This is a genomic window from Apibacter sp. B3546, assembly GCF_009827885.1.
Taxonomy (GTDB): domain Bacteria; phylum Bacteroidota; class Bacteroidia; order Flavobacteriales; family Weeksellaceae; genus Apibacter.
Genome location: NZ_WINW01000002.1, coordinates 578,772 through 636,442, shown reverse-complemented (window position 1 = coordinate 636,442; position 57,671 = coordinate 578,772). Strand labels below are relative to the sequence as shown.

53 protein-coding genes and 5 tRNA genes (1 of these 58 only partly in view) are annotated in these 57,671 nt (G+C 31.8%); 20 read left to right on the top strand and 38 right to left on the bottom strand.

Annotated elements, in window-relative coordinates; all coding sequences use genetic code 11:
- Positions 1–27: 27 nt before the first annotated feature.
- Positions 28–576: an RNA methyltransferase gene (locus GFU93_RS02890; protein WP_160567076.1), complete on the top strand. Its 549-nt coding sequence runs from the start codon at positions 28–30 to the stop codon at positions 574–576.
- 65 nt (positions 577–641) lie between these two features.
- On the opposite strand, the gene GFU93_RS02885 is transcribed toward GFU93_RS02890, so the two are convergent.
- Together GFU93_RS02885 and GFU93_RS02880 are read right to left on the bottom strand one after the other, a co-directional pair.
- Positions 642–1,613: a deoxyhypusine synthase family protein gene (locus GFU93_RS02885; protein WP_160567073.1), complete on the bottom strand. Its 972-nt coding sequence runs from the start codon at positions 1,611–1,613 to the stop codon at positions 642–644.
- A 28-nt stretch (positions 1,614–1,641) separates the two neighbouring features.
- A complete protein-coding gene (locus GFU93_RS02880; protein WP_160567070.1) occupies positions 1,642–2,715 on the bottom strand; it encodes a TerC family protein in 1,074 nt (357 codons plus the stop codon).
- 158 nt (positions 2,716–2,873) lie between these two features.
- On the opposite strand from GFU93_RS02880, the gene GFU93_RS02875 reads away from it, so the two are divergent.
- From GFU93_RS02875 to GFU93_RS02855, 5 genes are read left to right on the top strand one after another with little or no spacing between them, the layout of a single operon-like run.
- Positions 2,874–3,347, top strand: coding sequence for an Lrp/AsnC ligand binding domain-containing protein (locus GFU93_RS02875; RefSeq protein ID WP_160541906.1), 474 nt, complete (start codon positions 2,874–2,876; stop codon positions 3,345–3,347).
- A 26-nt stretch (positions 3,348–3,373) separates the two neighbouring features.
- The gene (gene deoC / locus GFU93_RS02870; RefSeq protein ID WP_160567067.1) at positions 3,374–4,117 is read left to right on the top strand and encodes a deoxyribose-phosphate aldolase; all 744 of its coding nucleotides are present in this window, start codon (positions 3,374–3,376) and stop codon (positions 4,115–4,117) included.
- Complete coding sequence (locus GFU93_RS02865; protein ID WP_160567065.1) at positions 4,117–4,935, top strand: 3'(2'),5'-bisphosphate nucleotidase CysQ; 819 nt, start codon at positions 4,117–4,119, stop codon at positions 4,933–4,935. Before deoC ends, GFU93_RS02865 begins: the two co-directional genes overlap by 1 nt.
- A gap of 30 nt (positions 4,936–4,965) precedes the next feature.
- Positions 4,966–6,108, top strand: coding sequence for a hypothetical protein (locus GFU93_RS02860; protein ID WP_160567062.1), 1,143 nt, complete (start codon positions 4,966–4,968; stop codon positions 6,106–6,108).
- 31 nt (positions 6,109–6,139) lie between these two features.
- Positions 6,140–6,676 carry an adenine phosphoribosyltransferase gene (locus GFU93_RS02855; protein ID WP_160567059.1) on the top strand — a complete coding sequence of 179 codons (537 nt, stop codon included), beginning with the start codon at positions 6,140–6,142 and terminating at the stop codon, positions 6,674–6,676.
- Positions 6,677–6,761: 85 nt separating this feature from the next.
- On the opposite strand, the gene GFU93_RS02850 is transcribed toward GFU93_RS02855, so the two are convergent.
- The 20 genes from GFU93_RS02850 to rpsU all read right to left on the bottom strand — a co-directional run bounded on the left by GFU93_RS02850 (position 6,762) and on the right by rpsU (position 26,793).
- Positions 6,762–8,342 carry a SusD/RagB family nutrient-binding outer membrane lipoprotein gene (locus GFU93_RS02850; protein WP_160567056.1) on the bottom strand — a complete coding sequence of 527 codons (1,581 nt, stop codon included), beginning with the start codon at positions 8,340–8,342 and terminating at the stop codon, positions 6,762–6,764.
- 15 nt (positions 8,343–8,357) lie between these two features.
- Positions 8,358–11,555, bottom strand: coding sequence for a SusC/RagA family TonB-linked outer membrane protein (locus GFU93_RS02845; protein ID WP_160567053.1), 3,198 nt, complete (start codon positions 11,553–11,555; stop codon positions 8,358–8,360).
- Positions 11,556–11,782: 227 nt separating this feature from the next.
- On the bottom strand, positions 11,783–12,085 hold the full coding sequence (locus GFU93_RS02840) for a DUF3467 domain-containing protein (RefSeq protein WP_105298070.1): 303 nt from the start codon (positions 12,083–12,085) through the stop codon (positions 11,783–11,785).
- Between the two features lie 17 nt (positions 12,086–12,102).
- The gene (rpoC, locus tag GFU93_RS02835; protein ID WP_160557118.1) at positions 12,103–16,377 is read right to left on the bottom strand and encodes a DNA-directed RNA polymerase subunit beta'; all 4,275 of its coding nucleotides are present in this window, start codon (positions 16,375–16,377) and stop codon (positions 12,103–12,105) included.
- A gap of 61 nt (positions 16,378–16,438) precedes the next feature.
- Entirely contained in the window at positions 16,439–20,263 is a 3,825-nt protein-coding gene (gene rpoB, locus GFU93_RS02830; RefSeq protein ID WP_160567050.1) for a DNA-directed RNA polymerase subunit beta, read from the bottom strand.
- 91 nt (positions 20,264–20,354) lie between these two features.
- Entirely contained in the window at positions 20,355–20,732 is a 378-nt protein-coding gene (gene rplL, locus GFU93_RS02825; protein WP_105298067.1) for a 50S ribosomal protein L7/L12, read from the bottom strand.
- A 52-nt stretch (positions 20,733–20,784) separates the two neighbouring features.
- Entirely contained in the window at positions 20,785–21,309 is a 525-nt protein-coding gene (gene rplJ, locus GFU93_RS02820) for a 50S ribosomal protein L10 (RefSeq protein ID WP_105298066.1), read from the bottom strand.
- A gap of 18 nt (positions 21,310–21,327) precedes the next feature.
- Positions 21,328–22,020: a 50S ribosomal protein L1 gene (gene rplA, locus GFU93_RS02815; RefSeq protein ID WP_105298065.1), complete on the bottom strand. Its 693-nt coding sequence runs from the start codon at positions 22,018–22,020 to the stop codon at positions 21,328–21,330.
- Between the two features lie 11 nt (positions 22,021–22,031).
- Complete coding sequence (rplK, locus tag GFU93_RS02810; protein WP_105298064.1) at positions 22,032–22,475, bottom strand: 50S ribosomal protein L11; 444 nt, start codon at positions 22,473–22,475, stop codon at positions 22,032–22,034.
- A 46-nt stretch (positions 22,476–22,521) separates the two neighbouring features.
- Entirely contained in the window at positions 22,522–23,067 is a 546-nt protein-coding gene (gene nusG, locus GFU93_RS02805) for a transcription termination/antitermination protein NusG (protein ID WP_105298063.1), read from the bottom strand.
- 12 nt (positions 23,068–23,079) lie between these two features.
- The gene (gene secE / locus GFU93_RS02800) at positions 23,080–23,286 is read right to left on the bottom strand and encodes a preprotein translocase subunit SecE (protein WP_105298062.1); all 207 of its coding nucleotides are present in this window, start codon (positions 23,284–23,286) and stop codon (positions 23,080–23,082) included.
- Between the two features lie 14 nt (positions 23,287–23,300).
- Positions 23,301–23,373 (bottom strand) — tRNA-Trp (locus GFU93_RS02795).
- Between the two features lie 51 nt (positions 23,374–23,424).
- Positions 23,425–24,612, bottom strand: a complete 1,188-nt coding sequence (gene tuf / locus GFU93_RS02790) for an elongation factor Tu (protein WP_105298061.1) — start codon at positions 24,610–24,612, stop codon at positions 23,425–23,427.
- A 176-nt stretch (positions 24,613–24,788) separates the two neighbouring features.
- Positions 24,789–24,860 (bottom strand) — tRNA-Thr (locus GFU93_RS02785).
- Between the two features lie 13 nt (positions 24,861–24,873).
- Positions 24,874–24,946 (bottom strand) — tRNA-Gly (locus tag GFU93_RS02780).
- 83 nt (positions 24,947–25,029) lie between these two features.
- Positions 25,030–25,112 (bottom strand) — tRNA-Tyr (locus GFU93_RS02775).
- Between the two features lie 10 nt (positions 25,113–25,122).
- A tRNA-Thr gene (locus GFU93_RS02770) sits at positions 25,123–25,196 on the bottom strand.
- 131 nt (positions 25,197–25,327) lie between these two features.
- A complete protein-coding gene (gene hpf, locus GFU93_RS02765; protein WP_105298060.1) occupies positions 25,328–25,618 on the bottom strand; it encodes a ribosome hibernation-promoting factor, HPF/YfiA family in 291 nt (96 codons plus the stop codon).
- Positions 25,608–26,528 (bottom strand): tyrosine-type recombinase/integrase, encoded by a 921-nt coding sequence (locus GFU93_RS02760; protein ID WP_160567047.1) that lies wholly within the window; start codon positions 26,526–26,528, stop codon positions 25,608–25,610. The genes hpf and GFU93_RS02760 overlap by 11 nt, the downstream gene beginning before the upstream one ends.
- 70 nt (positions 26,529–26,598) lie before the next feature.
- Positions 26,599–26,793 carry a 30S ribosomal protein S21 gene (gene rpsU, locus GFU93_RS02755; protein ID WP_055425292.1) on the bottom strand — a complete coding sequence of 65 codons (195 nt, stop codon included), beginning with the start codon at positions 26,791–26,793 and terminating at the stop codon, positions 26,599–26,601.
- Positions 26,794–27,011: 218 nt separating this feature from the next.
- On the opposite strand from rpsU, the gene GFU93_RS02750 reads away from it, so the two are divergent.
- The 3 genes from GFU93_RS02750 to lpdA all read left to right on the top strand — a co-directional run bounded on the left by GFU93_RS02750 (position 27,012) and on the right by lpdA (position 30,837).
- Positions 27,012–28,550, top strand: coding sequence for a glycine--tRNA ligase (locus GFU93_RS02750; protein ID WP_105298058.1), 1,539 nt, complete (start codon positions 27,012–27,014; stop codon positions 28,548–28,550).
- Between the two features lie 173 nt (positions 28,551–28,723).
- Positions 28,724–29,278, top strand: a complete 555-nt coding sequence (locus GFU93_RS02745; protein ID WP_160567044.1) for a YcxB family protein — start codon at positions 28,724–28,726, stop codon at positions 29,276–29,278.
- 155 nt (positions 29,279–29,433) lie between these two features.
- Complete coding sequence (gene lpdA, locus GFU93_RS02740; RefSeq protein ID WP_160567041.1) at positions 29,434–30,837, top strand: dihydrolipoyl dehydrogenase; 1,404 nt, start codon at positions 29,434–29,436, stop codon at positions 30,835–30,837.
- 168 nt (positions 30,838–31,005) lie between these two features.
- Here lpdA and GFU93_RS02735 read toward each other — a convergent pair whose 3' ends face one another.
- The gene (locus GFU93_RS02735; protein WP_105298055.1) at positions 31,006–31,413 is read right to left on the bottom strand and encodes a helix-turn-helix domain-containing protein; all 408 of its coding nucleotides are present in this window, start codon (positions 31,411–31,413) and stop codon (positions 31,006–31,008) included.
- A gap of 159 nt (positions 31,414–31,572) precedes the next feature.
- Here GFU93_RS02735 and GFU93_RS02730 point away from each other — a divergent pair, with 159 nt between their 5' ends.
- Positions 31,573–31,857 (top strand): hypothetical protein, encoded by a 285-nt coding sequence (locus tag GFU93_RS02730; protein WP_160567038.1) that lies wholly within the window; start codon positions 31,573–31,575, stop codon positions 31,855–31,857.
- Positions 31,858–31,941: 84 nt separating this feature from the next.
- Here GFU93_RS02730 and bla read toward each other — a convergent pair whose 3' ends face one another.
- From bla to GFU93_RS02710, 4 genes are all read right to left on the bottom strand, one after another.
- Entirely contained in the window at positions 31,942–32,826 is an 885-nt protein-coding gene (gene bla / locus GFU93_RS02725; protein ID WP_160567035.1) for a class A beta-lactamase, subclass A2, read from the bottom strand.
- A gap of 61 nt (positions 32,827–32,887) precedes the next feature.
- Positions 32,888–33,322, bottom strand: a complete 435-nt coding sequence (locus tag GFU93_RS02720) for a hypothetical protein (RefSeq protein ID WP_160567032.1) — start codon at positions 33,320–33,322, stop codon at positions 32,888–32,890.
- Between the two features lie 138 nt (positions 33,323–33,460).
- On the bottom strand, positions 33,461–34,825 hold the full coding sequence (gene hisS / locus GFU93_RS02715) for a histidine--tRNA ligase (protein WP_160567221.1): 1,365 nt from the start codon (positions 34,823–34,825) through the stop codon (positions 33,461–33,463).
- A 125-nt stretch (positions 34,826–34,950) separates the two neighbouring features.
- Positions 34,951–35,490, bottom strand: a complete 540-nt coding sequence (locus GFU93_RS02710) for a DUF1440 domain-containing protein (RefSeq protein ID WP_160567029.1) — start codon at positions 35,488–35,490, stop codon at positions 34,951–34,953.
- Positions 35,491–35,846: 356 nt separating this feature from the next.
- On the opposite strand from GFU93_RS02710, the gene GFU93_RS02705 reads away from it, so the two are divergent.
- The 4 genes from GFU93_RS02705 to GFU93_RS02690 are packed head-to-tail and all read left to right on the top strand — an operon-like array spanning position 35,847 to position 39,535.
- Complete coding sequence (locus tag GFU93_RS02705; protein ID WP_160567027.1) at positions 35,847–36,419, top strand: CopD family protein; 573 nt, start codon at positions 35,847–35,849, stop codon at positions 36,417–36,419.
- Positions 36,420–36,426: 7 nt separating this feature from the next.
- Entirely contained in the window at positions 36,427–37,155 is a 729-nt protein-coding gene (locus GFU93_RS02700; RefSeq protein ID WP_105298049.1) for an ABC transporter permease subunit, read from the top strand.
- Positions 37,155–38,831: a gliding motility-associated ABC transporter substrate-binding protein GldG gene (gldG, locus tag GFU93_RS02695; protein WP_160567024.1), complete on the top strand. Its 1,677-nt coding sequence runs from the start codon at positions 37,155–37,157 to the stop codon at positions 38,829–38,831. The genes GFU93_RS02700 and gldG overlap by 1 nt, the downstream gene beginning before the upstream one ends.
- Before the next feature lie 2 nt (positions 38,832–38,833).
- Positions 38,834–39,535, top strand: a complete 702-nt coding sequence (locus GFU93_RS02690; protein WP_160567021.1) for an SAM-dependent methyltransferase — start codon at positions 38,834–38,836, stop codon at positions 39,533–39,535.
- A gap of 286 nt (positions 39,536–39,821) precedes the next feature.
- On the opposite strand, the gene GFU93_RS02685 is transcribed toward GFU93_RS02690, so the two are convergent.
- On the bottom strand, positions 39,822–40,631 hold the full coding sequence (locus GFU93_RS02685) for an aminotransferase class IV (RefSeq protein WP_160567018.1): 810 nt from the start codon (positions 40,629–40,631) through the stop codon (positions 39,822–39,824).
- Between the two features lie 71 nt (positions 40,632–40,702).
- A complete protein-coding gene (locus GFU93_RS02680; RefSeq protein WP_160567015.1) occupies positions 40,703–41,083 on the bottom strand; it encodes an START-like domain-containing protein in 381 nt (126 codons plus the stop codon).
- Between the two features lie 321 nt (positions 41,084–41,404).
- Between GFU93_RS02680 and GFU93_RS02675 the strand changes: the two genes are divergently transcribed.
- The gene (locus GFU93_RS02675; RefSeq protein ID WP_160567012.1) at positions 41,405–42,007 is read left to right on the top strand and encodes an RNA polymerase sigma factor; all 603 of its coding nucleotides are present in this window, start codon (positions 41,405–41,407) and stop codon (positions 42,005–42,007) included.
- Positions 42,008–42,254: 247 nt separating this feature from the next.
- On the opposite strand, the gene GFU93_RS02670 is transcribed toward GFU93_RS02675, so the two are convergent.
- From GFU93_RS02670 to tsaE, 6 genes are all read right to left on the bottom strand, one after another.
- A complete protein-coding gene (locus GFU93_RS02670) occupies positions 42,255–42,926 on the bottom strand; it encodes a DedA family protein (protein ID WP_160567009.1) in 672 nt (223 codons plus the stop codon).
- Between the two features lie 118 nt (positions 42,927–43,044).
- The gene (locus GFU93_RS10065) at positions 43,045–44,463 is read right to left on the bottom strand and encodes a nucleoside recognition domain-containing protein (RefSeq protein ID WP_221411315.1); all 1,419 of its coding nucleotides are present in this window, start codon (positions 44,461–44,463) and stop codon (positions 43,045–43,047) included.
- Between the two features lie 87 nt (positions 44,464–44,550).
- Positions 44,551–45,411: an acetyl-CoA carboxylase, carboxyltransferase subunit beta gene (accD, locus tag GFU93_RS02660; protein WP_160567006.1), complete on the bottom strand. Its 861-nt coding sequence runs from the start codon at positions 45,409–45,411 to the stop codon at positions 44,551–44,553.
- 81 nt (positions 45,412–45,492) lie between these two features.
- Positions 45,493–45,849: a DUF4258 domain-containing protein gene (locus GFU93_RS02655; RefSeq protein WP_160567003.1), complete on the bottom strand. Its 357-nt coding sequence runs from the start codon at positions 45,847–45,849 to the stop codon at positions 45,493–45,495.
- A 2-nt stretch (positions 45,850–45,851) separates the two neighbouring features.
- On the bottom strand, positions 45,852–47,045 hold the full coding sequence (locus GFU93_RS02650) for an alanine dehydrogenase (protein ID WP_160567000.1): 1,194 nt from the start codon (positions 47,043–47,045) through the stop codon (positions 45,852–45,854).
- 1 nt (position 47,046) lies between these two features.
- Positions 47,047–47,448, bottom strand: a complete 402-nt coding sequence (tsaE, locus tag GFU93_RS02645; protein WP_160566996.1) for a tRNA (adenosine(37)-N6)-threonylcarbamoyltransferase complex ATPase subunit type 1 TsaE — start codon at positions 47,446–47,448, stop codon at positions 47,047–47,049.
- A gap of 99 nt (positions 47,449–47,547) precedes the next feature.
- Between tsaE and GFU93_RS02640 the strand changes: the two genes are divergently transcribed.
- The 3 genes from GFU93_RS02640 (at position 47,548) to GFU93_RS02630 (ending at position 50,386) form a co-directional block, all read left to right on the top strand.
- Positions 47,548–47,745, top strand: a complete 198-nt coding sequence (locus GFU93_RS02640; protein WP_160566993.1) for a C4-dicarboxylate ABC transporter — start codon at positions 47,548–47,550, stop codon at positions 47,743–47,745.
- Entirely contained in the window at positions 47,735–48,628 is an 894-nt protein-coding gene (locus tag GFU93_RS02635) for a PstS family phosphate ABC transporter substrate-binding protein (RefSeq protein WP_160566990.1), read from the top strand. Before GFU93_RS02640 ends, GFU93_RS02635 begins: the two co-directional genes overlap by 11 nt.
- Before the next feature lie 99 nt (positions 48,629–48,727).
- Positions 48,728–50,386, top strand: coding sequence for a hypothetical protein (locus tag GFU93_RS02630; protein WP_160566987.1), 1,659 nt, complete (start codon positions 48,728–48,730; stop codon positions 50,384–50,386).
- Positions 50,387–50,638: 252 nt separating this feature from the next.
- Here the strand turns inward: GFU93_RS02630 and GFU93_RS02625 are convergent, their stop codons facing one another.
- The 3 genes from GFU93_RS02625 to GFU93_RS02615 all read right to left on the bottom strand — a co-directional run bounded on the left by GFU93_RS02625 (position 50,639) and on the right by GFU93_RS02615 (position 55,004).
- Entirely contained in the window at positions 50,639–51,223 is a 585-nt protein-coding gene (locus GFU93_RS02625; RefSeq protein WP_160566984.1) for a cysteine dioxygenase family protein, read from the bottom strand.
- 181 nt (positions 51,224–51,404) lie between these two features.
- On the bottom strand, positions 51,405–53,105 hold the full coding sequence (gene lysS, locus GFU93_RS02620; RefSeq protein WP_160566981.1) for a lysine--tRNA ligase: 1,701 nt from the start codon (positions 53,103–53,105) through the stop codon (positions 51,405–51,407).
- A 234-nt stretch (positions 53,106–53,339) separates the two neighbouring features.
- A complete protein-coding gene (locus GFU93_RS02615) occupies positions 53,340–55,004 on the bottom strand; it encodes a hypothetical protein (protein ID WP_160566978.1) in 1,665 nt (554 codons plus the stop codon).
- Positions 55,005–55,682: 678 nt separating this feature from the next.
- On the opposite strand from GFU93_RS02615, the gene GFU93_RS02610 reads away from it, so the two are divergent.
- Positions 55,683–57,005, top strand: coding sequence for an ammonium transporter (locus tag GFU93_RS02610; RefSeq protein ID WP_160566975.1), 1,323 nt, complete (start codon positions 55,683–55,685; stop codon positions 57,003–57,005).
- 104 nt (positions 57,006–57,109) lie between these two features.
- Positions 57,110–57,671, top strand: partial view of a sugar transferase gene (locus tag GFU93_RS02605; protein ID WP_160566972.1) — the 5' portion only. 17 nt of this gene lie beyond the right edge of the window; 562 of the gene's 579 nt are visible here — the first part of the coding sequence; its start codon is at positions 57,110–57,112; its stop codon lies off the right edge, out of view.

The window sequence follows — 57,671 nt, the reverse complement described above, 5'->3', positions numbered from 1 at the left end:
TAAAAATCAATCAACATTACTGAAAATATGCAGCAACAGGAAAGAGTAGAGAAATTAAAATTAGAATCGTTAAACAGAAAATCCCTTGAAGATTATAAAGAAAGTGAGAAAATTCCCGTGATAGTATTGCTGGATCAAGTTCGTTCCATGCATAATGTAGGATCAGTTTTCAGAACCTCAGATGCTTTTGCTATAGAGAAAATTTATTTATGCGGAATTACGCCGTGCCCTCCTCATCGTGAAATCCAAAAAACAGCCTTGGGTGCTACGGAAAGCGTTGAATGGGAGCATCAGGAAAATATAAGTGAATTAATAACTAACTTAAAAAACGAAGGATATATTATTGTAGGAGTTGAACAAGTGAAAGGAAGCATTTTATTACAAGATTATCCAATAAACAAGGAAAAAAAGTATGTTTTAATTTTCGGAAACGAAGTTGAAGGGATCAGTGATTCTATTCTCCATTTAATAGATATTTTTATTGAGATTCCTCAATCGGGAACAAAACACTCTTTAAATGTAAGCGTTTGTGCAGGAATAGTTCTTTGGGAATGGTATCGTAATCTTTTAAGATAGTATTAAAAAAGTTCGGAACTAAAATTCCGAACTTTTTTATAGTATAAATTAATAATTTTATCTTACTACATTTCGAGAATATAAGCAAAAACTAACGGAGCTACAATAGTTGCATCACTCTCAATAATAAATTTAGGAGTATCAATATCTAATTTCCCCCAAGTTATTTTTTCATTGGGAACAGCCCCCGAATAAGAGCCATAGCTTGTGGTTGAGTCAGATATCTGACAGAAATAGCTCCAGAACGGAACATCTTCCCACTCTAAATCTTGATACATCATAGGAACAACACAAATAGGAAAATCTCCGGATATTCCTCCGGCTATTTGGAAAAATCCTACACCTTTACCGTCCGAATTGTTTCGATACCACTCGGTTAAATATATCATATATTCAATACCGCTTTTCATGGTTGAAGCTTTTAAATTTCCTTTAATCACATTAGCAGCAAAAATATTACCCATAGTACTGTCTTCCCAACCCGGAACAACAATAGGTAAGTTTTTTTCAGCAGCGGCCAACATCCAACTGTCTTTTGGGTCTATTTCGTAATATTGTTCCAATACTCCCGAACGAAGCATTTGATACATATATTCATGAGGGAAATATCTTTCTCCTTTATCGTCTGCGTCTTTCCATATTTTTTCAATATGTTGTTGGATACGTCGAAAAGCTTCTTCTTCCGGAATACACGTATCTGTAACGCGATTTAAATGATTTTCAAGCAATTCCCATTCTTGTTGAGGAGTTAGGTCGCGATATTCAGGAATTCTCTTGTAGTGGGAATGAGCCACCAAATTCATGATGTCTTCCTCTAAATTAGCACCCGTACAAGAAATAATGGATACCTTATCTTGGCGAATCATCTCAGCCAAAATTTTTCCTAATTCAGCGGTACTCATGGCACCTCCCATAGTAATCATCATCTTACCCCCATCTTTAAGATGAGCTACATAACCTTTAGCAGCATCTACTAAGGTTGCAGAATTGAAATGTAAAAAATATTTTTCAATAAATTCCGAAATAGGTTTATTCATTGTAAATTCTAATTTTTATTTTAAATTATTAAACATTTTTTTCTTTTTTTTCAGGAAAAGTTAATGAAAGCAATACTGAAATTACAAGTACTCCTGCCACAACTCCTAAAGAAACTATCGATGAAATATGTATAAAAGGAGCTACCAACATTTTAACTCCTATAAAACTTAAGATCACAGCCAATCCATATTTTAATTTACTGAACATATACATAAAATTAGCCAGTAAAAAGTAAAGAGATCGCAAACCTAAAATGGCAAATATATTAGAGGTATATAATATAAACGGATCATTAGGTGCAATAGCGAAGATAGCAGGTATGGAGTCCACGGCAAAAATTAAATCAGTAAATTCAATGATAACTAGAGCAGTAAATAAAGGGGTTGCCATTTTAATCCCATTTTTGACTGTAAAAAATTTACTTCCGTCTAATTCATCAGATACTTTAAAAAATCGTTTTACAAAACGAGCACCGAAACTCTCATTTAGATTTTTTTTGTCGGAGTTGTCATCATCTTTGGATGTCCAAGAATGAATACCGGCATATATAAGGAAGAATCCAAAAATAGTTAAAATTATATTAGGTCTGAAAAACTGCATTTGACTATAATCGGCATGTTCCGCACTTTGTTGGTCTAAAATAAAATGAAAATTTCCAATAGAAAAAGGAGGAAGATAGGTTTTATTAATCATTTCTACACCTAAGAAAATAAATACGGCGCGGAAAGCCAAGGCACCAATAATACCCCAAAATAAAATTTTATGTTGATATTCTTTTGGAATTTTAAAAAATCCAAAAACCATTATAAATACAAAAAGATTGTCAACGGATAATGCTTTTTCTATCCAATAAGCAGATTGAAATTGAGAGAATTTTTCAAGGGCGAATTTTGATCCATCCGCTCCTTTAAAAACAAAATAAATAATCCCACTGAAAATCATGGCTAATGATATCCAAACTACCGACCATATCGCAGCTTCCTTATTAGAAACAGCATGAGATTTTTTATTGAGAATTCCTAAGTCAAGAAGTAGCATAATAATAATCGAAACCGCGAATATGGTAATTAATCCGGGATGATTAAGCATATTGTCCTGCATGTACAGCTATTTAAAATTATTAATCCCAAAGGTACTTATTTTTAAATACAAGGGCAAAAAGTAAAAATAATTTAAATCTTGTAGAAATTGTTAAAAATATAAAAGATAAAATATAAAATTGTATAATATTAATTTAGTATTTGTAATTTTACCGAAAAATGAGAATATCAGATATACATACAGTAGAATTAGACGGTATCGATAAAATCATTTTAAAAGCATTAATGGAGAATTCGAAAATACCGGTTTCAACAATAGCAAAACAGGTAGGAGTTTCATCCACAGCAATTCATCAACGAATTAAAAAACTGGAAGCAGCAAAAATCATAGAAGATCCGGTTACCCCTTTGAATTATAAATTATTAGGATATAAAACTACCGCTTATGTGGGTATTTTTCTTGAAAAATCGGCCCAGTACAAAGAAGCCATTAAAAGCATGATGCAAATTCCTGAAATTATCGAAGCACATTTTACAACAGGAAATTATGCTATTTTCATCAAAATATTATGTAAAGATAATGATCATCTCATGTCGGTTTTAAGAAATGAGATACAAAATATAAAGGGAATTGAAAGGACTGAAACCATTATTTCTTTAGAACAAAGTATTTCACGACAGATTATACCCTAAAAACACAATTAAAAATTATAAGATAAATGGATATAACAAAGTATTTAGATTCAACTTACCTTAAGCTACCTTCTCAAAGTGGATTAACCGAAGAACAAACTTGGGAAGAAGTTAAAAAACTTACTGAAGAAGCAATTGAAAATCATTTTTATTTAGTAATGATTCGTCCCGAATACATTAAAAAAGTGAAAGAAATGATTCAAAAAGTTGATTCTGAGGTAAAAGTAGGAACCGTCATTGGGTTTCATGAAGGTACCTATTCATTAACTGAAAAAATCGCAGAGGCACAGAAAGCTATTGAAGATGGAGTGGATGAGTTGGATTATGTAATCAACTATGAGGCTTTTAAAAAGGGAGATATCGATTTAATTAAACAAGAATTTATTACCGGAACGTCATTAGGTTTAAAAGCATCCAAAGTGGTTAAATGGATTATTGAGATTGCGGCATTAACTGACGAACAAATCCAATCCATTTGCTCTTATTTTTCCACCTGGGCTCAAGAAAACTTTGAAAAGAATGAATTTGGTAACATTTTTGTGAAATCTTCCACCGGTTTTTACCAAGCAGAAGAGGGAAAACCAAATGGAGCGACGTTCCATGCAATGGAAATTATGCTTAAATATTCTCAACCCTTGCCGGTAAAAGCAGCTGGTGGAGTTAGAACTTATGATGAAGCTGTGAAAATGATTGAAATGGGAGTAAAAAGAATTGGAACTTCTTCGGCAAAAGCCTTATCTCAAAAAGGTAATACAAATGATTCATACTAATGAAAAAACTAATTAATATAGCGCTAAAAGCTGCTATAGAAGCTTCTCAAGAAGTCCATAAGATATATGAGGATGGCTTTTCAGTTTCCTTAAAAAAAGACCAATCACCCGTAACAACGGGTGATCTTAAGTCAAATGAAATTATTACCACTTATTTAAAACAAACATCAATTCCTATTTTAAGTGAAGAAACCGAGCACGAATCGGAAAAGGTAATGGGAAGTTGGGAAAAATATTGGTGTGTAGATCCAATTGACGGAACAAAAGAATATGTGAATAAAACCGGAGAATATTGTATTTCAATTGGCTTATTGACTCCCGAAACTTCTTTGCTCGGAGTTTTAGCTGCTCCCTCTATGGGATTGTTTTATTTTGCAGCGGAAGGATTAGGTAGCTATAAATGGAATGGAAAGTATGAAGATTTATATGCGTTACTGAATGAAGATGATCTTACGGACAAACTACTGAAACAATCCGTTACATTACCTTTAAAACCCGATTTAAAAAAATATACCGTTTTAACAAGTCGTTCCCACTATAGTCATGTGGATGAAGAATATATAAAAAACTTAAAATTACAACATTCAGAAATTGTTGTTTTACAGATGGGCAGCGCCATTAAAATTGGCCTGGTAGCTGAAGGAAAAGCAAACGAATATGCACGATTAAGTCCCATTAATTTTTGGGATATTGCCGGTGGACACGCCATTGCCAAATATGCCGGATTGAATATCATAGATTATGAAACCAAAGCACTAATTACTTATAAAAATCTTTCATCATTAAAAATATCGGGGTATATCGTTAAAAATAATTAATGTATTTTTACCTGTGACAAACATACTTTTATGAGAAAAATATTTTTGATAGGGTTAACCTTTATTTTCTTATGTTCTTCTTGTGAAAAAGAATATAAGGTAATTGACGGGACATCAAAGGAAACCTTTACTAAAAGTGTAAAATCTATATCGTCCAAATTGACTATTCTACAACAGGATAAAATTCAAGAAGCGGTTAAACTGATTTATAACTTTAAAACAGAAGGATCCGATGAAAATAAGAGATGGGAACAACTCTATACTTTACTTAATGGTAAAAATGCCGAACAAATTTTCGATATTGCAGAGGATATAGCAAAGAAAAACAAGATTCCTTGGTCCAGCACTTCCATGAACTCAGTAGATCCTTCTGTTTTCGATAATGATTTAAAGCCATTAACTGAAGCTGAGCAAAAACTAAAACAAATAGAAAAAGCAACACGGATCAATATTCGTTATTCTCCGATTAACAAAGATGAAACCATCAATGATGGATTTTATTTATACCCCGAATTAATTGATGATTCAGGATCAGAAATTTTTTATGCTGATTTACCATTGACTTTATCCATATCATTTATAAACAATGGTACCATAGTATATGTAATCCAAAGAGAAATTAATTCTTCGGCAGTGGGAGATCCCTCATTAAATAAAGGTATTAAAATTCCTTTTTTCATGTTTGATAACAAAAAATTGGCGACATCCTCCCTGGATGTTGAAATAAAGATTAATGCCGAAGATAAATACCTATACGGTAAACTGTCGGGTATTCCTATAGATTTATCCAAAACAAGAGATGCATCCACACCTATAGAGGATGAAATAAATAAACAAGTTGCGTTGGACAATGTTAAAAAATTTATACAATTAATTGGTGATAAGCAATATTCCGAAGCTTATAATTTAGCACAGAATCCTAAATGGACTTCTTTAGATCAATTTTCGTCTACAACCAATGGATTTGGAACTATTGCTGCTACTAACTTAATTAACGCACAATTAGAAGAAAAGAATGATGATAAACAAACTGTTAATGTACAATATCAGATCAAAGACATTAATGGAAAAATAAAAACTTTAACTCAAAATTTTATACTAAAAAAAGTTAAAGATAATTGGTTAATAACAAATACAGAAACTAAAGAAATAAAAGAAGATACTTGGAAATAAGATATTTTAAGTAAAATTAAAAATGAATTGAATGAAAGAATTAAGTTTAAGCCAAGAAATAGATTTACATATTGATAGAGTTCAAGATTTTCCAAAAGAAGGCATTCAATATAAAGATATTTCTCCCATATTTTTAAATGCAGATTTGTGTACCAAAATTGTAAAAGCTTTTGCTGATTTAAGTAGAGGTAAAATTGATGCAGTTTGTGGTATTGAGAGTAGGGGGTATTTATTTGGTGTTCAAATTGCCAGGGAGCTTGGTTTGCCGTTTATATTGGTACGTAAAGCAGGAAAATTGCCTCCTCCGATAATTTCCCAAGAATATGATTTGGAATATGGTTCAGCAATTATTGAAGTTAAAAAAGGACACATTAAGCCGGGACAAAGAATTCTAATTCATGATGACGTTCTAGCAACAGGAGGAACAGCTTCTGCATGTGCTAAATTAGTGCAAAATTGTGATGCAATAGTCTCTCAATTTAGCTTTATATTGGGACTTTCTTTTTTAGGAGGTCTAGATGTGTTAAAAAAGTATACACAGGATATTCAATTACTGGTAGAATATTAAATTTTAAAAATTGCTTTATAAATATAACAACGCTCTGTTTATAATTAAACAGAGCGTTATTTATATATGAAATTTTAACTAAGTATCAATTTACATCCCAAACTAATTTTGTTTTCATATCATCAGGTCCTCCCAATCCTTTAACAGCTTCATAATAATTTTTTGAATTCTGTGTAGAAAGATGAGAAGGATAAGGAATACGAGTCGGTAGATCAGTGATATTATCGACTAAAGGAATAAAAGTATAGGTAGTTCCTTCGGGAGTTTTATTATACGCCGGAAGAGTATGCGATTGATTAGGTAATAATAAAGTTTTAGGATATCCGGTTCTTCTATATTCAGCCCATGCCTCATGAGGTTGCATATAAAGTGCAATATATTTTTGTGTTAGTACATTTTCTTCGTTTGCCGGCGGCAAAATGCTTAAAAAGGCTGTTTGTTCTGCAGCAGATACATTCCACTTATCAAGCGAAGCTTTTACACCACTTTCATAATGTGCTTGATCCCAATTATTTAATTCGGATAATATAAATTCAACTTCAGCATATTCCATAAGTACTTCACCTCTGTTAATATGTAAAACGTCATAACTAGGGAAAGAAATAGTGCTGGAGGTGAACACTTCAGATGCCATTTCGCTTTTAACACCATAAGGCATTCCTTCATAATCATCTAAATTAGTTGATGATATATATGTATTATTTTTTACATCGTCTATACTTGCTTTTTTAGGAGAGGAGAATTTATAAAGTCTTGGATCAGCAGAAAAATTACCTGTTTTTCCTTTTAATAATTCAATAAAAGTATTGGTTACTGCAAAATCAGTCCTATTTTTAACAAAATAAGCCATCCACATTGGATTAGCATCTGATGTAGTATTTCCATACGCAAATACTGCGTTATCATCATTAGATGTAAATACACCCATTGAAATCGCATCATTAGCTTCGGCTAATGCTTCAGGTAAAACGCTTTTTAAACGATTAGCTAATCTTAGGCGTAAAGAATTGGCAAATTTTTTCCATTTTATCGCATTACCTTCATACATGTGATCTCCTGTAGTGACTTTTTCAGAAGGATCAAGTTGGCCGGAAGCTTCTTTTAATTCTTTTAAAATGTCTTTATATATGGTTATTTGTGAAGCAAATTTTGGAGTTTTATATTTTTCAACCTGTAAAGCCTGAAAATCCGGATTGGATTGCCCTCCGTAAGACCAATATGGAACATTTCCGTAGGTATCTGTAAGTTGCATAAATAAATAACTTAACATTATTCTTGCGACAGCTATTTGATTACTTATAGCACCAAATTGCACATTGCTTATCGGATCGGCTTCTACTAATTCAATGGAGGTTTTAAGATTTTCTGCAGCGCGATAATAATCTTTCCATAAGTTTTGATTAGCTCCGTCTCTATACTGATATCGATCTTCTTCCGTATAATTTACCTGACACCAATACTGTATCCAAGGAAGAACCATTCTTCCGGATCCCCATTCATCTCGAGTGTTATCAATAAAATATCGGCTACCGTATCTAAAAGTAGTATAACCGGGAACCTTCTCCGGATTGTTGGGATTGGTATTGATGTTTTCAAAATCATTGTCGCAAGATACAGTGGCAGATAGAAAAATTAGAGAAGCTATATAAATGATTATTTTTTTCATATTGAATATTTTAATTTAGAACTTAACTTGCACATTAACTCCAAATGATCTAGTAGTAGGCATAGATCCTCCTTCAATTCCTGAAGCATTTCCACTACCATAATTAGCAACCTCAGGATCCATGGATTTCCAATCTAATCCCCATACAAATAAATTTCTTGCAAAGGCAGAAAATGTTATGGAATTAATAAAATCTCCTAAATATTGAGAGGGAAGAGAATAAGCTATTGACAATTCGCGCAGTTTGATGTAATCCGCGTCGAATACATTTTGTGCACTAGGTCCACTAAAAAAATGCTTAGAATATTCTGTTGCCGAAACTCTAATATCATTAGGTTTTCCATTTTCTTTAACGCCGTCTACGATAATACCGTTTTCTCTAATTCCATTTGCAGCAGTTTCAGGTAATATTCCGGAGCTCATACCCCACATATGAGTAGTTGAAAAATATTTACCGCCTTTTTGCCAATCAATTTGAAATCCTAAATTCCAATTTTTGTAAGTGAAGGAATTTCTAAAGCTCATGTTAAAATCGGGAAGTATTGATCCTAAGGGTACGTTTTTATCGGTTTTCAGATATAACCCATTACTACCCACTACTTTTTTTCCATCTTTATAAACAAAGTCTGTCCCGTAAATTTGTCCGTATCTATACCCGGGTAGTGCAACGACAAAAGCATTAAATGGAGCTTTAGCTATGGTTAGTGAACTTAAATCCTCACTCAAAGATTTGATTTCATTATCAGATTTTGAAAAATTATAATTAAAATCCCATCTAAAATTCTCTTGTCTAATTGGAACTATATTCAATGAAACTTCTATTCCTTTATTAACTAATTTTCCGGCATTCATCATTGCATATTTGAAACCGGCAGAACCGTCTAAAGGTACTTTAGTTATTAAGTCTTTGGTGGTAGTTTGATATAATGAAATATCCCCATTTAATCTTCTTTGGAACATTTGAAACTCAACCCCTAATTCAAAAGATTCCAATTTTTCGGGTTTTAATTTATCTGTTTTAGCAACAGTTGTTAACCAAAACCAAGGATCTTTTAAATACAAGCTGCCATAATTCGGATCCTCATCCTCATCTATATTGTAAAATGTATTGATGAGTTGATAAGGATCAGTATCATTTCTAACTTCAGAATATCCGCCTCTAATTTTTAAAAATTCCAACCAATTGCTGGTAAGATATCTAGTAACTACAAAACTGGTTGCCACCGATGGATAGAAAAAAGAATTGTTTTTAGAAGGTAATGAAGAAGACCAGTCATTTCTACCGGTAGTTTCTAAGAATACAAAATTGTCATATCCTAAACTAAATGAATAAAACAAACTGTTTACTCTTTTCTTCTCTTTTTCATTCATAACTAAAGACGGCTCTAATGAATTATTTAGATTATACCAGTCTCTTATAATTAGTCCTCCTTTAGTTTTTCCATTCATTCTTCTATATGTGTATTCCCTTCGGTTAGTTCCGGCAAAAGAATTAAGTGAAAAGTTCCCTATATTTTTGTCATAATGTAAAGTTGCTTCATAATTTAGATCAGTATATTTCCTCTCTGAAATTTTAAATTGAGAAAGAGCATGTGATCCAACAGCTGTTCTGTTTTCTGTATGAAGAGTATAGGTATCAAGCATTACCTTTCCATTTACATACATATCTTTTGTTATGTTATAAATTAATCCGGCAGTACCATATAAACGATCTCTGTTATCTTTATTGGTATTTTTATTTATTGTCCAATAGGGATTATCCGAATAAGCTGGTTTTGGATTATCCCAAGATTCTCTGTTCCAAGTTCTTTGAGTACCGTCTGCTAACTCATATTTTTGTAGATCATTATAGTCTAATGAGGTTTGACCAAAATGAAACATTTTTTGAATAATGTTGTTATTGTCATATCCCACTTCTGGTCTGTTGAAACCTCTTGTAGAAGTATAAGCTGCAGAAGCATTTATTTTTAAATCATCAGATAATTTAGAATTCAGATTCATGGATAATGAATTTTTGGTTAAGTCTGAATTTGGAGTTATTCCTGATGATTTAGTATTATTATATCCCACTCTGATATTAGTATTTTCAACACTTCTGCTAAAAGAAATACCATTATTGTATGTTACACCGGTTTTGAAAAATTTCTTGTAATCATTTTTAGGATATATCCACGGTTTTGCAACTAAATAATCATTTGAAAATTCTGGATCGAATGCATTCCAATGTAAGACTTTAACATTCGGATCGTATTTTGGCCCCCAAGATTCGTCGGTTCTATAGTCAACCACCAGGTAATCCACACCATTAATATTTTTTGTTGCAAATGTTTTGCTTCCGCCACCACCATATAATTTTTGTTGATGAGGCATTTTGTAAACTTTGTCAAATACAACACCTGAATTAAAGACAATCTCAGTTTTACCTCTTTTTGCTTTTTTTGTGGTAATCATTATAGCTCCATTCATGGCTCTGGATCCGTATAATGCCGCGGCAGTAGCTCCTTTAAGCACGGAAATATTTGCTATATCGTCGGGATTAATATCACCGAATGAATCTCCATAATCAATACCACCGGCTCCTCGTTCAGTGTTTTTATCATTAATATTTTGATCAATTAAAGGAATACCGTCTACAACAATAAGAGGTTTATTGGATTGAGATAGAGACCTCATTCCTCTTAATCTGATTTGTGTTGAACCTCCCATGGTTCCACTATTATTAACGATTTGCAATCCCGAAACTTTTCCCGAAAGTGAATTAATTGGATTACTTTCCCTGGTAATGGAAAGATCGTCGCCATTTACTGATTGAGTCGCATAACCCAACGACTTTTTTTCTCTTGTGATACCTAAAGCAGTTACCACGACTCCTTCAATTACTGTTTCCTTTTTTTCAGCAGGTTCTTTGCTTTCTGTAACTGGAGACTGTAGAACCACATCATAGAAACTTTGATCATTAACAATAAAACTTGCAGTTTCGTCATCAAATGATAAAATTTCGATGGTTTGTCCGGGTTCAGCATCAATTGAAAAATTTCCTGAGTCGTCAGTATACGTTTTTTTGGTAGATCCTTGTATCGTAACAGAAACATCAGCTTGTGGCTGACCGTCACTCCCAAGAACTTTCCCGCTAATCGTTTTCATCTGAGCCCAGGCAAAAGCCGAACCCAAGAAGATAAACGAAAATCCTAAGAAAATTCGGTTTACTCTCATATCTAATACATTAATTTATCGTTTCAAATATATAATATATTTTTTAATTATCGTAAAATAATTGTTAAATAATTACATAATTCACAAATTAATTCCTTTATTTAGTTGTCTATATTATAAAAATATCGGCCTTTTATGATGTAAACTATTAAACCATTAACAAAAAAAGCCAAGGGTTTACCTCGGCTTCATTATTATTATAAATAATTTGTTGACTTTTAGATTATTTAAGCTTGACCTTTAGGACCAAAATTTAAATGATAGGTATCATCTTTAACTGCACCAAATTGTTGTTCGAATTTTTGAATATTATCAGTTAAAGCTGTTAATAATCGTTTCGCATGTTCAGGAGTTAAAATAATTCTTGATTTAACTTTAGCCTTAGGGACCCCCGGCATTATTTGTATAAAATCTACTACGAACTCAGTCGGAGAATGATTTATTAATGCCAAATTTGAAAATACCCCGGAAGCTACCTCATCCGTCAATTCAATATTTAAGTCTTGTTGATTCTGATTTTGATTTTCCATTTCGAATTAGTTTTTGGTTAAATTTTTTCGGTTATCATTTCCTCAAATTCCTTATTCGAACCTACAACTACGTGTTGATATTCAGTTAAACCTGTACCGGCAGGGATTCTGTGTCCTACAATTACATTTTCTTTCAATCCGTTTAAGTAATCAACTTTACCGGCAACAGCAGCTTCATTTAAAACTTTAGTTGTTTCTTGGAAAGATGCTGCAGAGATAAATGATTTGGTTTGTAAAGAAGCTCTTGTAATACCTTGTAGTACAGGACTGGCAGTAGCCGGAAGCGCTTCTCTTGCTTCAACCAATTTCTTATCTTCACGTTTCAATTTAGAATTTTCATCACGAAGTTCTCTTGAAGTAATGATTTGTCCGGCTTTTAATTCCAAACTGTCTCCGGGATCAGTAATAACTTTCATTCCGAAAATACGATCATTTTCCTCAATAAAGTCAATTTTATGTTCAAGATTACCTTCTAAGAATTTAGTATCACCGCAATCAACAATTTCTACTTTAGTCATCATTTGACGAACAATAATTTCGAAATGTTTATCATCGATTTTTACCCCTTGTAATCGGTATACTTCTTGAATTTCATTTACTAAATATTCCTGAACGGCAGTAGGCCCTTTGATGTTAAGAATATCGTTAGGAGTTATAGCTCCATCAGATAAGGCATCTCCAGCATGAACGAAGTCATTTTCCTGTACAAGAATCTGATTAGATAATTTAACCAAATATCTTTTAATTTCACCGGTTTTAGACTCTATAACTATTTCTCGATTACCTCTCTTAATTTTACCGTAACTAACTACACCGTCAATTTCTGAAACAACAGCCGGATTGGAAGGATTTCGTGCTTCAAAAAGCTCGGTAACACGCGGTAAACCACCTGTAATATCCCCGGCTTTAGCTGATCTTCTTGGTATCTTTACTAAGATTCTTCCTGCCTTAATTTTTTCACCATCATTTACGATAAGGTGTGCACCAACCGGTAAGTTAATTGATTTTAACTCATTCCCTTTAGTATCTAATATTTTTAAGGTAGGAATTAATTTTTTATTTCTAGATTCTGAAATTACTTTTTCTTCAAATCCGGTTTGTTCGTCTATTTCTAGTTGATAAGTGGAACCTTGCTCAATTTGTTCGTATTCGATCTTACCGGCAGTTTCAGAAAGTATAATTGCATTATACGGATCCCATTTACAAATGATATCTCCTTTCTTAACTTCATCACCTGATTCAACTAATAAAGTAGAACCATACGGAATGTTGGTAAGCATTTGAATGTTTCCTTCCGCATTTAATAATTTAAATTCTGTGGAACGAGAAACAACGATTGAAACTTTATTTCCGTTTTCGTCTTCACTTTCAACAGTTCTAATATCATCAAATTCAACTTTTCCGTCTCTTTTAGCAACAATGCTGCTAACTTCTGCAACGTTTCCTGCAGTACCTCCCACGTGGAAGGTTCTTAAGGTAAGCTGTGTACCCGGTTCACCGATAGATTGAGCTGCAATAACTCCAACCGCTTCCCCTTTGTTGATTAATTTATTAGTTGAAAGGTTTACACCATAACATTTAGCACAAATACCTTTTTTAGATTCACAAGTTAAAGGCGAACGAACTTCCACTGATTCAATTCCGGATTGTTGAATTAATTTAGCTATTTCGGAAGTTATCATTTGATCTGCTTCAATTAATAGCTCATCTGTATCAGGATGGTATACATCATGAAGAGATACACGTCCTAAAATTCTTTCAGATAATGGTTCAACAATTTCGTCATTTTTCTTCAACGGAGAAATTTCGATACCTCTTAAAGTTCCACAATCTTGTTCATTAATAATAACATCTTGTGCCACATCCACTAAACGACGAGTCAAATAACCTGCGTCAGCGGTTTTTAATGCGGTATCTGCAAGACCTTTACGAGCCCCGTGAGTAGAAATAAAGTACTCAAGGATGGAAAGTCCTTCGCGGAAATTAGAGATAATAGGGTTTTCAATAATTTCACCTCCGGAAGATCCCGCTTTTTGAGGTTTTGCCATCAATCCACGCATACCTGCTAACTGACGAATCTGTTCTTTAGATCCCCGTGCACCGGAGTCAAGCATCATATATACAGAGTTGAATCCACCTTTGTCGGTTTTCATTCGTTGCATGATTAAATCTGTTAATCGTGCATTGGTATTAGTCCAAACATCAATTACCTGATTATATCTTTCATTATTGGTAATTAATCCCATATTATAGTTAGCTCTGATCCCATCCACTTGTTCATTCGCTTCCTGAATCATGATTTTCTTTTCTTCAGGAGTTTTAATATCACCTAAGCTAAATGATAATCCACCTTTAAATGCAGTAGCATATCCTAAAGTTTTCATATCATCCAAAAACTTAGCTGTGGTAGGGAAATCAGTTCTTTGTAATATGGTACCGATAATGTTACGTAATGATTTTTTAGTCAATACTTCATTGATGAAACCTACTTTTTTAGGTACGATTTTGTTAAATAACACACGCCCTACAGTAGTTTCAATCATTTTTTCAACTAATTCTTCACCTTCTACAACTGTTGCTTTTACTTTAATGATAGCATTTAAATCTACTGCTTTTTCATTATAAGCAATGTCTACCTCTTCAGAAGAATAGAAAATAGATCCGTGTCCTTTAACTTTAATTTCGTCCGTAGGTGTTAATGGTTTAGTCATATAATATAATCCTAAAACCATATCTTGTGAAGGTACTTGAATAGGAGATCCGTTAGCCGGATTTAAAATGTTTTGAGAAGCCAACATCAATAATTGAGCTTCCAAAATAGCTTCCGGTCCTAAAGGTAAATGCACCGCCATTTGGTCACCGTCAAAGTCTGCATTAAACGCAGTACAAACTAACGGGTGAAGACGAATAGCTTTTCCTTCAATCATTCTAGGTTGAAATGCTTGAATACCTAAACGGTGAAGAGTAGGGGCACGGTTCAACAATACCGGATGTCCTTTCATTACATTTTCCAGGATATCGTAAACTACCGGCTCTTTTCTTTCAATAATTCTCTTGGCAGATTTTACAGTTTTTACAATTCCTCTTTCAATTAACTTACGAATGATAAAAGGTTTATAAAGCTCTGCAGCCATATCTTTAGGAAGTCCGCACTCATGAAGTTGAAGGGAAGGACCTACAACAATTACTGAACGAGCAGAATAATCCACACGTTTACCTAATAAGTTTTGACGGAAACGTCCTTGTTTTCCTTTTAAGGAATCAGACAGAGATTTTAAAGGTCTGTTAGATTCAGATTTAACCGCAGATGATTTTCTGGTATTATCAAATAAAGAATCAACAGCTTCCTGAAGCATACGCTTTTCATTACGTAAAATTACTTCAGGGGCTTTAATTTCAATTAATCGTTTTAAACGATTGTTTCTGATAATAACTCTACGATATAAATCATTTAAGTCAGAAGTAGCAAAACGCCCTCCATCTAAGGGAACTAACGGACGTAAGTCCGGTGGAATTACAGGTATCACTCTCATGATCATCCATTCCGGTCTGTTAATGCGACCATTGGAATTAGCATCTCTGAAAGATTCAACTACTTGTAATCGTTTTAACGCTTCTGTTCTTCTTTGTTTGGAAGATTCATTATTGGCTTTATGTCTTAATTCATAAGATAAAGCATCTAAATCTGTTCTCTTTAAAAGTTCTTCCAAACATTCTGCTCCCATTTTGGCAACAAATTTATTCGGATCAGAATCATCTAAATATTGATTTTCAATAGGAAGAGTTTCTAATATATCTAAATATTCTTCTTCCGTTAAAAATTCAAGATGTTCTAATTCTTCACCATTTAATTTTTTAGCTATTCCGGCTTGAATTACTACAAAACGTTCGTTGTAGATAATCATATCCAGTTTTTTGGATGGAATACCTAACAAATATCCAATTTTATTGGGTAAAGAACGGAAATACCAGATATGTGCCACAGGCACTACCAAGTTGATATGTCCGATTCTTTCACGTCTAACTTTTTTTTCCGTTACTTCAACTCCACATCGATCACAAACAATTCCTTTGTAACGTATTCTTTTATATTTCCCACAAGCACATTCGTAGTCCTTTACCGGACCGAATATTCTTTCACAAAACAAACCGTCTCGTTCAGGTTTATGAGTCCGATAATTGATTGTTTCAGGTTTTAAAACCTCTCCTCTAGATTGTTGTAATATACTTTCCGGAGAAGCTAATCCGATTATAATTTTACTAAATTTGCTAGTTCTTTGTTTAACTGCCATTATTTTGTAATCAATTAAATTGAAAAAAATTTAAATTTATTAAGAGTTAAGAAAGAAATATTTATTCTTCCAATCTTACATCCAACCCTAAACCTTGTAATTCATGTAAGAATACATTAAATGATTCAGGTATACCCGGTTCCGGCATTGGTTCACCTTTAACAATTGATTCATAGGCTTTAGCTCTACCTATTACATCATCAGATTTAATTGTTATAATTTCTCTTAGAATGTTTGATGCTCCGAAAGCTTCTAAAGCCCAAACCTCCATTTCTCCGAATCTCTGACCTCCAAATTGAGCTTTACCTCCTAATGGTTGCTGAGTAATTAATGAGTATGGTCCGATTGAACGTGCGTGCATTTTGTCATCAACCATATGTCCTAATTTCAACATATAGATAACTCCCACAGTTGCTTTTTGCTCAAAACGTTCTCCGGTTCCTCCATCATATAAATAAGTAGTTCCCCATTGTGGTACTCCTGCTTCTTTTGTAAGTTCATCGATTTGCTCGGAAGTAGCTCCATCGAAGATAGGAGTTGCGAATTTTTTACCTAATTTTTTACCGCACCATCCTAAAATTGTTTCGTAAATCTGTCCAATGTTCATACGGGAAGGTACCCCTAATGGGTTAAGGACAATATCTACCGGTGTTCCGTCTTCTAGGAATGGCATATCTTCATCACGTACTATTCTAGCAACAATACCTTTGTTACCGTGACGACCTGCCATTTTATCTCCAACATTTAGTTTACGTTTTTTAGCAATATAAACTTTTGCTAATTTAACGATACCGGCCGGTAATTCATCTCCAACAGAAATAGTATGTCTTTCTCTATTTAGAGAACCTAGTAAATCGTTATGTTTTATTTTATAGTTGTGAAGCAATTCTTTAATAGAATTGTTTTTGTTATCATCTAAAGTCCAATTTTCTCCGGCTAAATTAAAATAGTCATCAATACTAGATAAAAGCTTTTGAGTGAATTTAACTCCTTTTGGTATTACTTCTTCATTTAAATCATTATAGATTCCTTGAGAAGTTTTACCATTTAGAAGGACATATAATTTCTCTAATAGTTGATTTTTTAAATCATTAAGCTTTACTTTAAATTCAGATTCTAGTTGTTCAATTTTTAATTTTTCGTCTCCTCTTTTACGTTTGTCTTTAATGTTACGTGTAAATAATTTTTTATTAATTACCACACCTTTTAAAGAAGGTTCTGCTTTTAGAGAAGCATCTTTTACATCTCCGGCTTTATCCCCGAATATGGCACGAAGTAATTTTTCTTCTGAAGTTGGGTCAGATTCTCCTTTAGGAGTAATTTTTCCTACTAAAATATCTCCGGGTTTGACTTCTGCTCCAATACGGATCATCCCGTTTTCATCAAGGTCTTTAGTAGCTTCTTCACTTACGTTTGGAATATCCGGTGTAAGTTCTTCCATACCTAATTTGGTATCACGAACTTCTAAAGAATATTCGTCTACGTGAATAGAAGTAAACCAGTCTTCGCTAACTGCTCTTTGATTAATAACAATCGCATCCTCAAAGTTATATCCTTTCCAAGGCATGAAAGCTACTAGAAGGTTTCTACCTAAAGCAAGTTCTCCATCTTCGGTAGCATAACCTTCAGTTAAAACTTGACCTTTAGAAACTCTATCACCTGCTTTAACGATAGGTTTAAGCGTTATAGAAGTACTTTGATTGGTTTTTCTGAATTTCGTTAATTTATATGTTTTACTTGCAGAATCAAAGCTAACTAATTCTTCTTCTTCGGTTCTGTCGTATTTAATAGTAATAATGTTAGCATCCACATATTCTACTATTCCTTCACCTTCTGCATTAATTAAAATACGCGAATCTTTAGCAACTTGAAATTCTAAACCGGTTCCTACAATTGGAGCTTGAGGTTTCAATAAGGGTACTGCTTGACGCATCATGTTTGAACCCATCAAAGCACGGTTCGCATCATCGTGCTCAAGGAAAGGAATTAATGAAGCGGAAATACCTGTAATTTGATTAGGTGCAACATCCATCAGATCCACCTTATCAGGTTCAACAACCGGATAATCAGCTTCCTCTCTGGCAACAATTCTCTCATCAAGAATTTTACCGTCGCTGTCCATATTGATGTTCGCTTGAGCAATAATTTTTCCTTCTTCCTCTTCAGCAGTTAAATATTGAGGCTCGGATTCTAAATCTACTTTACCGTCAACAACTTTTCTGTATGGGGTTTCCATAAATCCTAAGTCATTGATTCTAGCGTAACAGCCTAAAGAAGATATTAAACCGATGTTCGGTCCTTCCGGAGTTTCGATAGGACAAATTCTACCGTAGTGAGTGTAGTGTACGTCTCGCACTTCAAATCCGGCTCTTTCTCTTGATAAACCACCGGGACCTAATGCAGACATACGTCTTTTATGGGTAACCTCAGATAGTGGATTGGTTTGATCCATAAATTGAGATAACTGATTTGTTCCAAAGAAAGAGTTGATAACTGAAGTTAAAGTTTTAGCATTGATCAAGTCAATAGGAGTGAACACTTCATTATCACGAACGTTCATTCTTTCTTTAATGGTTCGAGCCATACGAGCTAAACCTACACCAAATTGACCGGCTAATTGTTCACCAACAGTTTTAACACGACGATTAGATAAGTGATCGATATCATCAACTTCAGCTTTTGAGTTGATTAATTCAATTAAATATTTAACAATTGCGATAATATCGTCTTTTGTTAAAACTTGAATATCTTCTGATATATTTAATCCTAACTTTTTATTAATACGATAACGACCTACTTCACCTAAAGAATATCGAGCATCAGAGAAGAATAATTTATCGATAATTCCTCTAGCCGTTTCTTCATCAGGTGGTTCAGCATTACGTAATTGACGATAGATATATTCTACAGCTTCTTTTTCGGAATTGGTAGAGTCTTTTTGTAATGTGTTGTGAATTATTGAGAATTCATTACTGTTTTCTTTATGAACTAAAATAGTTTTAATTCCGGAATCTATGATTAAATCAAGATGTTCCTTTTCTAAAACAGTTTCACGGTCAAGGATAATTTCATTTCTTTCAATAGAAACCACCTCACCGGTGTCTTCATCAACAAAGTCCTCGAACCAAGTATTTAAAACCCTTGCAGCTAGAGTCCTTCCTAACATCTTTTTTAGGTTGGATTTATTAATTTTTACTTCTTCTGCAAGATCAAATATTTCTAATATATCTTTATCACTTTGATAACCGATTGCACGAAGCAAGGTTGTCATCGGAAGTTTTTTCTTTCTGTCAATGTAAGCATACATCACGCCATTGATATCGGTAGCAAATTCCATCCAAGATCCTTTAAATGGAATAATTCTGGAAGAATATAATTTAGCACCGTTGGCATGATAAGATTGTCCAAAAAATACACCAGGTGAACGATGTAATTGGGATACCATAACTCTTTCAGCACCGTTTATAATAAACGAACCGCTTGGTGTCATATAAGGAATAGGCCCTAAATATACATCTTGAACTACAGTTTCAAAATCTTCATGTTCGGGGTCGGTACAATATAATTTAAGACGTGCTTTAAGTGGTACACTATAAGTTAATCCTCTTTCAATGCATTCTTCAATAGAGTATTTTGGAGGATCAACAAAATAATCTAAAAATTCTAAAACGAACTGATTCCTAGTATCGGAAATAGGGAAATTTTCAGTAAACGTTTTAAAAAGTCCTTCGTTTTTTCTTTGATCAGGACGGGTTTCTAATTGAAAAAAATCCTGAAATGATTTAACCTGTATATCCAGGAAATCAGGAAATTCAATTTGTCCTTTAGAGTGAGAGAAACTAAATCTCTTAGGGTTTTGAGTTTTTGACGCCAATGATTTACTCATATGATATATTAAAATCTTTAAAACACAAATAGGCTTAGACCTTACCAATGTTAAATTGGAGGCCTAAACCTTTATTTTTAGGTAGAATGAATTATTTCAATTCAACTTCAGCTCCAGCTTCTTCAAGCTGTTTTTTAAGACTTTCTGCTTCGTCTTTAGCTACTCCTTCTTTAATTGGAGTAGGAGCTCCATCTACAGCATCTTTAGCTTCTTTTAGACCTTTACCTGTAAGATCTTTAACTAATTTAACAACAGCTAATTTGTTAGCTCCTGCAGCTTTAAGAATAACATCGAATTCTGTTTTTTCTTCAGCAGCACCAGCATCAGCACCAGCAACAGGTGCAGCCATAGCTACAGCAGCAGCAGCAGGTTCAATACCGTATTCTTCTTTTAATATTTCAGCTAATTCATTAACTTCTTTTACTGTTAAATTTACTAGAGTTTCAGCTAATTGTTTTAAATCTGCCATTTTTAATTTTGTTTTAATTTTTGTTTAACAACTATTTATTATGAGTGTGAAATTATTCTTCTTTTTCAGATAAGGTTTTAACCAAACCGGCAATGGTATTTCCACCGGATTTAAGGGCAGAAACAACATTTTTAATTGGAGATTGAAGTAATCCAATAATTTCTCCAATAAGCTCTTCTCTGGATTTAAGATTTGCCAATGTTTCTAATTGAGCATCTCCTACAAATACTGCAGAATCAATCCAAGCAGCTTTTAATAATGGTTTTTCGGTTTTCTTTCTGAAATTTTGTATTAATTTAGCCGGAGCATTTCCTTTTTCTGAAATGAAAATAGTAGAGTTTCCTTTTAGACTTTCAAAAACACCTGAAAAATCTTTATCTTCTACATTTTCCATTGCTTTTCTAAGAAGGGTGTTTTTAACAACTTTCATTGAAATTTCACCTTTGAAACAAGCTCTTCTTAGTTCTGAAGTCTGTTGTGCATTTAATCCATCAGTATCAGCTATATATAATACATTTGTACTTTCAAGTACTTCCTGTAATTCTTTAATTACCTCTGTTTTTTCTTGTTTTGTCATGTTTTGGTAAAATTAAAATTAGTTAATACCTTTAGGATCAATAGCAATACCCGGACTCATAGTAGAGGATAGGTATATACTTTTCACATAAACTCCTTTTGCTGCCTGAGGTTTTAATTTTATTAAAGTAGAAATAATTTCTTGTGCATTCTCTTGAATATTTTTTGCATCGAAAGATACTTTACCTATTGCAGCATGTACAATTCCGTATTTATCTACTTTAAAATCTATTTTACCTGCTTTCACTTCTGAAATTGCTTTTCCTATTTCAGTGGTAACTGTTCCGGTTTTAGGATTGGGCATTAATCCACGAGGACCTAAAACTCTTCCTAAAGGACCTAATTTACCCATTACTTGAGGTTGAGTAACAATTACATCAACATCTGTCCATCCATCTTTTATTTTTTGTAGATAATCATCCAAACCTACATAATCAGCACCTGCGTTTTTAGCTTCTTCTTCCTTATCGGGAGTAACTAAAGCTAAAACACGAGTTTCTTTACCTGTACCATGAGGTAAAGATACAACTCCACGCACCATTTGATTAGCCTTACGTGGATCTACTCCTAAACGTACAGCTATATCAACGGATGCATCAAATTTAGTATAATTAACTTCTTTAACTAAATTGGAAGCTTCCTCTAATGTATAAAGTTTTGATTTATCTACTTTAGCAACTACTGCTTTTTGTTTTTTCGTTAAAACTGCCATGATTCCTACAATTAATTATTAAAGGGATTTTGCCCAGTTACTCTAATACCCATAGATCTTGCTGTACCTGCAACCATACTAACTGCTGATTCTATAGTAAAGCAATTTAAATCTACCATTTTATCTTCAGCAATTTGTTGTACTTGGCTCCAAGTAACGGATGCTACCTTATCTCTGTTTGGTTCGCCGGAACCTTTTTTAGCTTTAGAAGCTGCTAAAAGTTGAACGGTTACAGGAGGAGTTTTAACTACAAAGTCAAAAGATTTATCCTCATATACAGTAATGATAACCGGTAATACTTGTCCTTGCTTTTCTTGTGTTCGGGCATTAAATTGTTTACAAAACTCCATAATGTTAACCCCGGCAGCACCTAATGCAGGTCCTACTGGTGGTGAAGGATTTGCTTGACCTCCTTTCACCTGGAGTTTTACCATTTTAAAAATTTTTTTTGCCATTTTAATTTTTACTTAAAAATGTTTTATTTATATCTGTGGAAGCAGCCTATATTTTTTCTACTTGAGAGAAACTTAATTCAATGGGGGTTTTTCTTCCGAAAATCAACACCATCACATCTAATTTTCTTTTCTCTTCATTTATTTTTTCGATGGTTCCATTAAAACCATTAAATGGTCCATCAATAACTTTCACGGTTTCACCAAATACAAAAGGAATGTTTACGGTATCTTCAGATTCTGATAATTCATCCATTTTACCGAACATTCTACTCACTTCGCTTCGTCTCATTGGAAGTGGATCTCCTCCTTTAGTAGCACTTAAAAAACTAATTACACCGGGAATATTCTTTATAGTATGTGGTAATTCACCAATTAAATTAGCTTCAACCATAACATAGCCGGGATAATAAACTTTTTCTTTACGAATTTTTTTTCCGTTTCTAATTTGTACTACTTTTTCCATAGGTACCACTACTTGGCCAAGATTTTTTTTAAGATGTTCGTATCTTAAAACTTCATTTTCAATATACATTTTCACCTTAGATTCTTGCCCACTGATCGTTTTCAGTACATACCATTTCATTTCATCCATCGCTTCCTAATATTAAGATTTTAATCCTATTAATATAGAATAAATATTCTGAAGCGCTTTAGCAAAAATCCAATCTACACCAAAGCAGAACATAGCCAAAATGATCGATGTAATCGCTACAACAGTTGTTGAGGATTGCAGATCGGACCATTTAGGCCACTCGACGTGATCTTTAAATTCTTCTATTGCGCCCTTTAAATACTTAATGAGTCCGTTCATTTATTATTATTTTGCGCGGGCGGAAAGATTCGAACTCACGACCTTTGGTTTTGGAGACCACTGCTCTACCAGCTGAGCTACACCCGCTTAAAAAAGAAAGAACTTTAAGTTCTTTCTTTTGTTATGATTTTATTTAAATTAATCTAAAATCTCAGTTACCTGACCTGCACCAACAGTTCTACCACCTTCACGGATAGCGAATCTTAAACCGTTGTTAAGTGCGATTGGTTGGTGTAATTCAACTGTAATAGTTAAGTTATCACCAGGCATTACCATTTCAGTTCCTTCCGGTAAAGTAATTGTACCGGTTACGTCAGTAGTTCTAACGTAGAATTGAGGACGATAGTTATTATGGAATGGAGTGTGACGTCCACCTTCTTCTTTAGTTAAGATATAAACCTCTGCTTTGAATTTTTTGTGAGGAGTGATTGAACCCGGTTTAGCGATAACCATACCACGACGGATATCAGTTTTTTCAATACCTCTTAATAATAATCCAACATTATCTCCGGCTTCACCTCTATCTAATATTTTTCTAAACATTTCAACTCCGGTTACAGTAGATGTTAATTTTTCATCTCCCATACCAACGATATCTACAGCTTCACCTGAGTTAATAACTCCGGCTTCAATACGTCCTGTAGCTACAGTTCCACGACCTGTAATAGAGAAAACGTCTTCGATTGGCATTAAGAATGGTTTATCTTGGTCACGAACCGGTAAATCAATCCAGTTATCAACTGCTGCCATTAATTCATCAACAGTAGCAACCCATTTTGGATCTCCGTTAAGTGCACCTAAAGCAGAACCTTGGATAACAGGAGTGTTATCTCCGTCATAATCGTAAGAAGATAATAATTCTCTTACTTCCATTTCAACTAAGTCTAATAATTCAGGATCGTCAACCATATCCACTTTGTTCATGAATACAACGATTTTAGGTACGTTTACCTGACGACATAACAAGATGTGCTCTCTTGTTTGAGGCATAGGTCCATCTGTTGCAGCAACTACTAGAATAGCTCCGTCCATTTGAGCAGCACCGGTAACCATGTTTTTTACATAGTCAGCATGCCCCGGACAGTCAACGTGTGCATAGTGACGGTTTTCTGTTTGATATTCTACGTGTGCAGTATTGATTGTGATCCCTCTTTCTTTTTCTTCAGGAGCTGCATCAATTTGAGAGAAATCTCTTTTTTCTGCTAACCCTTTTTCTGCTAATACTTTTGTAATAGCAGCTGTTAAAGTCGTTTTTCCGTGGTCTACGTGACCGATTGTACCTATATTAAGATGTGGTTTGGTACGCTGAAAAGTTTCTTTTGCCATGATAAATATGTTTGTTTATATTTCCAAAAATGAGTGCAAATATACTCAATTTTTTTTAAATAACAATAGCTTATAAAAAATAAATACTTTTTTATAAACAACTGTTTTGTAAATATGTCTTTAAGAAAGTTTAGGCTTATTAATAAAATTTGTGATTGTATGTTTGGATAATTGAGAGCCAATGACGGGAATTGAACCCGTGACCTCGTCCTTACCAAGGAAGCGCTCTACCTCTGAGCTACATCGGCTGTTAAAAAATTGAGCGGAAGACGAGGGTCGAACTCGCGACATTCAGCTTGGAAGGCTGACGCTCTACCAACTGAGCTACTTCCGCTTATTTTTTGATTACCTTTGTAATTCGGTTGCAAAGGTAGAAATTTTTTTTGAATTACAAAATTTTTTTTTTAATTTTTTTTGTGGGGAGAGGAGGATTCGAACCTCCGAAGGTAAAAACCAACAGATTTACAGTCTGTCCTCGTTGGCCGCTTGAGTATCTCCCCTTCAAAAACGAGCCGGTAGAGGGATTCGAACCCACGACCCCGAGATTACAAATCACGTGCTCTGGCCAACTGAGCTATACCGGCGTTAAATTTTTTATTTCAAAGAAAATATTTCGTTATTTTTCTAAGATCATTATCTTCGTCTAACGGATTGCAAAGGTAGATAAATTTTTAATATTTCCAAATTTTTATGAAAAAAAAATATGATTTTTTACCTACATTTTTTCTTTCCTTTTGAGTATCATCTTTTTAGCGGCTTCACAGGCTAAGTCAATACTTTCTTCAAATGTAGGGGATGTTTTTTTAGCTACTAATTCATCACCGGGAACTTCTAAAACGATTTCCGTAGTCTTATTTTCTTTATTTCCAACGTTTTCCAATTTTAGGAATATATTAGCATTGATAATTTTATCGTAATATTGATCTAATTTTAAAACTTTTTTATTTAAAAATGCCAATAGGGTGTCTTGTGCATTAAAATTTACTGCTTGTACGTTAATTTTCATCTTTTTTATTTTTAAGCCCAAAAGGATGGGACCGGTTGAATACTTTTTTTAAATCTTCTATAGTATTATGAGTATATACCTGTGTAGCTGCTAAACTACTGTGACCCAGTAATTCTTTAATGGAATTGATTTCGGCTCCGTTGTGTAAGAGATGACTTGCAAAAGTATGACGAAGCATATGCGGACTTTTTTTATCCTTAGTAGTTACCATGCTTACATATCTATGAATCAGGTTATATACATACTTTTCACTTAAAATTTTACCGTTTTTATTGGTAAATAGATATTCATAAGGTATACCAAAATTGATTTTATAGGCTAGAAATGCATTTATTTGCTCTGATAATTTTTGAGTTATAGGAATTAATCTTTCTTTATTTCTTTTTCCTGTAACTCTAATCGCGTGATTTTTTAAATCGATTGTTGAAGTTTTAAGTTGCAGGAGTTCCATTCTTCTGATACCTGTTTGATAAAATATCTCAAAAATGAGATGGTTTCTAAGAGTTTCAAAGGAATCCGAGTTATCTTTTCCTGCCTCACAAGAATTTATATAAGTTTCGATGGAATAAATTTCATCTTCAGTATAAGGAAGTAAAACTTTCTTCTTTTGTTTAAGATTTTTTAAGTGTAGGGTTGGACTTGTATCCAAATAGCCAATTTTAAGCAAAAATTTAAAAAAGCTTCTTATAGAAGAAATTTTTCTATTGATAGAATTTTCCGATAGATTTTTATTGGATAGATGAATAATGAAATTCCTTAGTTGTTTGGCTGTAGCTTGTTCTGCATCAGCAATGCTTTCAGATTCTAAAAGAAAGCTTTGAAGATCCAGCAAATCTCTTTCATAACTTTGTATGGTAAGAGAAGAGTAATGTTTCTCTAAGGTAAGGTATTCAAGAAATTTTTGTAACATATAAAAAGCCTGCTTTTCAAAATTAAAAATAATTTCGAAAAATAGGCTAATATTTTATAGAAAAAGTTTCTTATGCTTCTTCTTGACTTTGCAATCTTTGTTTGTAAGCTGCTCTAATTACCTGTTGTCTTTTAGTAACAGAAGGCTTAATAAACTGTTGTCTTTTTCTTAATTCTTTAACAACACCGGTTTTATCGTATTTTCTTTTATATTTTTTTAGAGCTTTATCAATAGACTCTCCATCTTTTACTGGAATAATTAACATAATAACATCTCTTTTTTGTTCTTCATTTATTTTCGAAGTGCAAATATATGAAGATAATTTGCAAACGCAAATTTATTTTTAATATCAACGAAAGATTCGGTTGAATTATTAGATATATTTTGTTTTTCCTGATAGAGGTATATAACAGTTATAGGGTAATATCTCATTTTTTATAGTAAATTTGAACGTTGAATATAAATATCTAACCAAGTATATATATGAAATCTCAAGAAGATGTTTTAAAAAAGGTAGTTGCCCATGCCAAGGAATATGGGTTTGTTTTTCCTTCCAGTGAAGTTTATGACGGATTATCAGCTATTTATGATTACGGTCAAAATGGTGTTGAATTAAAAAATAATATTAAACAGTATTGGTGGAAAGCAATGGTGCAGTTGAATGAAAATATTTTGGGATTGGATTCTGCTATATTTATGCATCCTACTATTTGGAAAGCTTCCGGGCATGTAGATGCGTTTAATGATCCGTTAATTGACAATAAAGACAGTAAAAAGAGATTTCGTGCGGATGTTTTAGTGGAAGATTTTGCGGAGAAATTTGAAGATAAAGCCAAAAAAGAAATTGAAAAGGCAAGAAAACGATTCGGAGAAGCTTTTGATTTGGAACAGTTTGAGACTACCAATCCTAAAGTTTTAGAATATAGAAAGCAAAAAGCAGATATCTTACAAAGATTAGCTAAATCTTTGGAAACTAATTTAGCAGATACTAAAGCTTTAATCGAAGAACTTGAAATTGGTGATCCCGAAACAGGTTCTAAAAATTGGACAGAAGTTCGTCAGTTTAATTTAATGTTTGGGACAAAATTAGGCTCTACTGCTGATTCTGCTACCGATTTATATTTAAGACCTGAAACGGCACAAGGAATTTTTGTAAATTACCTAAATGTTCAAAAGACAGGAAGAAAAAAATTACCTTTTGGAATTGCGCAAATTGGTAAAGCGTTTAGAAATGAAATTGTGGCAAGACAATTCATTTTTAGGATGAGAGAGTTTGAACAGATGGAAATGCAATTTTTTGTTCCTCCGGGCACAGAACTGTCTTATTTTAAAGAATGGAAAGAAAAACGTTTAAATTGGCATTTAGCTTTAGGATTGGGTAAAGATAACTATAGATTTCACGATCATGAAAAGTTAGCCCATTATGCAAACGCTGCCACCGATATTGAATTTAATTTTCCATTCGGATTTAAAGAATTGGAAGGTATCCATTCCAGAACTGATTTTGATTTATCGGCACATGAAAAATATTCCGGTAAAAAACTTCAATATTTCGATCCGGAACAAAATAAAAGTTATGTTCCTTATGTAGTGGAAACATCTATTGGATTAGACCGAATGTTTTTAGCTCTTTTATCTAAATGTTTAAAAGACGAAACATTGGAAGATGGGTCATCAAGAGTTGTTTTAAGTTTGCCTCCTGCTTTAGCGCCTAATAAAGTTGCTATATTTCCATTACTTAAAAAAGATGGATTGCCGGAATATGCAGAAAAGATTTTCAATGATTTGAAATTTGATTATAATGTAATGTATGAAGATAAAGATGCCATTGGTAAACGATATAGAAGACAAGATGCTATCGGTACTCCTTATTGTATTACCGTTGACCATGACACGCTTTCCGATCATACTGTTACTATAAGAAACAGAGATACTATGAAACAGGAAAGAGTTTCAGTAGATTCCTTACGCACTATTTTAGGAGAGAATGTTGAATTAAAATCTCTTTTAAAGAAAATATAACCAAAATATGCTTCCGTTACTAACGGAGCATATACACTTATTCCTATCTTTACTAGTTACAATTATAAATTAATTTTATAATATAGGGAGATAGGAATATTTATTTATACGTATCTTATTCTTACTTATTAAATCACTAACATAAATTCGACGGATTTCATACATTTACAATTATGAAAGATTATACATATACTTATAAAATTTCAGCAGATGATTATCTTACTCATCAGCTTTTTAGTGCTTCGATGAATGAAATAGTAAAACAACAAAGGAAAAAAGGGCTACTTTTATGGACTTCTGCCTTTTTTGTACTTGCTGTAATTTTTGTTTTTTTAAAGAACTATGCATTAGCCGCTTATTTTGGAGTATTTGGAATTGGTTTTATATTTATTTATCCGATTTATTCTCGTTGGATATATAAAAGATTTTATAAACGTTTTGTTTATCGAAATTTTAATAAAACGCAATTAGAGACCATTGGACTTACTTTTTCAACGGATGATATAATCCTTTCCAACGGTGAAAATGAAGGAAAAATTCCTATTTCCAATATAGAACTAATCTATGAAATTCCCTCGCATTTTTTTATAAAATTAGACAGGGGAAGAAATATTATTATTCCAAAATCTCAAATTGAGGCTAAAGACTCACTTACTAAAACTCTTGCTGATTTAGCAGAATTAAAATCGATTCCGTATAAAAGAATGTTGGATTGGAAATGGAAATAATTTCGATTAAGACCTTTTACTGTTTAACTATGGTTAATACGTTATGTAAAGGTATAGGCTAAGTAATTTTAAATTTATAAAATTGTTTAGGTGAGATGTATAAATTGAATGTATATTTTTTATCTTTGAATTCCAACCTAGTAGAAAAATAAATCATGAGTAATTTCGATATAGTAATCATTGGATCGGGGCCTGGGGGGTATGTCTCAGCCATTCGTTGTGCACAATTAGGATTTAAAACCGCATTGGTGGAAAAATATTCCCATTTAGGAGGCACCTGTTTACATGTGGGATGTATTCCTTCTAAATCCTTGTTAGATGCTTCCGAGCTTTATGATAAAGCTTTACACCAATTTAAAGACTTCGGAATTGAAATTACTAAGCCAACGATTGATTTTAGCAGAATGATTCAACGGAAAAATGAAGTCGTTGAACAAACAAGTAAGGGAATCGATTATTTAATGGATAAAAATAAGATTACGGTTTTTCATGGTATGGGTACTTTTAAGTCTTCCAATCAATTGGAAGTTAAAGATGAGAAAGGAAATATAAAAAACCTGGAAGCTAGATATTTCATTATAGCCACCGGTTCTAAACCTGCAAACCTTCCGTTTGCTCCCGCAGATAAAGAACGTTTGATCACTTCAACAGAGGCATTAAATCTTAAAGAAATACCTAAGCATTTATTGGTTATCGGGGGAGGAGTTATCGGATTAGAACTAGGATCTGTATACAAAAGGTTGGGAGCAGAAGTGACCGTCATAGAATTTTTAGACCGGTTAATTCCTACTATGGATGGCGGTTTATCTAAGGAATTACTGAAAGTGTTAAAAAAACAAGGAATGAAATTTTCTTTATCCACTCAAGTTACCAAGATAGAACGTAAGGGAGATAAAATATTTGTTCAAGCAGTGGAAAAGAACGGTAAGGAAATCAGGTTTGAGGGTGATTATTGTTTAGTCGCTGTCGGAAGAAAACCCTATACTGAAAATCTTGGATTGGAAAAGGCAGGTATTGAATTGGATGATCAAGGAAGAATAAAAGTTAATGAACATTTGCAAACGAATATTCCGAATATTTATGCTATAGGAGATGTGGTTCGTGGACCTATGTTGGCACACAAGGCGGAAGAAGAAGGAGTTTTAGTTGCCGAACAGTTAGCAGGACAAAAACCTCATATAGATTATAATCTTATACCCGCTGTGGTATATACCTGGCCGGAAGTTGCGGGAGTAGGAAAAACAGAAGAACAATTATTAGAGGAGGGGCGTAGTTACAAAATAGGACAATTTCCCATTCGTGCTTTAGGAAGGGCTCGAGCCAGTGGCGATACGGACGGATTTGTAAAAATATTGGCTGATGAGGCAACCGATGAAGTATTGGGAATTCATATGATAGCCGCTCGTGCCGCCGATTTAATTGCGGATGCCGTGACTTTATTAGAATATCGAGCATCTGCTGAAGATATCGCTAGAATGAGCCATGCACATCCTACGTATGCTGAAGCCATAAAAGAGGCTGCCTTAGAAGCTACCGAAAAAAGAGCAATTCACAGTTAAAATAGTTATAACATTAGATTAAAAAAAACACTTTCAATATTTGAGAGTGTTTTTTTATTTTTAATCAATTCAGTTAAATAAAACATATGATTTGAAAAAAATCAGTAAAATAAAAAAAGAGATTTTAACACTAAAACCTCTTTAAACTTTTATCTAAATTGAAATCCTTTATTTATTCAATAACTTTTCCAATAATTCATCTTTTTCTTTCAGCATGCGCTCATATAAAGCCTCCTTTTCGTTATAGAGCTCTACAATTTTATCAATAGGATTGAAAGTACAATTTATTGGATTATTTAAAAATGAACTTTCTACTTTATCATTAAAAGTGTTGATATAATTAAAAGTAGCTTCATCATTCATGTTTTTAATAGCATCAATCGGAACATTAAGAGTTTTGGCTACTTTTTTTAGTGTAGAATCATCGATAAATTCTTTTTGCTCAAGTTCAGAAACGGATTGTTGGGTAATATCCAAATCAATAGCGATCGCCTCTTGTTTTATTCCTAACATTTCGCGCAATCGTTTGATATTTCTACCATGATGTGTTTTTTGAGGAGCAATATCTAATTTCATTCTGTGTTACTATTTATTTATGTATACAAAAATACTAAAAATACGGCTAAAAGCGATGGATTTGTGAAATACATCTCAATAATTGTATTATACAAGTAAGCACTTGTAAAATACGATCTCAATAATGAGCTAATTTTGACAGTATAATAACAAGTGAGAATGACAAATACTAAAGATTTTTGGCTTGATAAAGCGCGTCATTATTTACAATCTGCTCCGGCAACAGAGGATCTTGGATCGGGAGTTGCGTTTGAAAATTATGTGCAGTTGGGAGCTTTGCTTTACTCCATTATTCATATTTCACAAAAATCGTTGTTTTTTAAAGAAGAAAAATTAGAAGAAGAAGTGCGTACAGATATATATAATCTATTGGATATAGCTAAAAAATTAATTCCACGTTCCGAATTGGAATTTTTGGATGAAATTAGAAAGGAAATAGCGTAATATCTAGTTATTGTTAGTTTTAAAAAACCGGAATGATTTTTAAAATCATTCCGGTTTGAAATATGTAACTTTTTAAATGGAAAATTATTTATTTTTATAAAAATTATATACTACCTGAGAAATATCGGCAATCATTCGAGCATTGGTTTTATCATCTTCTTTGGAATCTTTAATAAATACTGCAATAGAATATTGTTTCCCATTGGGTAAATAAACAAAACCGATGTCATTATCGGCGGCTTTTAAGCCTTCCGGATTTCGGGAAGAACTGCCGGATTTATGTCCAATTAAAACTTTTTTAGGTAAAAGAGCTTTTAACTTATCCGAACCTGGTTCAGATTCTGTCATTGCTTGGAATAAAAAATCTTTATAATTTTTACAAAAGATATCTTTATTCATAAAAATATCCAATAAACGAGCAGCTTCCAACGGAGTCGTCCAATTTATATATTGGTTATTAAAATCTTTGCTCATTTCCTCTTCGGTTGCTTGAATGGAAAAATTTTTACTTCCTAGTGTACGTAAATACAGATCTGTCATTTTAGTACCACTCATATAATAATATAAAGCATCAGAGGCGTTGTTGTCACTTTTGGAAACCGTATAATTTAACAAATCGCCAATTGGAATAGTAAAATTACCTTCCGGGTACTCTTTTGCTAAAGGGCTGTAAGTATCTTTTTTTATGTCTGATTTTTTCAGATATAAATTAGATTCCAAAGAAAGTAAATTTTTGTTCATGTAGTCCAACAAAGCAAGTGCTTGATGAAATTTAAAAACGCTCATCGCCGGATACTCCATATCGTTATTAACTGTTAAGGTATCTTTTCCGTCGAAAATTACGGCCACTCCCACAGTGGCTTTCTTATTCTTAGTAATGGAATGAATTTTTTTTTCTAAACTTTGCATTTGCGCTTGTAGAACACAAAAAGGCATTGAAAGAAAAAATAGTAATTTAAAATATTTCATAAGATAAAGTTAAATGCAATTTTTTAAATAAAGAAATTATTTTTTATTTCATTAATAAAATTTATTTCTTAATTGCTTTCTTTTCTCTAACTAATGCATTTTTTTTATCTTTATATGTTCTTTCAAGTTCGTTTTTTTGAATTTTTATTTCATTTTTACTTAATTGATGGTTATTTTCAATTCTTTCTTTATCTCTTTTATATCTTTCTTCTAATTGATCAATTTTAGCGTCTAATTCTTTTTTCTTTTTGTCGGCAAGCTCTGAGTGATGATCGTATACATGATCATGAGAGTTCGAGTAATTTAAATTATCTTGTTTTTGTTTAAGTGAAAGTTCACGTTTTTTTTGTGCTTTTTCATATCCGGATAAATTTTGATTTTTGCCTATCTCTTTATATTGTCTGCCGTACTCTTTATTCATTTCTTTTCTTCCGGATTGAGCAAAGGCAGATGTGGACAGCATTACTAGAAATGCTAAAGTTAAAAACTTGTTCATTATTATTTTGGTTTTATTAAATTAATTAACAAAGAAAAACCAATCTAAAAATATGCCAATTTTAAAAGCTTTTATGTGATTAATTACTAGTTACATAACTGTAATTTCGCGAATCATTTGAGATAAAATCCATTAAAGTTAAGATAAAAATTCTTCAATTTCATCAATAGATAAATTTTTCTGATCGCCTGTTTTTATATTTTTAAGTGTTACTGTATTCGTATTAATTTCATCTTCTCCATAAAAGGCTACAAAATATATTTCCTTTTTTTCTGCGTAGCTGAATTGTTTTTGAAGTTTAGATTTTTCAGGATATAAATCACAAGCAATGTTTTTACTTCTAAGTTCTTTAATTAGTTTCAATGCTTGAAGACATTCATTCTCACCGAAATTGAAAAAAAGAATTTGTTTTTGGTGTAACGTAGCCTCAGGGAAAAGATTAAGTTCTTCCATAACCAAATATATTCGGTCTAATCCGAAAGAAATACCTACTCCCGGCATGTTTTTAACGCCGAATATTTCGGTGAGATTGTCATATCGTCCACCTCCGCCAATTGATCCCATGGAGATATTTTTAGCTTTCACTTCATAAATAGTTCCGGTATAATAATCCAAACCTCGCGCTAGGGTCAGGTTGAAGACCATTTCCGCAGAGGTAAGTCCAATTTCTTTTACCCGATTGTAAATAAATTCCATCTCTTGAATACCTTCTTGCCCTATTTCAATATCTGTGAGTATATCTTTCAATTGCGAAATTTTTTCTTCAAAAGTTCCCGAAAGTTCAATAATCGGAATAAGTTTTTGTAAAGAATCTTGTTCAATACCTTTAGTTGACATTTCTTCTAAAACTTTATCCAAACCAATTTTGTCCAACTTATCCAAAGCAACGGTAAAATCAATTAATTGATTTTCGATAGATGCATATTGAGCAATAGCTGCCAATAACTTTCGGTTGTTTACATGAATTTCAATTGGAATATGTAAATCCGAAAAAGCCGAATCGTATAATAAAGTAAGATTTACTTCATGCCACAAACTGGCTGAACCAACGATATCGGCATCGCACTGATAAAATTCACGATATCGTCCTTTTTGAGGTCGATCTGCTCTCCAAACCGGTTGTATTTGGTATCTTTTGAAAGGTAGGGGAAGTTGCCCGTGATTCATGGCAACGTAACGCGCAAAAGGTACGGTAAGATCATACCGCAAAGCTTTTTCCGAAATGGAACCAATTATATTTTTGGAACTCCATTGAGACATATCCGGATTCTTTTTTTTCGCTTCAGCTAGAAAATCACCGCTGTTTAATATTTTAAAAATTAAACGATCTCCTTCTTCTCCATATTTACCGGTCAATGTATCTAAATTTTCAAAAGAAGGAGTTTCCAACGGTTGAAAGCAAAATTTTTCAAAATTGGATTGTAACTTAGTAATTATGTATCTTCTCTTTTGTAATTCTTTAGCGGTAAAATCTCTGGTGCCTTTAGGAATTCCGGGTTTCATTTCTTTATGTCTTATTTTTAAAACAAAGGTATAGAAATGTTTTGATTTTTTTTTAGGTAAACAAGGTAAAAAAAGAGCATAAAACATATGCTCCTTTTTTACATGTATATTGAAATATAAAATTTTTACCTGAAAGGAGAATTAAGAGGGATTTCGGAATCCGGTTGTTTCGTAATTCGGTTTCGTAAATCTCTACGCGTAATTTCAATTATCCAGGTCCAGAACGCATGTCCGAAAAATTCAGAGAAATGTTCTGCAAAAGGCTGATTCCACGGGGCAGGTACTGTTCCCAGTATTGGCATTATAATAATATGGAACATTATGTAAATAAATATTCCATAGGCAGTTCCCTGCCATAATTTAATTTTAGGATAATATTCTGCAACTAAGCAATAGATTATTGCACAGATAATTGAGAAGGAAAAATGAATAATAAAGCTCATGATCGGTCGCGGATTATCATTAAAATAATACATGAGATGGGAGAGGTCATGAGACATTCCCAGTTGTTCCAGGAGGTGTTGTGGTGGATTGGTCATATCTCTTTCGGGAGTACGGGGAGGAAATGGAACTTCCCAACCGAATTTGATAAAACCTGAAATGATTCCTGAAATGATTCCTACCCATACGGCAACATTTTTCTTAGGATGTAAAGCATTTTTCATAAACAGAATTATATAAATGATTAATTAATTGAAATAATAACACAATTTTTTGATACTAATGTATGCTATCTAAATACATATGTTTAAAGTTATTTTCAAAAAAAATGCCTAAAATTTTACATTTATTCAGTATAATACTAAATTTATTACAATTTTATTTATAAAATTGATAGGATTGTTAAGCAATATTTACTTATTTCTTTATTACCAAAAGTTATATCAATTATTCAAACATTCAAAGAACTATAATTTTAGCTTAAATATATGGTGTGTATATATAACCTGTTCACAGGGTTATATATTAAAGTATTGATAATATTAAATTTATTAAATTCGCATTCAAAATTGATTGTATAATGCATATTCCTGATATTCCCAGTTATTTTGCCTTAAAAGCGATTCACATTATTTTTATGGTAAGCTATTTTGCGGGGATTTTTTACTTAATACGTTTATTTGTTTATTTTATAGATACTAATGAAAAACCGGAGCTTGAGCGTGAGATTCTTAGAAAGCAATACATATATATGATTTCTCGTTTATGGGATATTATAACGGTTCCGGCAGGAATTATAATGCTTATTACCGGAACATTAATGATGATTAATACTCGCGGGGATATTACTTTTTACATTTTAAGAGAACCATGGTTCCATATTAAGCTGGTATTTGTTGGAGGATTGGCTCTATATCATTACTGGAGTTGGAGGTGTATTAGGAGGATAAAGGCCGGAAAATTCATTACAACCTCTATTAAGCTCCGTATGATGAATGAAGTTGCTACTATTATTTTATTTGCCGTAATATTTATAGTTATTTTCAAACAATATTTTATGGGAATGTGGCTAAGCTTATTGATCAGTTTTATAGTTCTGGTTCTTGTAATTATGTTAGTTGTAAAATTAGTTAACAGAAAAAAGAAAAAGTAAGAATCGTATGTTTTCAATTTTTAAAAAAGAACTTTGGGCATATTTTGGAACATTAGGCGCATATATTGTTTCGGCTGCTTTCTTGTTAATCTGTTCTTTATTTTTATGGTTTTTCGATAATGATTTTAATGTTTTCAATGTAGGATTGGCTACATTAAATAACTTTTTTATACTTGCTCCCTGGGTATTGATGTTCCTATTACCTGCTTTGACAATGAAAAGCATTGCGGAAGAAGAGCAAAACGGTACTTTGGTCTGGTTATTTTCTCAACCATTGTCTGTTTCATCTATTGTTTTAGGTAAATATTGGGCGATTCTAATTCTAGTCTTATTTTCTTTACTTCCTACTTTTACCTATGTTTATACGATTAATTATTTAAGTTTACCGAAAGGAAATATAGATTCAGGAATCATTGTTAGCGGATATATCGGATTACTCTTTTTGTCTATGACCTTTGCTTCAATTGGTATTTTTTGTTCTTCCTTAGTAAAAAATCAGGTATTAGCGTTTGTAACGGGTGTCTTTTTTTGTTTTATTTGTTTTTATGGATTTGAAAATTTGGCATCGTATAATCTGTTAGGAAATTTAGATTATACCCTGCAAAAAATAGGATTTTTTCAACATTATACCAGTTTTACAAAAGGGATCGTTGATACAAGAGATATAGGTTATTTTATCTTTGTAATAGTTGTTTTTCTTTTATTATCGATTCGAATAATCAACAGCAAAAAGTAATGAGATATTTAAAAAAGATAAATATTAGCTTAGTAATCCTACTTATTGCAGGACTTATATTGGCTAGTGGTTTTTTTTATAAAAGGTTTGACTTAACTTCGGATAAACGATATACGTTAACTGAAAGTACTCGTCAAGTATTAAAAAAAATTGATGAGCCCATGCAGATTGATGTATATTTAGAAGGAGATTTTCCCGCGGATTTTAAACAATTACAATCTGAAACTCTCAGTCTGCTGGATGAATTTAAAAGGTTAAATTCCAATATTAATTTTCAATTAATAGATCCAATAAAGGAAAAATTATCACAAGAGACATTAGAAGCTATGGGTATGGCTCCTTCGGCTTTGCGGGTTGAAAAAGATGGAGCATCATCTCAACTAATTTTATTTCCTTATGCAACTATAAAATATAAAGGCAAAGGGCAAACAGTCCCCTTAATAATTTCTCAGGCAGGAATAACAGGAGATGAGCAAATGGCTAAATCTATCGAAAATCTGGAATACGGTTTTATAAGTGCTATTGATAAGTTATCCAATAAACGTTTGAAAAGTGTAGGCATTTTAGTAAATCAAAAAGAACTGAACCGATTGGAAATGTTCAGCCTGGCTAACAGAATTCATCAAAATTATAACTTCGGACCTATTTTTCCTAAAGATAGTCAGACCTTGTCACTTCAGGATTTACCAACTCTTAAGAAATTTGATGCCATACTGATTGCCAAACCAAGAAAGGCTTTTACTGATAAAGAAAAATTAACGATTGACCAATATATCATGAGTGGAGGTAAAACACTATGGGCAATTGATCAAGTTAATGCCGAAATGGATACTTTGCTTAAGTCCAGTAAAATATTGGCTTATCCGTATGATCTTAATTTAACTGATTTATTATTTTCTTACGGAGTAAGGATAAATTCCGGAATTGTTAAGGATATAAAAAATCCTACCTATATAAATTTACAGGTTGGAGAAATACAAGGAAATGCACAAAATGCAAGAGTTCCTTGGGTATATTTTCCTATGGGATTTTCCTTGAATAATCATCCGATAACCAAAAATATTAATCCGGTATCCTTTCAGTTTCCTACTTCCGTTGATACTTTAGATACTCCCGGAGTTAAAAAAACAATTCTCTATCAAAGTTCTTCCTATACCGCGCTTCAAGGAGTACCCTCCTATATATCACTTGAGGAAGCAAAGTTAGTTGAAAGAGACAACGTAAATTGGAACGAATACAATAAAGGGCCTAAAATATTGGGAGTTTTGCTTGAAGGGAAATTTACCTCTGCATACAAGGATAGGATAGAGTCTAGTGGAATTAAAAATTTTGTGGACCGGTCAAATAATAATAAGATGATCGTTATATCCGATGGTGACATAGCAAGAAATCAGGTGATAAAAGGTCAACCTTTGCCTTTAGGTTTTGATTATTCAACAGGTATTACTTATGGAAACGAAGAATTTTTAATAAACGCCCTGGACTATTTATTAGATGATCACGGTTTAATGCTTTTAAGAAACAGGACGGTACAAATGAGAATGTTGAATAAGCCTCTAATTGTTCAGGAAAAATCGTATTGGCAATGGTTAAATTTAGGGGGTCCTATCGTTTTAGTCATTATCGTAGGAGGTTCTTTTATATTTGTAAGAAGAAAAAAGTTTAGTAAAAAATAATTATGGCTGTATTATATTTACTTCCTGCCTATTTAGGTGAAACCTCACCCAAAGATATATTTTCTCCGAGAGAAATCGAATTATTACATACGTTAAAATTTTTTGTTGCTGAAAATCAAAAATCGGCCAGAAAATTTATTAAATTTTTATGTCCGGAAATAACTCAAAGCGAATTAAGTATTTCAATATTAGATAAAAGAACCACGGAAGAGGAATTGGAATATCTTTCACAGCCTTTGAAAAACGGGGAGGATGTTGGATTAATTTCAGAAGCGGGATTACCTTGCATAGCAGATCCGGGTAATATTTTAGTTTCTTGGTGTCACAGACACGATATTCGAGTAGTTCCTATTACAGGTCCTTCTTCCATCATATTAGCCTTAATAGCCAGTGGCTTAAATGGTCAAAGTTTTGCTTTTAACGGTTATCTTCCCATAGATTCTAATGAAAGGAAAAAGACAATAGTAAATCTTGAAAAGGTGAGCAGAAATCAAAGATCAGCACAAATATTTATGGAAACTCCGTATCGAAATCAAGCGTTATTTGATGACTTGATTAAATACTTAAATCCAAAAACTTCTTTATGTATTGCCACGAATGTTACTCTTCCCAACGAATCTATTAAAACTTTATATTGCAAAGATTGGAAAGCTAAAAAACCAAATTTTCACAAAGAACCCACTATTTTTATAGTGCAAGCCTAAATTTTATTTTACACTTTAGCGTGTTTATCTATCTAAAATTGAGGGGTAATAAAAAACGTACTATTTACACTATAAAATAATTTTATTGATAAACCCCTTTATAGAACCATAATTAGATTATTTTTGCATCAAGAAAGTAAGAGATATCTTTAAAAAGATTTTTAATGATCTTTCAAGACATGATTACTTAAATGTAATCGCTTTCTCATTTTTTTGTGGTTTTAGTTTGAGGTCGCTTATGCGACCTTTTTTTATTTAAAACAAAACAGATTTTTTGAGTTACCAACTATTCTAATGAATAACCGATAAATTTTTTTGTCAATAAACGAGTTTGATCTTTCTTAAAAACTTTTTTTCTTAACCGGGTAACGGGCAGTAATCCATTCTCATCACTAAGTATAAAAAATTCATCTGCAGATTGAGCTTCGAAAGGAGATATTGGTGCTTCTTTAAAGATGTAATTTGTTTTTTCTCGTAGAAAAAGGATGTAATTTTTCTTTAAAACAGATTGGATGGCACCTTCCGTTGTGGGAGGGGAAACTATCATATTATCTTGAATTAAAAATATATTACCTAACACAGATCTAGCTATTCTTTTTTCACTATTGAGCAAAATAACGTCCTGTAACTCATTTTCTCTTGCATATTGTTCTGCTATGCTATTAAGAGGCTGATAAATTAATAAATCAGACAATAAATTGGGATATATAAGAATTTCTTTATAAACATCAACTTCATTTTCAGTAGTTATAAAGAAATTTTTATGGGGTAAAATTTGTATTATAAATGAAGGGGGATGATTTTGGATATTTCTATAGATTGTTATTTTTACTCTACCTTCTGTGGTGTTTAATTTCTCAGAAAGTATTTTAATTTGATCTTCAAATAATTCCGGAGTAAAAGCTAGAGGTATATCTATCCTCATTTTTCTCATGGATGCCATCAATTGGAAATATACATATTCCCAATAGAGGAGTTTATTTTGAAATAGCCAACAGAAACCGTTTACAAAATCCCCGGAAAAATAATTGTTTTCAGTGTAATTGATTACTAATTGATTTTCTTCAATACATTTTTGATTGAAAATAATTTTCATACTAAATCATTAGTATTTTTTGTGTTAGTGGTTTTTTTTATTGGCCCTATTACAGGGAGTAATTATATTATTTAAGAACCTATAATCTTTTTTAGGTCTTCAATTAAATTTTCCCAATATAATTTAGAGTGTTCTAAGTCGCTTTCTTCGGCAAAATCAGTAATTACAAGAGCTACGTCACTGGTTACATCATCAACATGTATGGCAAGTTCCCAAAAATATTTCGTTCCCTCATCTTCCTCCCATCTGAAACGCACAAAAGATTCTTCTTTATATCGTATTAAGTTAGCAGATTCTTCTTGATCTCCCCAAATAAAAGTAAATTTATCACCTCTTTCAATTACGTCATCAGCTAACCATTCACTCATACCTGAAGAAGTTCCAATATATTCAAACAAAAGAGTAGTGGAACATTTCATTGCAAATTCTAATTGGTATTTTATCTTATTCATATTTATATTAGATTTCAAGTTGCAATATATAAATTTGTTCTATATTTTAAAAATTATATTGCTTAATGAAAAAGTTTTGATTTTATTTCATGATATTTAAGTTTTGATAGTAATAGTAGGAGTTTTCAGTATAAATAAGAAAAAAATAAATCAATTTTTATGTTGCATGAACAAAATATTATAATTTCATTAACATTTTTTAGGTTTTTTTAAAATTTTATATATACATTTGTTCCCTAAGAAGTTATCTAGGTAGAAAATTGAAATTATTAGATATATAGAATAAAATTTTACTCTATTAACTAACAAATATCATAAGTAATGATAAAAAGAACTGACTGTGAATTAGTTCATTCTTATATTAATGGAAATGAAAATGCTCTTAAAACATTGTTGGATAGGCATAAGTTAAAGATATATAATTATATCAATCGAAAGGTTAATAACCCGGAGTTAGCTGAAGATCTATTTCAAGATGTTTTTATAAAAGTTATATTAACTCTTAAGGAGAGAAAATATAACGAAGAAGGGAAGTTTCTACCATGGGTTTTGAGAATTTCACATAATTTAATTATTGATCATTTTAGGGTTTCGAATAAAACGAAAATAATTAATGAATCCAGTGGACAGAATGAGGATTATAATATATTTGATTTTGTAAAAGTATCCGAACTATCCATAGAGGATTTAATAATAAATGAGCAAATAAACCTGGATCTTAAAAGACTCATAAATGAGCTGTCTGAAGATCAAAAAGAAGTTTTAGAATTACGCTTTTATAAAGGTTTAAGCTTCAAAGAAATTGCAGAAGAAACAAATGTCGGAATTAATACGGCATTGGGAAGAATGAGATATGCAATTTTAAATCTAAGAAAACTAATTGAGACCAAAAATTTAACATTCATTTACAATAATAAAATTTAATTTAATATCGTTATCTATACTATAACAACTAGTAAAGAACAATATTCAATGTACAAAAAATCTATTAATTTGTCAAATGAAAGGAGAGGTCCTTCCGATTATACTATAAATTTAATATTAAACTTTTCAAAAAGTATAAAAATTATTGAATTAAGTAAAATTAAACAGTCAGTAATTTATTGCAATTAAAAGCAGCCGGTAGATATATATAATTTATAAAATTATATATATCTATTAGTTTTTAACATTAATTTTCTGAAATATCATTATTTTTTTGGAAAAATAACTTAACTACTACAGGGGCGGTGGTTACTATTACCATTACTAATACAATAGTTTCAATATGACGTTTCAAATCGAAATTAAATTCCTTAAGGAATATTTGGTAAAGATAATGTCCCGAAAATAATAAGGAAAAAGACCAAGCTGTTGATCCTAAAACATTATACAATAAGTATTTACCCTTATTCATCTGAACAATTCCGGCAATTATGGGTGCAAATGTTCTTAAAATAGGTAAAAACCGAGCAAGAATAATTGCTCTTCCCCCATGTTTTTCATAAAATTCTTTTGCTTGGAAAAGATATTTTTTTTTGAATAAAAAGGTATCTTTTTTATTATAAAGATAAGATCCGCTTTTTTTTCCAAACCAATAACCTATTTCGTTACCAATTATACCGGCAATTGAAATTAAGCATGATAATAAAAAAACACTTAAAAAATCTGATTCAATATAAAAAATTTCTCGTATTAATTCCTTACTGTATATACCTGAGAGGAATAATAAACTATCTCCGGGAAGGAAAAATCCGGCAAAGAGACCCGTTTCAGCAAAAACTATAAATAAAACTAAATAAATACCGCCTAACTTTATATAAAACTCCGGATTAACTAATTGGCCCCAACTAAAATCATTCATAGGAACAAAGAAAAATTAAATATTAACAGGTGCAAAGATATTAATATTTAATTAAGAAAAATATTGTTATAGGAGTTCGATGCTGTGTTAAAAAAATTAACATATTTATAGTTAATGGCTACCCAAAGAAATAATAGGTAATAAAAATGGCTGTGATTACGCCTAATAAATCGGTCAGCAAACCTGCAGTAAGAGAATATCTAATTCTTTTAATACCTACACTTCCAAAATAAAGAGCAACTATATAGAAAGTAGTATCTGCACTTCCCTGAAATATACAGGTAAGTCTTCCTACAAAAGAATCAGCACCATAATTTTGCATGGCTTCAATCATTAATGCACGGCTACCACTCCCACTAAGGGGCTTCATTAAAGCAGTAGGTAGTGCAGGTAAAAAATCGGTATTGATATGTAACGAGGATAAGCAATAAGAAATAGAATTAATTAGATAATCCATTATACCGCTGGTTCTCAATAGGCTAATAGCAGCTAACATGGCTACTAAATAAGGAATTATTTTTACAGATACTCCGAAACCTTCTTTAGCACCATCAATAAAACTATCAAAAACATTTATTTTTTTTATAAAAGCGCCTGTAATAAATACAACGGGAATTAGTAATAAAAGTACGTTGCTAATCACTCGAGAGGCTGTACCACGCTCAAAATTTATATATTCTTGGTTAGTTTTACGGATCAACTCAGGAGTTATTTTTTTATCTTTTATGTTAATCTCCTTCTGAAATGAATCAGGATATAATTTAACGAAATCTTCTGCAGTTACATTTTCAACATATACAGTTTGAGGGGTGATATGAGATACATACTCGACAGCATATTTTGTCCGAGAATCTGTGGAATATTTAATGAAGTATGAAAGCCCAAAAATCATTACTAGAGCTCCTAGTAAACCAATCAATATTTGGCGACTAAATAAGTTTAAGCGTTGTTTAATTCCTACTATAATTACACCAAATAAAGTAGTGCAAAAAGTTCCAACAATACACGGTACAAATATATCGGTGGGATCTTGTGCGCCATTTAAATAACGGTAGAGCATAATGGAAGTCGGGATTAATGTTAGTCCCGAGGTATGCAAAACTAAAAACATGATCTGTGCATCCGTTGCAGTATCTTTTTTAGTATTCAGTGTTTGCAAACTGTCCATTGCTTTTAATCCTAAAGGAGTGGCGGCATTATCTAATCCAAGAAGATTGGCACTAAAATTCATCATCATATTTCCTATTGCAGGATGACCTTTGGGAATGGAAGGAAATAATTTGGAAAAAAAAGGAGAAACCAATTTAGAAAGAAAACGTATAGCGCCTGCATTTTCACCAATTTTCATTATTCCTAACCAGAAAGTCATCATTCCTGCCAAAGGCAAAGCTATATCCATTACTGCAACTTTGGTCGTACTAAACAACCCGTCAACCATATGTTTAAAGATTACCGTATCTCCTAAAAACACGAACTTAAGAATTCCTACAAAAAAAGATAAGATAATAAAGGCAATCCAAATATAATTAAGGGTCATTTATTTGAGGAGATTATAAATTTTTAGGTAATGGTTTTAAAAAAAGAAAAGCTAATAATTATTAGCTTTTTCTTTGTTTTTTATATTTTATTTATCTTCTTTATTTTTATTCATTAACATGTCAACACAATGTGAAATGGTATTTTTTAAATCTTTTCTGTGTGCGATAATGTCTATAAAGCCTTTTTCTAAAAGGAATTCAGATGATTGGAAACCAGGAGGTAAATCTTTTCCGATAGTTTCTTTAATTACTCTTGGTCCTGCAAATCCGATTAATGCGCCGGGTTCAGCAATTATAATATCACCGGTAGAACCATATGAAGCGGTTATTCCTCCAAAGGTTGGATCTGTTAGTACAGATATATAAGGAAGTCCGGCATCACTTAATTGAGCTAATTTAGCTTCAACCTTTGCCAATTGCATCAAAGATAGCCCTGCTTCTTGCATTCTAGCACCTCCGGATTGACTTATAATTACATATGGTAATTTATTTTTAATACAGTAATCGATGGCTCTTCTAATTTTTTCTCCAACCGCAGATCCCACAGATCCTCCGATGAAACTAAAATCCATACAAGAAATATAAATTTCTTTTCCATTTACTTTACCTACGGCATTTCTTATGGCTTCAGTTAAATTAGTTTTAGATTGTGCTTCTTTTAATCGATCTTTATACGGTTTGGAATCGACGAAATTTAATGAATCTTTGCTGTGAACTTTTACGTCAAGTTCTTTAAATTTACCATTATCAAATAAAATCTGGTAATATTGGGAACTACCAATTCTAACATGAAAATCATCTTCCGGACTAACATAGTAATTAGCTGTTAATTGATCAGTTTCAATAATTTTCCCGGATGGAGTTTTATAGTATAATCCCTCAGGAACCTCCCTCTTTTCGCTAATGTCAGTACTGATGTTTTTTTTCTGTCTAGTAAACCATCTCATATATTCTGTTTTACATTTAGATTGTAAATATAGGAAAAAATTGTACAAACGGAATTTTATGTTAAAAAATCCTTAATAGGATTAATCAATCGTGTTTATGACTACCGTGTCTTTGCATTTAGTAAATGTAACTTTTAAGCTTTGATAATGAAGGACATAATGAGGACAAGGCAATGCTTGAGCATTACTCATCTTAAAATTTATTTTACCTTTACTAAGAACTGTATCTTTTATAAAATTGAGAGATATTTTTTTTAGTTTAAGACTTTCCAGACTTTGATTTGAAAATTTTAAAGGTTTGGTTTGTATTTCGGCTAAAACCCTGTCATTGGGCAAATATGACCAAGAAAATACCTTATTACCAAATACAAATAATATAAATATAAGACCCATAAAAAAACCCGTAAGATAGAGTCTTAATCTTTTAGAAAATGACATGCTTAAATAATTAGTAAATGAATGTCTTGGTACGGCAGGTCGTACCAAGAAGCTATCTGTCTATTAGTAATTCTGCCTTTGTACATATAAATGCCCTGACAAATTCCACGGTTTTTTCTAAACATAGCTTCAAATCCTCCTTGATTGTTCAGATTAAGAAAATAACTTAAAAAGAAATTACTTAAAGCTTTAGAAGCGGTTCTTGCAAATTTAGAAGTGATGTTGGGAACACAATAATGTAGGACTTCATGTTTAATAAAAGCTTCATTTTTAGCATTTATTTCTGAGGTTTCAAAAACTCCTCCGTTATCAATGCTTATATCAATGAGAACAGATCCCGGTTTCATTCTTTTAACAGTATTTTCAGGTACAATAATCGGAGCCCTAAGTTCTCCCTTTAAGCAACCAATGGCAACATCGCAGCGAATTAACGCTTTGCTGAGCTCTTTCGGGTCTATCGTAGACGTATACAACCTTCGTCCCAGTAATTCTTGAAATCTTCTAAGTCGAGTAATAGAATTGTCAAACACTTTTACGGTGGCTCCTAACCCTAAAGCCGAACGTGCGGCGCTTTCTCCCACATTTCCTGCTCCTATAATTACTACGTTGGACGGTCTAACACCGGTTATTCCTCCTAGTAAAAGACCATTTCCCCCATGAGTTGAAGACAGTAATTCAGCGGCAATAAGTATGCTGGAAACTCCGGCTATTTCACCAATAAGTCGTACAATGGATAATTCATTATGGCTGTCTCGTATATATTCAAATCCTAAAGCCGTAATCTTTTTTTTAGAAAGTTCTTCGAAATATTCTTTGCATTGAGTATTTATTTGTACAGCAGAAATCAAATAGGAATTTGGCTGCAAGTGCTTTATTTGATCTATGGATAAAGGTTCAACTTTTAAAATGATGGGTTGAGACAGAACCTCTTTAGGGTCGTATGAAATTGTTGCCCCTGCCTCGGAATATAAAGCATCGGAATAATGAGCCCCTAAACCGGCTCCACTTTCCATTATGATTTCAATACCATTAGAGCTTAGAACCGATACAGCATCGGGAGTGAGAGCAATCCTGCTTTCAATCAAATGATCTTCTTTAGGAATACCAATACTGCATTTTCCTCCTTTTTTTATCACTTCAATTCGTTCCTCCAGGGGAATCAGCTCTTCTTCGGAAAAAGGTGTATAAATACCCATATTAGTTAAATGTTAAGTGCCTGGTTTGATCCATCAAATTTAATAAAATTTTATGATGTTTAGGTAATTCATTTTCACATATATCCGGCCATTCTATAAAACAATAATTATCGGAATCTATATATTCATAAAAACCAATATTTATTAATTCTTCCATATATTTAATTCGATATAAATCAAAGTGATAAATTCTACCAGCAGGACACAGATATTCATTTACTAATGAAAAAGTAGGACTGGTTATGGTATCATGGCATTCAAGTGTTTTGCATAAATATTTTACTAAAGTGGTTTTTCCGGCACCTAGATTTCCCTTAAGTGTAAAAATTTTATATTTTGAATTTGAAATTATTTCTTTAGCAACATCTTCTAAGTCTGAAAATGTATTAATAACAAAATCCATATAATTTATTTTTTAAAAAGGTTATAAGAATAGTAACTGCAAAAATAAGTAAATAAATATTTTTATATTTGTTATTTAGAATTCTTCAAAAAAAGAAGTATGAAGCTAAGTTATAAATCACTTTCCATATTTATTGGAATTGGGTATTTTATAATAGGAATATTAATTATTATTTATAAAAAGTTTTTTATTGAATTAGAACCTGAATACTCTTGGATTTTAGGGGGATTATTAATAGTTTACGGTTTTTTTAGAGCTTATCGAGCGACTAAATATATTAGACAAAATGAACAATAGATTAATAATCAGATCCATAGTGTTTTTAGCTTTTTTAATTATATGTATTTCATGCCAAGAAGATATAAAAAAGAAACAAGCGTATAGGCAAGGGAATATAACTTTAGCTATTGATCCTTCACTAATGAATTTAGGTTCAGCCTTAGTTGAAGTTTTTCAATCCTCTTATCCCGAAACAAAAATTTTATTCAAGCCGGAAGTTGAAGATTTAGTGATCGCTGATCTTTTGAACGGTAAAGTTCCGATAGCAATGACTACCAGGGATTTATCTTCAGAAGAAGCCGGAATTTTATACAATCATACTAACGTTTCTTATATTTCCACACAAATAGCGTGTGATGCAACCATTTTTGTTGTGTCAAAAGAAAGTTCCATTAAAGAAATTGATCAAACTTCTTTAAAATCAAATATTATTTCAAATGATAGTAAATTTGTATTTGATGGAGGAAATTCAAGTAATTTTAATAATTTAAAAAAAAAATTAGGGTTTAATCTGACTAAAAATCAAAAAATTAACTCATTTTCAAATGGAAAAGAGGTAATCCAATTTATTAGTAAAAATAGCTCTCATATAGGAATTATTGGTTTGGATGTATTAAGTGAAGAAAATAGTAATGAAGTGAAGGAGTTCCTTTCAAAAGTGAGAATATTGCCTATAAGAAGAGCGGATGGTAATTTAATAAATCCGACGGTGCCTAATTTGCGTGAAGGTATATACCCTTTCACCAAAAGAGTTTTTCTATTAAATGCTGAAAACAGTTTTAAAATAGGGAGCAGTTTTTCAAGATTTTGTGGCTCTCAGAGAGGACAGCTTATTGTTAAAAGGGCAGGACTTCAACCCTATTATTTGTATGAAAGAAGGATTGAGCTTCATGGAAGATAAATTTTAAAAAATAGTTTAAAAAATAAATAATTTTAATACTATTAGAATACAAATAAGAGTTAAAAATAAAATAAAAAGAAAAATAAATAAAAATTTAGAATGAATTACGCGAAAAAAGAAATAGGTGCAACATTTGTAATCTCTGCTATGATGTTATCAGGATTTATGAATGCACAAAGTATTCAAGAGGGTATTAAGTATTTAGGAAATGATCAATATAGCAAGGCCAAAAATACTTTTGAAAAATTAGCAGCTCAATCACCATCAGCAGACAATTATTATTATTTAGGAGCATATTATTTATCAATTTCTAAACCTGATCTAGAAATGGCTTCACAATATTTTAATAAAGGTTTGGCTTTAGATCCAAAATCTAATTTAAATAAAATCGGATTGGCGACAATAAAATTATATCAAGGAAAAAAATCGGAAGCAAATGCAGAATTTGAATCCATCGCCAAAGGATCTAAGTACAAAAATGCGGATGTATTATTTCAAATATCAAAAGCCTATCAATTATTTACCAATAAGCCGGAAAGTACAGATTATGATAAAAGTATCGAATATGGCCAAAAGTTATTAGACTTGGTTAAAAATAAAGATAAGTTCGAATACTATATAGTTTTAGGAAATGCCTATTTTGAAAAAAAAGATCCGGGTAAGGCGGTTTCCAATTATACCAAAGCCTTAGGAATTGCCGAAGATAAATCCATACCTTATGCATTAATAGGAAACATATGGGGGCGAACCAATGGACAAGGAAAATTAGCTACAGAAAATTTTGACAAGGCCATAGCAGCTAATCCTAATTATCCATTAACATACAAATATTTGTCAGACTTTAATGTGAGAAGCGGTAATTATAATGAAGCTTTTAAAAACTTACAAAAATATATTTCTTTGTCAGGGAACAATGATGCCGAGACTCAATTTGAATTAGCTAAAGTTTCCTATTTTATTAAAGATTATGCAAAGTCTTTAGATTTACTGACTAAAAATTGGAATGATATATCCGATCCGTTAAAATTTAAGCTAAAAGCATTGGATTTAATTGAAAATTCTGATTTTTCCGAAGCCTATAAAAATATAAATCAATACTTACAAACTATTCCTGAGTCAAAAAGAGAAGGTTCAGATTATGGAGTTTTAGGAAAAATACAATCCTCTTTACTTAAAACTGCAAGCGGTCAAGAAAAAGAGGAATTAACCAAAACCGCGATACTGAATTTAACCAAAGCCATCGGTCAAGGAGATAAAACTTACGATTATCAATCTATTCTTTTATCCTTACAACCGGGAGCTAAAACAGAAGCATCTATAACTAATCCTAAAATTGAGGCTTTGAAAAAATCGGTTGCGGCTGATGCCAACGATACAACTTCATGGTATAATTTAGCTTTAGAACAATACGAAGCTAAAGATTACTTAGGCTCTGTTGCTTCATGGGATCAATTGATTTCTTTAATTCCTACCTGGGAAGTAGCTTATGCCGGAAAAGGTATGGCATTATACGCGTATGATTCGAGTGATAAAAGCGGTCTTACAGCTCAAGCCTTCCAAAAATATATTGATATGGTTGAACCGAAGAAAGAATATTCAGCCAATGAAAAAGCATATTTAGCTATTGCATATACATTTTTCGCTTACAAAGAATATCATGAAGGAAATAAAGATAAAGCAGAAACTTATTTGAACAAAACATTATCTGTGGATCCTCAAAATGCAGATGCTTTAAATCTTCAAAAACTTTTACAATAATTTTTACAATTAACAAGATTAAACAGCTATTTCATTTAAATGAAATAGCTTTTTTTATTGCTAAACTTTAAAAGTTGTAAAGTTCAAAAAAATTTAGAAAATATAAGTTTAGATTTAATATCTGAAAAGGTAGAGATTGAATTCTTGGTTAGGCTTTAAAATTGACGGATATGAATTAATATCTAATTAAAAAATTCTAACTCAATCTGAGTTAGAATTTAAATATTTTAAAATTATACTAGATTATACTAGTTATAATTGAGTGATTTTCTCGTAATTATCTTCAGGTAAATTCCATGAACAGGATGTAGCCTTATCATTTAAGATGGCTATTTTTCTATTTTCAATATCAAAAATTCTAACACCTTTTAAAGAAGTTTGAGGAGTGTGATAGATATGTAAGCTAACAGATATTTCCGAAGAATTATTAACTACTGAATGAATACCTCCTAAATCTTCAGGAAAAATAGCACCTTCAGGAGCTACGCCTTCTCCATCATATACTATGAAATTTTTATCTTCAATGTAACTAACTTCTGTAAGATTTCCTTTTAAAACTTTTATTAATCCGTCGTAGTTTAAGTGGTCGTGAATGGCTGTTTTATTATTTATCCCCCAAAGCATTAAAATCGCACAGCATTTATTAGCATAAATAGGTAAACGAACATAACTGCCTTCCGGAACATTTACTTTATTAATAGAAAAAGCTGCATCGTAATCATTGAAATTATATTTAAATAATTCTGATGCAACTTGCTCATAATCAGAGTTACTTAATTTTAGATTTTCTATACAGCTAAGTAATTCTTGACTTTTATTTTTAAATATGGTTTCCATAATCATTTATTTATTTTGATTTTAAACAAAGATAATAAATATGAATTTAATATCATCCAATCCCTATAGATTTAGTAGATAATAAAAACATTTTTTTAGTTCATTTTTAAATTTAATTTTAATTTAAAAAGGCTATCTAAAAAAGATAGCCTTAAATATTGTATTTTTTAAAAATTTTATTTTAAGAAATTAATTCAACTGTTTTATTTTCATTGGTAACAGTAACAGTAATCAATGAATGTTTAGAAAGCGATTTCATGGCTTTGTCCCATTTTTTTCCACTTAGTCCGGCCAGAGATTTTAATTCATTTAATTCCATAGAAGAATTATTATCTTGTAATAATTTGATAATAATTTTTTCTTCCTCAGAATGTTCGATGGAAGATGCTTTTTGCTCGGGTTTCATTTGCGGAAAGAATAATACTTCTTGTATAGACGGATTATTAGTAAGGAACATAATTAATCGATCCATTCCTATACCTAAACCTGCAGTCGGAGGCATACCGAACTCTAATGCACGTAAAAAATCTTGATCAATAAACATTGCTTCATCATCTCCTTTTTCAGACAATTTTAATTGTTCTTCAAAACGTTCTCTTTGATCTATGGGATCATTTAATTCTGAATAAGAATTAGCAATTTCTTTTCCGCAAACCATTAATTCAAAACGTTCGGTTAATTCAGGATTATCGCGGTGCTGTTTGGTTAGTGGAGACATTTCTTTGGGATAATCAGTAATGAAGGTTGGCTGTATAAAATTACCTTCACACTTTTCTCCAAATATTTCATCTATGATTTTTCCTTTACCCATAGTTTCATCAACTTCAACACCCATTTCTTTTGCTGCATTTCTCAATTCCTCCTCAGATTTTCCTGTTATATCAAAACCCGTAAATTTTTTAATGGCGTCAGTCATGGAAATTCGGGCATATGGAGCTTTAAAATCAATTTCATGCTCTCCAAATGTTACTCGGGTTGTTCCGTTTACTGCTAGGGCGCAATGTTCCAATAATTGTTCAGTAAACTTCATCATCCAATTATAATCCTTATAAGCAACGTAAATTTCCATTGCAGTAAATTCAGGATTATGCGTTCTGTCCATTCCTTCATTTCTGAAGTTTTTAGAGAATTCGTAAACACCTTCAAAACCGGCAACAATAAGACGTTTTAAATATAACTCATTTGCAATTCGTAAATATAATGGAATATTTAAGGCGTTATGGTGGGTTATAAACGGTCGAGCCGCAGCTCCTCCGGGAATGGATTGAAGTATAGGGGTTTCAACCTCAAAATATCCTTTATCATTAAAAAAGGATCTCATAGCATTAAACAGACGAGTCCGTTTAATAAAAATTTCTTTTATATGAGGATTGACTACTAAGTCAACATATCTCATTCTATATCTTAATTCAGGATCATTAAATGCATCATGGACTTTTCCTTCTTCATCAACTTTAGGTAGAGGAAGCGGTCGCAATACCTTTGAAAGAAGTTTAAAATCGTTAACCATTACGGTTTTTTCGCCCATTTTAGTAACAAATAATTCTCCTTCAACTCCTATAAAATCACCTAAATCGAGCAATTTTTTATAAAAATCGTTATATTTAAATTTATCATCGTCGGGACAAATTACATCTCTGTTAAAATACAGCTGAATACGCCCGGTGGTGTCTTGCAGCTCAGAAAAACCCGCTTTTCCCTGAATACGATTAGACATAAGTCTTCCGGCAATCACAACCTTTTCTCCTTCTTTAAATTGATCTTTTATTTCTTGGGCAGTATGCGTAACTTTATATTCTGCAGCGGGATATGGATCGATACCCGCATCCTTAAGTTTTTGTAATTTTTCTCTTCGAATTAGTTCTTGTTCTGAAAGTTGCATAATAACAATTTTATCGTGCAAATTTAGTAATAATCTGTAAGTCCTTTAAAATGTTTACCGTATTTATTTACTATTCTTTTTAAAAATTCTTCACGATATCTTATACATCTTAAGAAAAATTTAAAAATTGATAAATTTAATGTTATAAATTTTGATTTTTTTGAGGAAATACTAGTTCTATAAAAAAAGGTAGACAATGAGCGTCTACCTTTACTAATATATTACTAAGAAAAATTACCTTACAAATGCAATTTCAGTAACCGGGCTTCCGGTCAATGGATCTAAAATGCCATTTGCTATATATCCGTTAGCATCTTTAATAGTTATATTTTTAACATAACTAATTTTAGATATATTGAAGAAATTGATTTTTCTGAAAGGAATACACATGTTGAATTTAAATGAGTTAGAGGTTATATTATATGGTAATACTTTGACTGTTTTATTGGACTCAAGAAGAGTACCATTATCAGCATATACATCATAAGTTATTTCTAAATCACCGGAAATAGTTTTTCCTGGTAAGCTGTATTTATAATCTAACAAAACATCATATCCAAAAGAGGTCAAACCGCTACATGGTACAATGGTTGCTTTACCCGCTTTAAAATTTGAAAAAGAAACAGAATTAACATAGTCTCCTTTTTTCCATATATTTATAGATTTTTTGAAAATATCGGTGCTATAGGCAGGTAAACCTAAACTTGAAAAAGTGAATGCCGCAGAGGTATAAACGGTTCCTTGTGAAAAACTTTTAGAGTCATCTGAAGAAGTTCCGTTACCGATATTAGAAGTTTTAAGTCCTACAGTTATTTTACCTTTAACATCAATTAATTTAGATTGGAAAACTTGAACTTGAGGTATGATGATGAATTTCATATCGGTTAAAACTTCTCCGTATAAATTGTTATTAAATCCGTCTATTTTTTGAATTCCATTTTCATAAATATAATCCGGATTATTATTAAGTGTGAATTTAACTCCTAATTTTACATTACCTTCTGCTTTAAAGCTCACGCTAGATCCTCTATAAACGTTTGCTTCAATTTCAGTTGGAAAATTAATTTGGTTTACACTAATTTTAACCGGAACGTCTCCTAAATATTTGCCGGTAGGAATTTTAATAGTTACACTATATTTTTTTAAATAATCGATCAGGATTTGTGGAACATTATCGATAAAATCATGAGAAAATTTACCTTTAAAGTCTTTATCTAAAGTTAAAGTTGGATTATATTCTGTATGGCTGTTATAATACATTTCAATTACACTAGGTATAACGCGTGATTTATCAAAACCTAATTTTACAGCTATAGAAGGGGTTAATTTACTGTCCGGATTAAAAATTAGCCCTTTTACACGAAATTCTTTATTAAAAATCAAAGGATGAAAAACGTATTCTTTATCGTATGCATTTTTAAGTGCAAGTAAAGAACTATTCTTATTAGTATCATCAATATTTAAAGATAAGCTTAAAGTACCGTTTTCAAAAACATCGCCTATATTGGCATCCGTTGTTTCTAAATTATATATATCATTTTTCTGATTAATTGAGGTGATATTTCTTATATACGTCGAATCTTGGGTAATTAAATAAACGGTATTACCCGGGATTAATTCTTTACCGATTTTTTCAGATATGTTTTGTAAACTAATAAATCCTCTTGATAACTCCTCTTTAGTACTAAGAATAGAACTATTTTCTGTATTCAAGGTTACTAAATTAGGGTTTACTTCTACATTATCAAATGAATAGGTAACTCCTTGTATAGAGCCGGACTGATTGATAATTTTCTTATCATTCAAAGAATGAGAAGGTGATGATCCATCATGTAAGTCTTCATTATTACATGAATATAGCGCTAAAATAGTGCTAAGTGTTAAAAGAATTTTTTTCATAAAAATTGTTATTAAAAAATTAGTAATTCATTTAAAATCAGTTGTTTATAACTTTCATTAATATAGTTTTTAATTTCAGATAAATATATATTATTTTTTAATATATAGAAATAAAATATATTAATATTTATCTAAATATTTTTAATATATAATTATATGGTAGTTTATATGTAATAATTTTTATAGAATTGGTATTTGCGGGAGAAATGTTTAATACTAAATACATTTTTAAAAGAATTTTGCAAGTCTAGTTTGAAAAGAACTTTTGGGTTTTATTTTTAAAATATTATTGAATGAATCGCAAATATTATAAAAATTTTTAAAAAAAATTATATAAAATAAATTTAATTTTAGTGGTTGCAGCTGTTTATTGATATAATTTTATAGTTTTTTAAATTGTATGAATTTATAGGGTAAAAAATTTTTTAAATAAAATATACGAATAGTTCTTTGAATAAGAGATAAATATATTAAACGATTTAAATAATCAAATGTTTAGATTAAATTTTTATCCAATATAATATATAAATTAAATGCAATAAAAATAAATTATGGTATTAAAAAAATAGGGGTATATCTTATAATTTATTAATATTTGTAATTTATACCCGTTAAAAAACATATGTTTATTTTGTTTCTAATTAAAAAATTATATTTTTGCTGTATAAAATATTGGGTATGCGTAAATATATTTTAATTCTAATTTTAATATTTGTAGGTTTAGTAAGCCTTTTTTCAAATACGTTATTTTCAGCAGAGTCTTCAAAGGCTGTTGCAGAAGGCATAAGTTTTAATTCTGCTGACGTAGCTTGGATGTTAGTAGCTTCAGTGCTTGTTTTTTTAATGACTCCCGGAGTAGGTTTTTTTTATGGAGGAATGGTCAATAGTAAAAATATAATAAGCACAATATTTCAGAGCTTTATAGCAATGGTGACAATAACCGTTTTATGGTTTATCTTCGAGTTTGGATTGGCATTTGGACCGGATATAGGGGGTATCATAGGAAATCCATTACCTCATATGTTTATGCAAGGAATTGGAACAACATCTGCCTGGGTAGGAGCGCCTACGATCCCCATACTTTTATTTGCCCTCTTTCAATTAAAATTTGCCATTATAACTCCGGCATTAATTTCGGGAGGTGTTGCAGAGCGTATAAAATTCTGGGGTTATTTATTATTTATAGTTATGTTTTCAATTTTTATTTACTCCCCCCTGGCACATGCTACATGGCATCCGGAAGGAATATTGGCAAAGGCAGGAATATTGGATTTTGCCGGAGGCACGGTGGTTCATATGAGTTCCGGTTGGGCGGCCTTAGCAGGAGCCATTTTTTTGAAAAAAAGAAGAGATACAACTCTAGCATCTGCACAAATACCTTATGTAATTTTAGGGGCCAGTTTGCTTTGGATTGGTTGGTTTGGATTTAATGCGGGATCATCGTTTGCAGCTAATGAGTTAGGTGTACTAGCTTTTGCAAATACAACGGCAGCCTCTGCTTTAAGTGCTCTAACCTGGGGATTTTTAGAAAAAATAAATGGAAAAAAATTATCTTCAGTAGGAGTTTGTGTAGGAGCTGTAGTGGGTTTAGTAGCTATAACCCCGGGTGCAGGATTTGTTTCTTTAGGACATTCATTGTTTATCGGATTAATTGCCAGCGTGATTAGTTTTTACATGGTTAAATTTTTCCATACTAACGGTGTAGATGATACCTTAGACGTTTTTCCTTGTCATGGAGTGGGAGGTATGGTAGGAATGCTCTTAACCGGAGTTTTCGCGGATAAGTCTATAAATGAAGATATTCCTTCAAACGGATTGTTTTTTGGAGAGACCACATTGTTTGTTAATCACTTTATAGCAATGATTGCCGTTTCCATATTTGTTTTTTTTGGAACGTTGTTATTATTATTTATTGTAAATAAAATTATTCCATTAAGAGTTGACCCTGATAAAGAAGAATTAGGTTTAGATATATCACAACACGGTGAAAAAGTTTTTTAATAGTTATTAGAATATTTATTCAATGTTTATTTTAAAAGGTGCTTAATAGGAAAAGGATTTCGTAAGAAATCCTTTTTCTTTTATAATTTTGTATAATAAATAGTATGAAGAAAAATAAAATTATAGCAGATTATTTATTAGCATTAATATGCTTTATTATTTTTCTTGTACCCATGATAATTATATTTATTGCGGTTACATTTGACACAAGTATGATTGGAATCTTTACTCAAAATAGAATAGGTAAAAATGGTAAACATTTCAGTTTGTTCAAATTTAGAACGATGAAAGGGGTATATACATCAACGGTCACCACACATAAAATGCAAATCACCCAATTAGGTAAATTATTAAGAAAATATAAATTGGATGAATTACCCCAAATTTTAAATATTCTTATGGGTGATATGTCTTGGGTGGGTCCCAGGCCCGATGTGCCGGGTTATGCGGACAAATTAGAAGGGGAAGATAAAATTATTCTTTCCGTAAAACCGGGGATTACAGGTCCGGCTCAACTAAAATACAGAAATGAAGAGGAAATTTTATCTAAAGTTGAAAATCCACAATTATACAATGATACGATCATTTGGAAGGATAAAATTAATATAAATAAAGATTATGTGAAAAATTGGTCTTTAAAGGGAGATTTTAACTATATGTTTAAAA

Excerpts from the sequence above, each read along its gene's own strand:
- GFU93_RS02685 (WP_160567018.1), bottom strand. The coding sequence starts at position 40,631 with ATGAAAATTATTTTCAATCAAAAATGTATTGAAGAAAATCAATTAGTA.
- deoC (WP_160567067.1), top strand. The coding sequence starts at position 3,374 with ATGGATATAACAAAGTATTTAGATTCAACTTACCTTAAGCTACCTTCT.
- tuf (WP_105298061.1), bottom strand. The coding sequence starts at position 24,612 with ATGGCAAAAGAAACTTTTCAGCGTACCAAACCACATCTTAATATAGGT.
- GFU93_RS02675 (WP_160567012.1), top strand. The coding sequence starts at position 41,405 with ATGATAAAAAGAACTGACTGTGAATTAGTTCATTCTTATATTAATGGA.
- GFU93_RS02690 (WP_160567021.1), top strand. The coding sequence starts at position 38,834 with ATGGCTGTATTATATTTACTTCCTGCCTATTTAGGTGAAACCTCACCC.
- GFU93_RS02850 (WP_160567056.1), bottom strand. The coding sequence starts at position 8,342 with ATGAAAAAAATAATCATTTATATAGCTTCTCTAATTTTTCTATCTGCC.
- GFU93_RS02670 (WP_160567009.1), bottom strand. The coding sequence starts at position 42,926 with ATGAATGATTTTAGTTGGGGCCAATTAGTTAATCCGGAGTTTTATATA.
- GFU93_RS02640 (WP_160566993.1), top strand. The coding sequence starts at position 47,548 with ATGAAGCTAAGTTATAAATCACTTTCCATATTTATTGGAATTGGGTAT.
- GFU93_RS02700 (WP_105298049.1), top strand. The coding sequence starts at position 36,427 with ATGTTTTCAATTTTTAAAAAAGAACTTTGGGCATATTTTGGAACATTA.
- bla (WP_160567035.1), bottom strand. The coding sequence starts at position 32,826 with ATGAAATATTTTAAATTACTATTTTTTCTTTCAATGCCTTTTTGTGTT.
- GFU93_RS10065 (WP_221411315.1), bottom strand. The coding sequence starts at position 44,463 with ATGACCCTTAATTATATTTGGATTGCCTTTATTATCTTATCTTTTTTT.
- gldG (WP_160567024.1), top strand. The coding sequence starts at position 37,155 with ATGAGATATTTAAAAAAGATAAATATTAGCTTAGTAATCCTACTTATT.
- GFU93_RS02705 (WP_160567027.1), top strand. The coding sequence starts at position 35,847 with ATGCATATTCCTGATATTCCCAGTTATTTTGCCTTAAAAGCGATTCAC.
- hpf (WP_105298060.1), bottom strand. The coding sequence starts at position 25,618 with ATGAAAATTAACGTACAAGCAGTAAATTTTAATGCACAAGACACCCTA.
- GFU93_RS02650 (WP_160567000.1), bottom strand. The coding sequence starts at position 47,045 with ATGGGTATTTATACACCTTTTTCCGAAGAAGAGCTGATTCCCCTGGAG.
- GFU93_RS02625 (WP_160566984.1), bottom strand. The coding sequence starts at position 51,223 with ATGGAAACCATATTTAAAAATAAAAGTCAAGAATTACTTAGCTGTATA.
- GFU93_RS02885 (WP_160567073.1), bottom strand. The coding sequence starts at position 1,613 with ATGAATAAACCTATTTCGGAATTTATTGAAAAATATTTTTTACATTTC.
- nusG (WP_105298063.1), bottom strand. The coding sequence starts at position 23,067 with ATGGATGAAATGAAATGGTATGTACTGAAAACGATCAGTGGGCAAGAA.
- rplK (WP_105298064.1), bottom strand. The coding sequence starts at position 22,475 with ATGGCAAAAAAAATTTTTAAAATGGTAAAACTCCAGGTGAAAGGAGGT.
- GFU93_RS02840 (WP_105298070.1), bottom strand. The coding sequence starts at position 12,085 with ATGGAAAATCAAAATCAGAATCAACAAGACTTAAATATTGAATTGACG.
- GFU93_RS02845 (WP_160567053.1), bottom strand. The coding sequence starts at position 11,555 with ATGAGAGTAAACCGAATTTTCTTAGGATTTTCGTTTATCTTCTTGGGT.
- GFU93_RS02750 (WP_105298058.1), top strand. The coding sequence starts at position 27,012 with ATGAAATCTCAAGAAGATGTTTTAAAAAAGGTAGTTGCCCATGCCAAG.
- GFU93_RS02720 (WP_160567032.1), bottom strand. The coding sequence starts at position 33,322 with ATGAACAAGTTTTTAACTTTAGCATTTCTAGTAATGCTGTCCACATCT.
- rpoB (WP_160567050.1), bottom strand. The coding sequence starts at position 20,263 with ATGAGTAAATCATTGGCGTCAAAAACTCAAAACCCTAAGAGATTTAGT.
- GFU93_RS02655 (WP_160567003.1), bottom strand. The coding sequence starts at position 45,849 with ATGTCATTTTCTAAAAGATTAAGACTCTATCTTACGGGTTTTTTTATG.
- GFU93_RS02760 (WP_160567047.1), bottom strand. The coding sequence starts at position 26,528 with ATGTTACAAAAATTTCTTGAATACCTTACCTTAGAGAAACATTACTCT.
- GFU93_RS02710 (WP_160567029.1), bottom strand. The coding sequence starts at position 35,490 with ATGAAAAATGCTTTACATCCTAAGAAAAATGTTGCCGTATGGGTAGGA.
- GFU93_RS02735 (WP_105298055.1), bottom strand. The coding sequence starts at position 31,413 with ATGAAATTAGATATTGCTCCTCAAAAAACACATCATGGTAGAAATATC.
- GFU93_RS02615 (WP_160566978.1), bottom strand. The coding sequence starts at position 55,004 with ATGAAAAAAATTCTTTTAACACTTAGCACTATTTTAGCGCTATATTCA.
- GFU93_RS02880 (WP_160567070.1), bottom strand. The coding sequence starts at position 2,715 with ATGCAGGACAATATGCTTAATCATCCCGGATTAATTACCATATTCGCG.
- GFU93_RS02630 (WP_160566987.1), top strand. The coding sequence starts at position 48,728 with ATGAATTACGCGAAAAAAGAAATAGGTGCAACATTTGTAATCTCTGCT.
- GFU93_RS02745 (WP_160567044.1), top strand. The coding sequence starts at position 28,724 with ATGAAAGATTATACATATACTTATAAAATTTCAGCAGATGATTATCTT.
- accD (WP_160567006.1), bottom strand. The coding sequence starts at position 45,411 with ATGAGATGGTTTACTAGACAGAAAAAAAACATCAGTACTGACATTAGC.
- GFU93_RS02890 (WP_160567076.1), top strand. The coding sequence starts at position 28 with ATGCAGCAACAGGAAAGAGTAGAGAAATTAAAATTAGAATCGTTAAAC.
- GFU93_RS02860 (WP_160567062.1), top strand. The coding sequence starts at position 4,966 with ATGAGAAAAATATTTTTGATAGGGTTAACCTTTATTTTCTTATGTTCT.
- rpoC (WP_160557118.1), bottom strand. The coding sequence starts at position 16,377 with ATGGCAGTTAAACAAAGAACTAGCAAATTTAGTAAAATTATAATCGGA.
- tsaE (WP_160566996.1), bottom strand. The coding sequence starts at position 47,448 with ATGGATTTTGTTATTAATACATTTTCAGACTTAGAAGATGTTGCTAAA.
- GFU93_RS02610 (WP_160566975.1), top strand. The coding sequence starts at position 55,683 with ATGCGTAAATATATTTTAATTCTAATTTTAATATTTGTAGGTTTAGTA.
- rplL (WP_105298067.1), bottom strand. The coding sequence starts at position 20,732 with ATGGCAGATTTAAAACAATTAGCTGAAACTCTAGTAAATTTAACAGTA.
- lpdA (WP_160567041.1), top strand. The coding sequence starts at position 29,434 with ATGAGTAATTTCGATATAGTAATCATTGGATCGGGGCCTGGGGGGTAT.
- secE (WP_105298062.1), bottom strand. The coding sequence starts at position 23,286 with ATGAACGGACTCATTAAGTATTTAAAGGGCGCAATAGAAGAATTTAAA.
- GFU93_RS02855 (WP_160567059.1), top strand. The coding sequence starts at position 6,140 with ATGAAAGAATTAAGTTTAAGCCAAGAAATAGATTTACATATTGATAGA.
- rplA (WP_105298065.1), bottom strand. The coding sequence starts at position 22,020 with ATGGCAGTTTTAACGAAAAAACAAAAAGCAGTAGTTGCTAAAGTAGAT.
- rpsU (WP_055425292.1), bottom strand. The coding sequence starts at position 26,793 with ATGTTAATTATTCCAGTAAAAGATGGAGAGTCTATTGATAAAGCTCTA.
- lysS (WP_160566981.1), bottom strand. The coding sequence starts at position 53,105 with ATGCAACTTTCAGAACAAGAACTAATTCGAAGAGAAAAATTACAAAAA.
- GFU93_RS02865 (WP_160567065.1), top strand. The coding sequence starts at position 4,117 with ATGAAAAAACTAATTAATATAGCGCTAAAAGCTGCTATAGAAGCTTCT.
- GFU93_RS02680 (WP_160567015.1), bottom strand. The coding sequence starts at position 41,083 with ATGAATAAGATAAAATACCAATTAGAATTTGCAATGAAATGTTCCACT.
- GFU93_RS02635 (WP_160566990.1), top strand. The coding sequence starts at position 47,735 with ATGAACAATAGATTAATAATCAGATCCATAGTGTTTTTAGCTTTTTTA.
- GFU93_RS02730 (WP_160567038.1), top strand. The coding sequence starts at position 31,573 with ATGACAAATACTAAAGATTTTTGGCTTGATAAAGCGCGTCATTATTTA.
- hisS (WP_160567221.1), bottom strand. The coding sequence starts at position 34,825 with ATGAAACCCGGAATTCCTAAAGGCACCAGAGATTTTACCGCTAAAGAA.
- GFU93_RS02875 (WP_160541906.1), top strand. The coding sequence starts at position 2,874 with ATGAGAATATCAGATATACATACAGTAGAATTAGACGGTATCGATAAA.
- rplJ (WP_105298066.1), bottom strand. The coding sequence starts at position 21,309 with ATGACAAAACAAGAAAAAACAGAGGTAATTAAAGAATTACAGGAAGTA.